This is a genomic window from Streptosporangium sp. NPDC050148 (assembly GCF_055586505.1).
The window spans coordinates 1-57,671 of the sequence record NZ_JBVJIA010000026.1 but is presented as its reverse complement, the minus strand read 5'-3'; the positions used below and the strand labels follow the sequence as shown (position 1 = coordinate 57,671).

The following is a 57,671-nucleotide window of genomic DNA, read 5'->3' as shown; positions in this document are numbered from 1 at the left end:
GGACGACCGTCGGGAGGCTGTACATCCCGACGGTCGAGGCCGACGCGGGACGCACCTGCCGGGACGCCCCGGGTATCCCCGGCGGGGTGACGGCGTCGGCGGACGGGGCCGAGGTCACGGCCGACGCCTCCCCCGACCCGTCCCGTGGCACGACCGACGGGCGGATCGGGGAACGGCGCATGCCGACCGGCACCCCGGCGGACACCGACACCGGGACCGACAGCGGGACCGACACCGGGACCGGGACCGGGACCGGGACCGAGGCGGAGACCGGGACCGAGGCGGAGACCGGGACCGACACCGGCACCGGGCCTGCCCGCCCGGACCGGAAGGCCGACGCGAGAGCGGACGAGAGGCCCGACCAGCAGCGGGCGGGCACGGACGCGGCCCTGCTGGCTCCGCTCCCCTTCGTCCAGCGCTACGTGAACAACTTCCGTGGGGCGATCACCCGGGCGGCGAACTCGGTCGTCACCTGCTACCCCCCCTCGGTGCCCGACTGTGCCGCGCGCCGGACCGGCTCGGGCAACAACAACGTCGACGCCACCTTCATCGACGTGGACGCCGACGCGTCGACGTTCAACTCCAGCACCGCCAACCTCACCCTGTCGGCCGGTGCGCAGGTGGCTTACGCCCGGCTGTACTGGGGCGCGCGCAGCCAGACCTCGTCCAACACGCAGGGCCTGCCGGCCGGCAACCGCCTGGCGCCCGACATCGCCCTGCGCGGACAGGTGTCGTTCAGGACCCCAGGAAGCACCGTCTACCGCACGGTCGTGGCCACGGCCGGCGACATCGGCGACACCCCCGACAACATCACCGCGAACGGAATCGTCTACGGCGCCTCCGCGGACGTCACCTCCCTGGTGACGGCGGCCGGCGCCGGCACCTACACGGTGGCGAACGTCCAGGCCGCCCGCGGCAGCGACAGCCTCGGCGCGTTCGGCGGCTGGTCGCTGGTGGTGGCCTACCGGGACGCGTCCCTGCCGCTGCGCAACATCACGGTGTTCGACGGCTTCATCGAGCAGCAGAACGGCACCCCCGACACCGCCATCACCCTGTCGGGCATCCGCACCCCCACCACCGGCGCCGTGAGCGTCCAGATCGGTGAGATCGCCTACGACGGCGACAACGCGATCACCGGTGACTCCCTCAGCATCGACACCACCAACGGCCCCCTGACCGTCCTCAGCGACGCCCTGCATCCGGCGAACAACTTCTTCAACTCCACCATCGCCACGCTCGGCGGCCAGGTGACCGACCGTAACCCCGCCTACACCAACACGCTCGGCTACGACTCCAACATCGTCGACGCCTCCACCGCGTTCCGCAACAACGACACCTCGGCCCGGTTCGTCTTCAGCACCGCCGGAGACACCTACTGGCCCCAGGCGATCTTCGCCCAGGTCGCCCTGCGGCAGGCGAACATCCAGTCGACGAAGTCCGCCGTGGTGGTGGGCGGGGGCGACCCGGAACCGGGGTCGGTGCTGGAGTACACCGTCACCGCGACCAACACCGGGGACGACACCGCCATCGGCGTGGTGCTCACCGACCCGATTCCGGCCAACACCGTCTACGTCCCGGGGAGCATCTCCGTGGCGACCGGCCCCAACATCGGGCCCAAGACCGACCGCACCGGCGACGACCAGGGGGAGTTCGTCAACAACCAGGTCCGGGTGCGGCTGGGCACCGGGGCGAACGCCGTCAGCGGCGGCAGCCTGGCGCCCGGCCAGTCCACCTCCGTAAGGTTCCGCGTCACGCTCGGGGCCAACTCCCCCGGCACGTCGATCAACAACAGCGCGAACATCGAGTTCTCCAGCTCCGACACGCCTTCCCAGATGGGCGTGACCGCGGGATCCACCTCGACGGTGGTCCCCGTGCAGGTCTCGTCGCTGGCGATCCTGAAGACGGCCTCCCCGAGCACGGTGGCGGCCTCGGGGCGGAGCATCACCTACTCCTATCTCATCACCAACACCGGCAGGACCACCCTCACCGGGGTGAGGGTCATCGAGACCGCCTTCTCCGGTTCGGGGCCGCGGTCCGCGGTCACCTGCCCCACGGCGACGCTGGCGCCGCAGGCCTCGACGACCTGCACGAGCACCTACGTCACCACCCAGGCCGACATCGACGCCGGAGGCATCACCAACACCGCGACCGCCACCGGCACACCCCCCACCGGACCGGCCGTGACCTCCGATCCGTCGACGGTGACGATCACGGCCACGCCGGCTCCCAGCCTGGCACTGCTGAAGACGGCCTCACCGACCACGGCGATGGCGGCGGGGCGGACGGTGGCGTACTCCTACCTGGTCGTCAACACCGGCAACACCACGCTGACCGGCGTCAGAGTGACCACCACCGCCTTCTCCGGAACCGGCACCCACACCGCCATCACCTGCCCGACCACCACCCTCGCCCCGCAGGACACCACGACCTGCACGAGCAGCTACGTCATCACCCAGGCCGACATCGACTCCGGGGCCATCACCAACACCGCCACCGCCACCGGCACACCCCCCACCGGACCCGCCGTGACCTCCGACTCCTCCACCGCCACGGTCGGCATCATCTCCGTTCCCGCACTGGCGTTGCTGAAGACGGCCTCGCCGACCACGGTGACCGCCGCCGGCCGGACCGTGACCTACTCGTACGCGATCGTCAACACCGGCAACACCACGCTGACCGGCGTCAGGGTGATCAGCACCTCCTTCTCGGGTACGGGGCCCCGGTCGGCGGTCACCTGCCCGACCACGACTCTGGCGCCGCAGGCCACCACGACCTGCACGAGCACCTACGTCACCACCCAGGCCGACATCGACGCGGGCTCCATCGTCAACACCGCCACCGCCTCGGGCACGCCGCCCTCGGGACCGGCCGTGACCTCCGACCCCTCCACCGCCACGGTGAGCGTGACCTCCGCCCCCAGCGTGGCACTGCTGAAGACGGCCTCGCCGACCACGGTGACCGCCGCCGGACGGACCGTGACCTACTCGTACGCGGTCATCAACACCGGCAACACCACCCTGACCGGCGTCAGGGTGACCACCACCGCCTTCACCGGCACCGGCACCCACACCGCCATCACCTGCCCGACCACCACCCTCGCCCCGCAGGCCACCACGACCTGCACGAGCACCTACGTCACCACCCAGGCCGACATCGACGCCGGCGCCGTCACCAACACCGCCACCGCCACCGGCACACCGCCCTCGGGACCGGCCGTGACCTCCGACCCCTCCACCGCCACGGTCACCGCCGCGCCGGCTCCCGGCCTGGCGCTGCTCAAGACGGCCTCCCCCACCACGGTGACCTCCGCCGGACGCGTCGTGACCTACTCCTACCTGGTCGTCAACACCGGCAACACCACCCTGACCGACATCATCGTGGCCAGCACGTCCTTCTCGGGGACAGGCACGCGGTCTCTGGTCTCCTGCCCCGTCACCACGCTGGCGCCACAGGAATCGACGACCTGCACGAGCACCTACGTCACCAGGCAGGCCGACATCGACGCCGGGGCCGTCACCAACACCGCGACCGCCACCGGCACACCGCCCTCGGGACCGGCCGTGACCTCCGCCGTCTCCACCGCCACGGTCACCGCCATACCGGCTCCCGGCGTGGCGCTGCTGAAGACGGCCTTCCCCACCACGGTGACCTCCGCCGGACGCGTCGTGACCTACTCCTACCTGGTCGTCAACACCGGCAACCTCACCCTGACCGGCGTGATGGTGACCACCACCGTCTTCACCGGCACCGGCACCCCCACCGCGATCGTCTGCCCGACCACCACCCTCGCCCCGCAGGACACCACCACCTGCACGAACACCTACGTCACCACCCAGGCCGACATCGACGCCGGGACCATCACGAACACCGCGACCGCCACCGGCACACCGTCCACCGGACCCGCCATCACCTCCGCCGCCTCCACCGCCACGGTCACCGCCGTACCGGCTCCCGGCGTGGCACTGCTGAAGACGGCCTTCCCGGTAACCGTGACGCAGGCGGGCCAGACGATCACCTACTCCTACGCGGTCGTCAACACCGGCAACACCACCCTGACCGGGGTAAGGGTGACGACCACCGCCTTCACCGGCACCGGCACCCCCACCGCGATCGTCTGCCCGACCACCACCCTCGCCCCGCAGGACACCACCACCTGCACGAACGCCTACGTCACCACCCAGGCCGACATCGACGCCGGGACCGTCGTCAACACCGCCGTCGCCACCGGCACCCCACCCGCCGGACCCGCGGTGACCTCCGCCGCCTCCACCGCGACGGTCACCGCCATCGCCGCTCCCGGCCTGGCGCTCCTGAAGACGGCGGCGCCGACCACGGTGGTGGCGGCGGGACGGTCCATCAACTACTCCTACCTGATCTTCAACACCGGCAACACCACCCTGACCGGGGTAAGGGTGACGACCACCGCCTTCACCGGCACCGGCACCCCCACCGCGATCGTCTGCCCGACCACCACCCTCGCCCCGCAGGACACCACGACCTGCACGAACGTGTACGCCATCACCCAGGCGGACGTCGACGCCGGGGGCATCACGAACACCGCCGCCGCCACCGGCACACCACCCACCGGACCCGCCGTGACCTCCGGCCCGTCCACCGCGACGGTCACCGCCATCGCCGCTCCCGCCCTGTCCATGCTGAAGACGGCCTTCCCGGTGGCCGCCACGCAGGAGGGCCAGACGATCACCTACTCCTACGCGGTCGTCAACACCGGCAACACCACCCTGACCGGAGTGAGGATCACCGACGTCTCCACCGGCTCGAACACCCCCGCCGCGATCACCTGCCCGGTCACCACGCTGGCGCCGCAGGCCTCGACGACCTGCACCGGGACACGCGTCATCACCCAGGCGGACGTCGACGCCGGGACCGTCGTCAACACCGCCACGGCCACCGGCACCCCGCCGTCGGGACCGGCCGTGACCTCCGATCCCTCCACCGCCACGGTCACCCTCACGGCCGCTCCGGCCCTTGCCCTGCAGAAGACGGCGTCGCCGAACGCGGTGGTGGGGGCCGGGCAGACGGTGACCTACTCCTACCTGGTGCTCAACACCGGCAACACCACCCTGACCGGCGTCACCGTGACGACCACCGCCTTCACCGGCACCGGCACCCCCACCGCCATCACCTGCCCGACCACCACCCTCGCCCCGCGAGCCTCCACGACCTGCACCAACACCTACGTCACCACACAGGCCGACATCAACGCCGGATCCATCGTCAACACCGCCACCGCCACCGGAACCCCACCCACCGGCCCGGCCGTCACCTCCGACCCCTCCACCGCGACGGTCACCGCCACCGCCGCACCCGCCATCGCCGTGCTGAAAACGGCGTCGCCGACCACGGTGGCCGCCGCCGGGCGGACCATCACCTACTCCTACCTGGTGCTCAACACCGGCAACACCACCCTGACCGGCGTGACCGTGACGACCACCGCCTTCACCGGCACCGGCACCCCCACCGCCATCACCTGCCCGACCACCACCCTCGCCCCGCGAGCCTCCACGACCTGCACCAACACCTACGTCACCACACAGGCCGACATCAACGCCGGATCCATCGTCAACACCGCCACCGCCACCGGAACCCCGCCCACCGGGCCCGCTGTGACCTCCGACCCCTCCACCGCGACGGTCACCGCCATCGCCGCTCCCGCCATCGCCATGCTGAAGACGGCCTTCCCGGTGGCCGCCACGCAGGAGGGCCAGACGATCGTCTACTCCTACGCGGTCGTCAACATCGGCAACACCACCCTGACCGGGGTGGCCATCACCGACGTCTCCACCGCCTCCGGTACGCCGGGGGCGATCACCTGCCCGCTGACCACGCTGGCACCGCAGGAGTCGGTGACCTGCAACGGGGCGCACGTCATCACCCAGGCCGACATCGACGCCGGGAGCATCGTCAACACCGCGACCGCCTCGGGCACACCGCCCACCGGGCCCGCCGTGACCTCCGCCACGTCGACCGCGACGGTCACCCTCACGGCGGCCCCCTCGCTCGCGCTGCAGAAGACGGCGTCGCCGAACGCGGTGGTGGGGGCCGGGCAGACGGTGACCTACTCCTACCTGGTGCTCAACACCGGCAACACCACCCTGACCGGGGTGACCGTGACGACCACCGCCTTCACCGGCACCGGCACCCCCACCGCGATCACCTGCCCGACCACCACCCTCGCACCCCAGAACTCGACGACCTGCACCAACACGTACGTCACCACACAGGCCGACATCAACGCCGGATCCATCGTCAACACCGCCACCGTCACCGGAACCCCGCCGTCAGGGCCGGCCGTGACCTCCGATGCCTCCACCGCGACGGTCGTCGCCACCGCCGCCCCGGCCCTGGCCCTGCTGAAAACGGCGTCGCCGACCACGGTGGCCGCCGCCGGGCGGACCATCACCTACTCCTACCTGGTCGTCAACACCGGCAACACCACCCTGACCGGCGTGACCGTGACGACCACCGCCTTCACCGGCACCGGCACCCCCACCGCCATCACCTGCCCGACCACCACCCTCGCCCCGCGAGCCTCCACGACCTGCACCAACACCTACGTCACCACACAGGCCGACATCAACGCCGGATCCATCGTCAACACCGCCACCGCCACCGGAACCCCGCCCACCGGGCCCGCTGTGACCTCCGACCCCTCGACCGCCACGATCACCGTCATCGCCGCTCCCGCCATCGCTCTGCTGAAGACGGCCTTCCCCACGGCCGCGACGCAGGCGGGCGAGACGATCACCTACTCGTACGCGGTCGTCAACACCGGCAACCTCACCCTGACCGGGGTGAGCGTGACGACCACCGCCTTCACCGGCACCGGCACCCCCACCGCGATCGTCTGCCCGGTCACCACGCTCGCCCCGCAGGAAAACACCACCTGCACCAACACCTACGTCACCACCCAGGCCGACATCGACGCCGGGACCATCGTCAACACCGCCGTCGCCTCGGGCACGCCACCCACCGGACCCGCCGTGACCTCCGACCCGTCCACCGCCACGGTCACCGATGAGCTGGCTCCTCGACTGGCCCTGCTGAAGACGGCGTCGCCGACCACGGTGACCGCCGCCGGGCGGACCGTGACCTACTCCTACATGGTCGTCAACACCGGCAACACCACCCTGACCGGGGTGAGCGTGACGACCACCGCCTTCACCGGCACCGGAACCCCCACCGCGATCACCTGCCCGGTCACCGTCCTCGCCCCGCAGGACATGACGACCTGCACGAACACCTACGTGGTCACGCAGGCCGACATCGACGCGGGGAGCATCGTCAACACCGCGACCGCCTCGGGCACGCCGCCCATCGGGCCTGCCGTGACCTCCGACCCGTCGACCGCGACGATCGCCGCTCCCTCCGCTCCCACGCTGGCGCTGCTGAAGACGGGGACGCCGAGCACGGTGACCGCGGCCGGGCAGACGGTGACCTACGCCCACCTGGTCTCCAACACCGGCAACACCACCCTGACCGGCGTGGACGTCACCGAGACCGCCTTCACCGGCACCGGAACCCCCACCGCCATCACCTGCCCCGTCACCACGCTGGCCCCGCAGGCCAGGACGGTCTGCAGCAACACCTACGTCGTCACCCAGGCCGACATCGACGCCGGGACGATCGTCGACACCGCGGTCGCCACCGGCACCCCGCCCACCGGTCCCGCCGTCGCCTCCGCGCCGTCGACCAACACGGTCACCGCCGTCGCCGCTCCGGCCGTGGCGCTGCTGAAGACGGCCTCACCGAACACGGCGACCGCGGCCGGGCAGACCGTGACCTACGCCCATCTGGTCACCAACACCGGCAACACCACCCTGACCGGGGTGACCGCGACCACCACCGCCTTCACCGGCACCGGCACCCCCACCGCGATCACCTGCCCGGTCACCACCCTCGCCCCCCAGGACTCGACCACCTGCACGAGCACGTACGTCATCACCCAGGCCGACGTCGACGCCGGGACCGTCGTCAACACCGCCACCGCCACCGGCACGCCCCCCACCGGACCCGCCGTGACCTCCGATCCCTCCACCGCGACGGTGACCATCACACCCGACCCCAACCTCGCCCTGCTGAAGACCGCCTCGCCGGCCACGCTGACCGCCGCGGGACGGACGATCACCTACTCCTACCTGCTGGTCAACACCGGCAACACCACCCTGACCGGGGTGGACGTCACCGACACCGCCTTCTCCGGCACCGGACCCGCCCCCGTGATCACCTGCCCGGTCACCACGCTGGCCCCGCGGGACCTGACGATCTGCACGGGCACGTACGTCACCACGCAGGCCGACGTCGACGCCGGGACCATCGTCAACACCGCGGTCGCCACCGGGACCCCGCCCACCGGTCCCGCCATCGCCTCCCCGTCGTCGACCGCGACGGTCACGATTCCTCCCGCTCCCACGCTGGCGCTGCTGAAGACGGAGACGCCGACCGCGGTGACCGCGGCCGGGCAGACGGTGACCTACTCCTACCTGGTCGCCAACACCGGCAACACCACCCTGACCAGCGTGGACGTCACCGAGACCGCCTTCACCGGCACCGGAACCCCCACCGCCATCACCTGCCCCGTCACCACGCTGGAGCCGCAGGCCAGGACGGTCTGCAGCAACACCTACGTCGTCACCCAGGCCGACATCGACGCCGGGACCGTCGTCAACACCGCCGTCGCCACCGGCACCTCGCCCGACGGGACGGTCGCGTCCTCCGACCCGTCCACCGCGGCGGTCGCCGTCGTCGCCGCTCCCGCCCTGGCGCTGCTGAAGACGGCGGCACCGGCCACGGCGACCGCCGCCGGGCAGACGGTGACCTACGCCCACCTGGTCACCAACGCCGGGAACACCACCCTGACCGGGGTGGACGTGACCACCACCGCCTTCACCGGCTCGGGCACCGCCCCGGTGATCACCTGCCCGGTCACCACCCTCGCCCCGCAGGACACCACCACCTGCACCGGCACCTACGTCCTCACCCAGGCCGACGTCGACGCCGGGACCGTCGTCAACACCGCCACCGCCACCGGAACCCCGCCCACCGGACCGGCCGTGACCTCCGATCCCTCCACCGCGACGGTGACCATCACGGCCGACCCCAACCTCGCCCTGCTGAAGACCGCCTCGCCGACCACGGTGATCGCCGCCGGGCGGACCGTGACCTACTCCTACCTGCTGGTCAACACCGGCAACACCACCCTGACCGGGGTGGACGTCACCGACACCGCCTTCTCCGGCACCGGACCCACCCCCGTGATCACCTGCCCGGTCACCACGCTCGCTCCCCAGGACACCACCACCTGCACCAGCACCTACGTCGTCACCCAGGCCGACGTCGACGCCGGGGCCGTCGTCAACATCGCCACCGCGACCGCCACGCCTCCCGGAGGCTCCCTCATAGCGGCCCCGCCGTCGACCGCCACGGTCTCCATCACCCCGGCTCCCGACGTGGCGCTGCTGAAGACGGGGACACCGACCACGGTGACCGCGGCCGGGCAGACGGTGAACTACTCCTACCTGGTCTTCAACACCGGCAACACCACCCTGAGCGGGGTGGACGTGACCGACACCGCCTTCTCCGGCACCGGACCCGCCCCGGTGATCACCTGCCCGGCCGTCACCCTGGCGCCGCAGGACACCACCACCTGCACCGGCACCTACGTCACCACGCAGGCCGACATCGACGCCGGGACCGTCGTCAACACCGCCGTCGCCACCGGCACCTCGCCCGGCGGGACGGTCGCGACCTCCGCCCCCTCCACCGCCACGATCACCGCCACCCCGGCTCCCGGCGTGGCGCTGCTGAAGACGGCGTCACCGACCACGGTGGCCGCCGCGGGCCGCACGGTGGTCTACTCCTACCTCGTGGTCAACACCGGCAACGTGACGTTGACCGGCGTGGACGTGACCGGCACGTCCTTCTCAGGCACCGGACCCGCCCCGGTGATCACCTGCCCGGCCGTCACGCTCGCACCCCAGGACACCACCACCTGCACGAGCACCTACGTCACCACGCAGGCCGACATCGACGCCGGATCCATCGTCAACACCGCCCTCGCCACCGGCACCCCGCCCACCGGACCGGCCGTGACCTCCGATCCCTCCACCGCGACGGTCACCGCCACGCCGGCTCCCGGCCTGGCCCTGCTGAAGACCGCGGCACCGGCCACCGTGGCCGCCGCCGGGCGGACAGTGATCTACGCCTACCTGCTGGTCAACACCGGCAACGCGACCCTGACCGGCGTCGACGTGACCGACACCGTCTTCTCCGGCACCGGACCCACCCCGGTCATCACCTGCCCGACCACGACACTCGCACCCCAGGAGGCCGTCGTCTGCAACAGCACGTACGTCATCACCCAGGCCGACATCAACGCCGGGACCATCGTCAACACCGCCCTCGCCGTCGGCACCCCCCCGGAGGGCCCCGCGGTGACCTCCGACCCCTCCACCGTGACGGTCCTGGTGGAGGCGGCTCCCTCCCTGGCGCTGCTGAAGACGGTGTCGCCGAGCACGGTGACCGCGGCGGGACGGACCCTGACGTACTCCTACACGATCGTCAACACCGGCAACGCCACCCTGACCGGCGTGGACGTCAACGACACCGCCTTCTCCGGCACCGGGACACCCCCGGTGGTCACCTGCCCCGTCACCACCCTGGAACCCCAGGACATGACCGTCTGCACCGGCACCTACGTGACCACCCAGGCCGACATCGACGCCGGATCCGTCGTCAACACCGCCGTCGCCTCGGGCACACCGCCCACCGGGCCCGCGGTGGTCTCCGATCCCTCCACCGCGACGGTCGGCGGGGAGGCGGCTCCCGGCCTGGCCCTGCTGAAGACGGTGACGCCGAGCACGGTGACCGCGGCGGGACGGCAGGTGACGTACTCCTACACGATCGTCAACACCGGCAACGCCACCCTGACCGGGGTGGACGTCAACGACACCGCCTTCTCCGGCACCGGCACCCGCCCCGTGATCACCTGTCCGGTCACCACCCTGGCCCCGCAGGACACCACCACGTGCACCAGCACGTACCTGATCACCCAGGCCGACATCGACGCCGGTGGCGTGGTGAACACCGCGGTCGCCACGGGCACCACGCCCACCGGGACCGTCGTGACCTCCGACCCGTCGACCGCGACGGTCATCGAGGTGCCCGCCGCCGCCCTGGCGCTGCTGAAGACGGCCTCCCCGAGCACGTTCACGGCGGCGGGACGGACCGTGACGTACTCCTACACGATCGTCAACACCGGCAACACGACGCTGACCGGCGTGGGCGCGACCGACACCTCCTTCTCCGGCACCGGACCCGCCCCGGTGATCACCTGCCCGGCCACCACCCTGGCGCCGCAGGGCTCCACCATCTGCACCGGCACCTACGTCACCACCCAGGCCGACGTCAACTCCGGGGTGATCGTCAACACCGCCACGGCGTCGGGCACCCCGCCGTCGGGTCCGGTGGTGACCTCGGCCCCGTCCACGGTGACGGTCGCGGCAGAGCCCGCTCCCAGCCTGGCGCTGCTGAAGACCGCGTCACCGAGCACGGTGACGGCGGCGGGACGGGAGGTGGTCTACTCGTACGCGGTCGTCAACACCGGGAACCTGACGCTGACCGGGGTGACCGTGGCGGACGTCACCTTCTCGGGAACCGGGACGCCCGGCGTGATCACCTGCCCGGTCACCACGCTCGCGCCGCAGGAGACGACGACCTGCACGAGCACCTATGTCACCACCCAGGCCGACATCGACGCCGGTGGCGTGGTGAACACCGCGGTGGCCGCGGGCGTCCCGCCGGGGGACACCGTGCTGGCCTCCGCCGCGAGTCTCGCGGAGCCCTCGGTGGCGGCCGCCGTGGTGACCTCCGCTCCGTCGACGGTGGTGGTGACCGCCGAGCCCGCCCCCAGCCTGGCGCTGCTGAAGACGGCGTCGCCCAGAACGGTGGCCAGGCCGGGAGAGGCGGGCACCGTGACGTACTCGTACGTGATCGTCAACACCGGCAACACGACACTGACCGGGGTGAACCTGACCACCACCGCCTTCTCCGGCACCGGCACACCGCCGGTGATCACCTGCCCGACCACGACGCTGGTGCCGCAGGCCATGACGACCTGCACGAGCACCTACGTCGCCACCCAGGACGACGTCGACGCCGGCACGATCGTGAACACCGCGGTGGCGTCGGGCACCCCACCGGTGGGTCCCCCGGTGAGTTCCGAGCCGTCCACCGCGACGGTCGCCGCGGAGCTGTTCGCGACCCTGACGCTGACGAAGTCGGCCTCCCCGTCGGTCGTGTCGCAGGCGGGGCAGCCGGTCACGTACTCGTACACGGTCGTCAACACCGGCAACCGGACGCTGACCCGGGTGAACGTGACCGACACCTTCTTCTCGGGCTCGGGGGGAGCTCCCGCGATCACCTGCCCGGCGGTGACGCTGGCACCGGACGGCTCGACGACCTGCACGAGCACCTACCTGGTCACCCAGGCCGACATCAACGCCGGGTCCATCGTCAACACCGCGGTCGCCGCGGGCACCCCGGTCTCGGGCTCCACGGTGACCTCTCCCCTGTCGACGACGACGGTCGCCGTCGAGGTGGTCACCGGCCTGTCCCTGTCCAAGACGGCGGAGCCGAGCACGATCACGGCCCCCGGGGTCCAGGTGACCTACTCCCACCTGGTCACCAACACCGGGAACTCGACACTGACCGGCGTGGAGGTGCGGAACACCTTCTTCTCGGGCTCCGGCACGCCTCCGGTGATCGCCTGCCCGGTGACGACGCTCGCGCCGCAGGACAGCACCGTCTGCACGAGCACGTACGTCACCACCCAGGACGACGTCAACGCCGGATCCGTCGTCAACACCGCCACCGCCACCGCCACCTCTCCCACGGGTCAGGTACTGATCTCCAACCCGTCCACCGCGACGGTCACGGCCGCGACCGCCCCCGGCCTGGCGCTGCTGAAGACGGCATCACCGTCCACGGTGGCGGCCGCGGGGCGGACGGTGGTGTACTCCTACGACATCGTCAACACCGGCAACTCCACGCTGACCGGCCTGAACGTGACGGACACCTCCTCGGGGTCCGGCGCGCCGACGCAGATCACCTGCCCGGTCACGACGCTCGCGCCGCAGGACACCACCACCTGCACCGGCACGTACGTCACCACGCAGGTCGACATCAACGCCGGATCGATCGTCAACACCGCGATCGCCACGGGCACGCCGCCCTCGGGCCCGGCGGTGGCCTCCGGCCCGTCCACGGTGACGGTCGCGGTCGAGCCGGCCCCCGACCTGGCGCTGCTCAAGACCGCCGACCCGACGGCGCTGCTGGGGCCGAACCAGACGATCACGTACTCGTACCGGGTCCTGAACACCGGTAACGCGACGCTGAGCGGCGTGAGCGTGGCGGACGCCTTCTTCTCGGGGTCGGGGACGCCTCCGCAGATCACCTGCCCGTCGGCGACCCTGGAGCCGCAGGACACGATGACCTGCACGAGCACGTACGTCACCACCCAGGCCGACGTCAACGCCGGATCCATCGTCAACACCGCGGTCGCCACGGGCACCCCGCCCGTCGGTCCCGTCATCACGTCCGAGCCGTCCACCGCGACGGTCAGCGGGGGGCCGGCTCCCAGCCTGGCGTTGCTCAAGACGGTGTCGCCGAGCATCCTGACGGCCGCGGGACGGACCCTGATCTACTCCTACCTGATCGTCAACACCGGCAACACGACGCTGACCCAGGTGGACGTTCGGGACACGTCGTTCTCCGGTACGGGAACGCCCGGCGTGATCACCTGCCCGACGCGGACGCTGCAGCCGCAGGAGTCCACGAGCTGCACGAGCAGCTACGTCTCCACCCAGGAGGACATCGAGGCCGGGACCGTCGTCAACACCGCCCAGGCCTCGGGCGTCTCGGACACCGGGCCCGTGGCCGCCGCCCTCCCCCGGGCGGTCGTGGTGGTGGCCTCGGCCCCGTCCACGGTGGCGGTGACCGTCCTGCCGGTCGTCAGCCTGGCGCTGCTGAAGACGGCCGCGCCGAGCACGCTGACGGCGCCGGGGCAGACGATCACCTACTCGTACCTGATCGTCAACACCGGCAACACGAGGCTGAGCGGGGTGGGCGTGACGACCACCGTCTTCACCGGGACCGGAACGCCCTCGGCGATCGTCTGCCCGGTGACGACGCTGGCGCCGCAGGACTCGACGACCTGCACGAACACCTACGTCACCACCCAGGACGACGTCGACGCCGGCGCGATCGTGAACGCCGCGACGGCCTCGGGCGCCTCGCGGCTGGGCATCGTGGCGACCTCGGACGTCTCGACCGCGACGGTGACCGCAGTGCCCACCCCCGCGCTGACGCTGCTGAAGAGCGCGTCGCCGAGCACGGTCAGGGAGGGGCAGACGATCACCTACTTCTACCTGGTCGTGAACACCGGCAACTCCACTCTGACCGGCGTGAGCGTGACCGACCTCTCCTCGGGGTCGGGGACACCGCCCGTGATCGTCTGCCCGCTGACGAGGCTGGCGCCGCAGGACTCGACGACCTGCACGAGCACCTACGTCGCCACCCGCGCCGACATCGCCTCCGGCGCGATCACCAACACCGCGACGGCCTCGGGCAGCCTGTTCCCGGGCGCGGTGACCAGCTCCAATCCCTCGGCCGCGACGGTCACGACGATCGGCTCGGGGGGTGGCGGCGACGGCGCGACGGGCCGCAAGGCCGAGATCCGCTCCGACTCGAAGACGTGCACCACGGTCGAGTTCCTCGGGGAGCGGCGGGTGTGCTGCGAGCGGAGGCACCCGTCGCGGTGGCATCGCGGCCATGACCGGCAGTGCGGCGGCCGGCTCCTCGACGCCCGCCCGGGCCCGAGGGAGCACGGCCGTGACGCCGTCCCCGCGGGGTCCCGTGCCACGCGGGAGGGCGGCGGGCACGGGTGGGGAAAGAAGCGGCCGAGCGTGAACATTGCCTCAAAAGGCGGTCAGTGACGGACAACGAAGAATGTCGCCCACCGGGAGCGTCCGCACCATCGTGCATGATATGAGATATCACCTCTCACGAAAATCATGAATAAACGATTTCGGCGGTCATCGAATGCGTCGCACCAGGTGATACCGCGATTCCGGAGCGACCGACGGACGTTTCCGGCCCGACGCCCTGGTGCCGCGCCCGCCGACGAACCGAACGACAACGAACCAATCGATATGGCGGGAGCCGGTCGTGAACATGAAATGCACGTCATCTTCGACGGTGAAAGTCTCCGCGCTGATAATGGCCTCCATGCTGGCCGCCGGATGTTTCGCGGACGAGGAGGCCATGCGCGAGGTCGCGGCGGTCTCCGAGGAGAAGCCGGCCGCGGTGCCCACCCCCGAGGAGATCGTCGCGAATCCGCTGCCGACCCAGCTGGCCAACGAGCCCCGCGTCCGGCAGAACGTCGTGCAGACCAAGTGCGCGGCCGTACCGGGCGGCTGGGGTGCCGAGGGAACGGCGAGGAACCCCGGCAGGAAGGCCGTCACCTACAAGATCGTTGTGTACTTCACCACCACCAAGGCGACGACGCTGGACTACGCCCAGGCCCTCGTGACGGTTCCCCCGGGCAAGACGGTCCCCTGGAGCGCGAAGAAGGAGTTCCAGGCGAAGAAGGAGATGCTCTGCCCGATGCCGGGGATCAGCCTCGTGTCCTGACGGCCCGACCCGTCCTGACCCGTCCTGACGCGCCCTGACGACGTGACGCGTCCCGGCGGCCGCCGTGTTCCGGAGGCCACCGGGCCGGATCCCGAGCGTCACGACCGCACATGTCCTTGATTGCGGTCATTCTCACACCGGAAAAGAACGGACGAACCGTCATCGGCGGCCGTTCCCGGGAAAACGCTTCATGTAATGCGATCACACCCTGGGCGGCCATATGAACGGCCGGGTCGCGATTGAGCGACCCGGCCGAGGTTTCGACCGTTGACGACACGGCCATCCCCCCAGGGTCGCGGTCAGGACGACGTGGCAGCAGAACGTTCGGCCCCCCGCCTGATGATTCGGCGTTATTTGTCGGAATTCCTGCGGGAGGTCGGTCGTGCTGTTCCGGATGCGTACGCGCAGAGGATTCCGTGAAAGCGCTTTGTCTGGACTCATGGTGTGCGCGGTCGGCCTGGAGCCGACGGCGCATGCCCTCGCCACCACCGGCGACCCGAAGGACGTCCCCGCGTTCGAGATCACCTGCGGCCCGGGCAGGACCGGACCGTCACTGCGCCTGACCCGGCAGGCATACCGCGACGGCGGCCGGACGATCATCACCGTGCGCGTGGCCAACACCGGCGACACCGATGCCAAGGCGGCACGCTTCGCCGAGGACCTCTCCGCGGTCCCCGGCGCCACCACCGTCGGCGAGACGCTGACGACCGCCGGCACACTGTCCCACGACGAACCTCTGCTCAGATGGACGGGCGACGTGCCCGCCGGGGACGACGTCTCGATCCGCTACGCCGTGCGCACCTCCGGCACGAAGCTGTACATCCCAACGGTCGACACCCACGCCGGGACCACCTGCCGAAACGCCTCCCCTCACCCCGCCACCACCGACGCCCCGGCCGACGAGACCGAGACCAGGGCCGAGACCGGAAGCGGGGCCGAGGTCGATGTCGAGGGCGAGCCGCAGCCCGAGACCGGGACCGAAACCGGACCCGAGACCGAGACCGGAGGCAGGACCGGGACCGGACCCGAGACCGGTAGCGGGGCCGGAACCAAGGCCGAGGTCGAGGCCGGGAGCGGGACCGGGCCGGGCCGCCCGAGCGAGAAAGCCCGCGCGCAGGCCGGCGAGCGGGCGGACGCGGCCGCGGGCACGCGAACGATCCGCCAGGCGTACGTCCGGTCCACCAGGTCCGCCGTGGTGGTGGGCGGGGGCGACCCCGAGCCGGGGTCGGTGCTGGAGTACACCGTCACCGCGACCAACACCGGGGACGACACCGCCATCGGCGTGGTGCTCACCGACCCGATCCCCGCCGACACCGTCTACGTCCCGGGGAGCATCTCCGTGGCGACCGGCCCCAACCTCGGGCCCAAGACCGACCGCACCGGCGACGACCAGGGAGACTTCGCCGGCAATCGGGTCCGGGTGCGGCTGGGCACCGGGGCGAACGCCGTCAGCGGCGGCAGCCTGGCCCCCGGCCGGTCCACGTCCGTGAGATTCCGCGTCACCCTCGGGGCCGACTCCCCGGGCACGGCGATCGACAACAGCGCGAGCGTCGAGTTCTCCGGCTCCGGCGCACCCTCCCGGGTGAGCGTGCCCGTTGAGGACGTCCCGGCGGCCGCCGTGGAGCCGATCTCGTCGGTGGCGATGCTGAAGACGGTCTCACCGGGCACGGTGACGGCCGCGGGGCAGACCGTCACCTACTCCTATTTCATTACCAACACCGGCAGGACGCCTCTCTCCGACGTGAGGATCATCGAGACCGCCTTCTCCGGTACGGGGCCGCATTCCGCGGTCGTCTGTCCCACGGGAATGCTGGTGGCGCAGGAATCGGCGACCTGTACGAGCACCTACGTCACCACGCAGGCCGACATCGACGCCGGGGCCATCGCCGACACCGCGATCGCCTCGGGCACGCCGCCCACCGGACCGGACGTCACCTCCGCCCCCTCCACCGCCACGGTGAGCGTCGCCTCCGCGCCCAGCCTGGCACTGCTGAAGACGGCCTCGCCGACCACGGTGGTGGCGGCGGGACAGACGGTGACGTACTCCCACCTGATCGTCAACACCGGCAACACCACGCTGACCGGGGTGACGGTGACGGGTACGTTCTTCTCGGGTTCGGGAACACCACCGGTGACCACCTGCCCCACGGCGACGCTGGCACCGCAGGGCTCGACGACCTGCACGGGCACCTACGTGTTGACCCAGGCCGACATCGACGCCGGGACCGTCGTCAACACCGCCGTCGCCTCGGGCACACCTCCCACCGGTGCCGCCATCACCTCCGATCCCTCGACCGCGACGGTGACCGCCACGCCGGCTCCCGGCCTGGCGCTGCTGAAGACCGCCTCACCGATCACCGTGACCACGGCCGGGCGGACCGTGACCTACTCGTACGCGATCGTCAACACCGGCAACACCACGCTGACCGGCGTCAGGGTCGCCACCGTCGCCTTCACCGGCACCGGAACCCCCACCCCGATCACCTGCCCGGCCACCACCCTGGCGCCGCAGGCCACCACCGTCTGCACCAGCACCTACGTGCTCACCCAGGCCGACATCGACGCCGGGACGATCACCAACACCGCCGTCGCCACCGGCACACCCCCCACCGGACCCGCCGTCACCTCCGCCCCCTCCACCGCCACGGTCACCGCCACCCCGGCTCCCGGCCTGGCACTGCTGAAGACCGCCTCACCGATCACCGTGACCGCCGCCGGGCGGACCGTGACCTACTCGTACGCGATCGTCAACACCGGCAACCTCACCCTGACCGGCGTCAGGGTCACCACCGTCGCCTTCACCGGCACCGGGACCCCCACCCCGATCACCTGCCCGGCCACCACCCTCGCCCCGCAAACCTCCACCACCTGCACCAGCACCTACGTGCTCACCCAGGCCGACATCGACGCCGGGACGATCACCAACACCGCCGTCGCCACCGGCACACCCCCCACCGGACCCGCCGTCACCTCCGCCCCCTCGACCGCCACGGTGGGCGTCGTCTCCAGCCCCGGTCTCGCCCTGCTGAAGACGGCCTCACCGGCCACGGTGACGGCCGCCGGGCCGACCGTGACCTACTCCTACCTGGCCGTCAACACCGGCAACCTCACCCTGACCGGCGTCAGGGTCACCACCGTCGCCTTCTCCGGCACCGGAACCCCCACCCCGATCACCTGCCCGGCCACCACGCTCGCCCCGCAGGCCTCCACCGTCTGCACGAGCACCTACGTCGTCACCCAGGCCGACATCGACGCCGGGACGATCACCAACACCGCCGTCGCCACCGGCACACCCCCCACCGGGCCCGCCGTGACCTCCACCCCGTCGACCGCGACGGTCACCGCCACACCGGCTTCCGGCCTGGCACTGCTGAAGACCGCCTCACCGATCACCGTGACCGCCGCCGGGCGGACCGTGACCTACTCGTACGCGATCGTCAACACCGGCAACCTCACCCTGACCGGCGTCAGGGTCACCACCGTCGCCTTCACCGGCACCGGGACCCCCACCCCGATCACCTGCCCGGCCACCACCCTCGCCCCGCAAACCTCCACCACCTGCACCAGCACCTACGTCGTCACCCAGGCCGACATCGACGCCGGATCCATCGTCAACACCGCCGTCGCCACCGCCACATCACCCTCCGGTTCGGCGGTGACCTCCGCCCCCTCCACCGCCACGGTCAGCGCCTTTTCCGCTCCGAGCCTCGCCGTGCTGAAGACGGCCTTCCCGGTGACCGTGACGCAGGTGGGCCAGACGATCGCCTACTCCTACGCGGTCGTCAACACCGGCAACACCACGCTGACCGGCGTGGGCGTGACCACCACCGCCTTCACCGGCACCGGCACCCCCACCGCGATCACCTGCCCGGCCACCACCCTCGCCCCGCAGGCCACCACCGTCTGCACCAGCACCTACGTCACCACCCAGGCCGACATCGACGCCGGAGCCGTCGTCAACACCGCCGTCGCCACCGGCACACCCCCCACCGGGCCCGCCGTCACCTCCACCCCGTCGATCGCCACGGTCACCGCCACACCGGCTCCCGGCCTGGCACTGCTGAAGACCGCCTCACCGACCACGGTGGCCACGGCAGGGCGGGTCGTGACCTACTCCTACCTGGTCCTCAACACCGGCAACACCACCCTGACCGGCGTGGACGTGACCACCACCGCCTTCACCGGCACCGGAACCCCCACCCCGATCACCTGCCCGGCCACCACCCTCGCCCCGCAGGCCACCACCACCTGCACCGCCACCTACGTCACCACCCAGGCCGACATCGACGCCGGAGCCGTCGTCAACACCGCCGTCGCCACCGGCACACCCCCCACCGGACCCGGCGTCAGTTCCCCCGCCTCCACCGCGACGGTCATCACCCTCGCCGCCCCCGGCCTGGCGGTGTTGAAAACGGCCTTCCCGGTGGCCGCCACGCAGGAGGGCCAGACGATCACCTACTCCTACGCGGTCGTCAACACCGGCAACACCACGCTGAGCGGAGTTTTCGTCACCGACGTCTCCACCGCCTCCGGCACCCCCGGCCCGATCACCTGCCCGGTCACCACGCTCGCCCCGCGAGCCTCCACCGTCTGCACGAGCACCTACGTCGTCACCCAGGCGGACGTCGACGCGGGATCCATCGTCAACACCGCCGTCGCCACCGGCACACCCCCCACCGGACCGGCCGTCGCCTCCGACCCGTCGACGGCGACGGTCATCCTGGCCGCGACCCCCGCGCTGGCGCTGCTCAAGACGGCGTCGCCGACCACGGTGGCCGCAGCCGGCAAGGTCGTGACCTACTCCTACCTGGTCGCCAACACCGGCAACATGACGCTGACCGGCGTAGGCGTGACCACCACCGCCTTCACCGGGACGGGAACCCCCACCCCGATCACCTGCCCCGTCACGGTCCTCGCCCCCCAGGACTCGACGACCTGCACGAACACGTACGTCACCACCCAGGCCGACGTCAACGCCGGAGGCATCGCCAACACCGCCGTCGCCTCGGGCACACCCCCCGCGGGACCGGCCGTCACCTCGGCCGCCTCCACCGCCACGGTCACCGCCACCTCCGCCCCGACCCTGGCGCTGCTGAAGGCCGCCTCACCGAGCACGGTGAGCACGGCCGGGCAGACCGTGACCTACTCCTACCTGATCACCAACACCGGCAACATGACGCTGACCGGCGTGGACGTGACCACCACCGCCTTCACCGGGACGGGAACCCCCACCCCGACCACCTGCCCCGTCACCACGCTCACCCCCGGGGAGAGCACCGTCTGCACGAGCACCTACGTCGTCACCCAGGCCGACATCAACGCCGGAGGCATCGTCAACACCGCCGTCGCCACCGGTACGCCCCCCGTCGGGCCGGCCGTGGCCTCGTCCCCGTCGACCGCGACGGTCACCGCCCCATCGGCCCCCGCCCTGGCGCTGCTGAAGACCGCCTCACCGACTACGGTGGCCGCAGCCGGGTGGGTGGTGACCTACTCCTACCTGGTCGCCAACACCGGCAACATGACGCTGACCGGCGTAGGCGTGACCACCACCGCCTTCACCGGGACGGGAACCCCCACCCCGATCACCTGCCCCGTCACGGTCCTCGCCCCCCAGGACTCGACGACCTGCACGAACACGTACGTCACCACCCAGGCCGACGTCAACGCCGGAGGCATCGCCAACACCGCCGTCGCCACCGGCACGCCCCCTGTCGGGCCGGCCGTGACCTCGTCCCCGTCGACCGCGACGGTCACCGCCCCATCGGCCCCCGCCCTGGCGCTGCTGAAAACGGCCTCGCCGAGCACGGTGACCGCGGCCGGGCAGACCGTGACCTACTCCTACCTGATCACCAACACCGGCAACATGACGCTGACCGGGGTGGACGTCACCACCACCGCCTTCACCGGAACCGGCACCCCCACCCCGACCACCTGCCCCGTCACGGTCCTCACCCCGCAGACCTCCACCGTCTGCACCGGCACCTACATCGTCACCCAGGCCGACATCAACGCCGGAGGCATCACCAACACCGCCGTCGCCACCGGTACGCCGCCCACCGGACCGGCCGTCACCTCCGACCCGTCCACCGCCACGGTCACCGCCACCGTCGCCCCCACCCTGGCCCTGCTCAAGACCGCCTCACCGACCACGGTGACCACGGCGGGCCGGGTCGTGACCTACTCGTATCTCGTGGCCAACACCGGCAACACCACCCTGACCGGCGTGGACGTCACCACCACCGCCTTCACCGGAACCGGCACCCCCACCCCGACCACCTGCCCGGCCACCACGCTCACCCCCGGGGAGAACACCGTCTGCACGAGCACCTACGTCGTCACCCAGGCCGACATCAACGCCGGATCCATCACCAACACCGCCGTCGCCGGCGCCACACCACCCACCGGGCCCGCCGTCAGCTCTCCGTCGTCGACCGCCACGGTCACCGCCCCGTCCGCCCCCACCCTGGCACTGCTCAAGACCGCCTCGCCGACCACCGTGGCCGCCGCCGGGCAGACCGTGACCTACTCCTATCTCGTGGCCAACACCGGCAACACCACCCTGACCGGCGTGGACGTCACCACCACCGCCTTCACCGGAACCGGCACCCCCACCCCGACCACCTGCCCGGCCACCACGCTCACCCCCGGGGAGAACACCGTCTGCACGAGCACCTACGTCGTCACCCAGGCCGACATCAACGCCGGAGGCATCACCAACACCGCCGTCGCCACCGGTACGCCGCCCACCGGACCGGCCGTCACCTCCGACCCGTCCACCGCCACGGTCACCGCCACCGCCGCCCCGGCCATCGCCCTGCTGAAGACGGCCTTCCCCGCGGCCGCGGCCGAAGTGGATCAGACGATCACCTATTCGTACACGGTCGCCAACACCGGCAACACCACCCTGACCGGCCTCGACGTGAACGACACCGCCTTCTCGGGCACCGGTACCGCTCCCGTGATCGTCTGCCCGGTGACCACCCTGGCGCCACAGGACCTGACCACCTGCACCGGTACGTACCTCACCACCCAGGCGGACGTCGACGCCGGGGCCATCGTCAACACCGCCGTCGCCTCGGGCACGCCGCCCACCGGACCGGCCGTCACCTCCGCCCCGTCCACCGCCACGGTCACCGGAGAGCCGGCCCCCGGCCTCGCGCTGCTGAAAACGGCCTCGCCGAGCACGGTGACCGCGGCCGGGCAGACCGTGACCTACTCCTATCTGGTGGCCAACACCGGCGACAGCACCCTGACCGGGGTGACCGTGACGACCACCGCCTTCACCGGCACCGGCACCCCCACCGCGATCACCTGCCCGGTCACCGTCCTCGTCCCCGGGGGGAACACCACCTGCACCGGCACCTACGCCGTCACCCAGGCCGACATCGACGCGGGGAGCATCGTCAACACCGCGACCGTCTCGGGCACGCCGCCCATCGGGCCGGCCGTGACCTCCGGCCCGTCGACCGCGACGGTCACCGCTCCTGCCGCGCCTGCCCTGGCGCTGCTCAAGACCGCCTCGCCGAACACGGTGACCGCGGCCGGGCAGAGCGTGACCTACGAACATCTGGTCACCAACACCGGCAACACCACCCTGACCGGCGTGGGCGTCACCGACGCCGCTTTCTCGGGCACCGGCACGCCCACCGCGATCACCTGCCCGGTCGCCACCCTGGCACCCCAGGACACCACCGTCTGCACCGGCACGTACCTCACCACCCAGGCCGACATCGACAACGGCGCGATCACCAACACCGCCGTCGCCACCGGCACACCGCCCACCGGACCGGCCGTCGCCTCCGCGCCGTCGGCCACCACGGTCACCGCCGTCACGGCCCCGACCCTGGCGCTGCTCAAGACCGCCTCGCCGACCACGGTGGCCGCCGCCGGGCAGAGCGTGACCTACTCCTACCTGGTGGCCAACACCGGCAACACCACCCTGACCGGGGTGGACGTCACCACCACCGCCTTCACCGGGACGGGAACCCCCACCCCGATCACCTGCCCGGTCACCGTCCTCACCCCCGGGGAGAGCACCGTCTGCACCGCCACCTACACCGTCACCCAGGCCGACATCGACGCCGGCGCGATCACCAACACCGCCGTCGCCACCGGCACACCGCCCACCGGACCGGCCGTCACCTCCGACCCGTCCACCGCCACGGTCACCACCCCGTCCGCCCCCACCCTGACCCTGCTGAAGACGGCCTTCCCCACGACCGCGACCGAGGAAGGCCAGACGATCACCTATTCGTACACGGTCGCCAACACCGGCAACACCACCCTGACCGGCCTCGACGTCACCACCACCTCCTTCTCCGGGACCGGCACCCCCACCGCGATCACCTGCCCGGTCACCACGCTCCCCCCCGGGGACAGCACGACCTGCACCAACGTCTACGTGGCCACGCAGGCGGACATCGACGCCGGGGCCATCGTCAACACCGCCGTCGCCACCGGCACGCCGCCCACCGGACCGGCCGTCACCTCCGACCCGTCCACCGCCACGGTCACCGCCCCGTCCGCCCCCACCCTGGCGTTGCTGAAGACCGCCTCGCCGAACACGGTGACCGCCGCCGGGCAGAGCGTGACCTACTCCTACCTGATCACCAACACCGGCAACACCACCCTGACCGGACTCGGCGCCACCGACACCGCCTTCACCGGAACCGGCACCGCCCCCGCGATCACCTGCCCCGTCACCACGCTCGCCCCGCAGACCTCGGCGACCTGCACCGGCACGTACATCGTCACCCAGGCCGACGTCAACGCCGGGACCATCGTCAACACCGCCGTCGCCACCGGCACGCCACCTGCCGGACCGGCCGTCACCTCCGACCCGTCCACCGCCACGGTCACCGCCCCATCCGCTCCCACCCTGGCGTTGCTGAAGACCGCCTCCCCGGACACGGCGACGGCCGCCGGGCAGAGCGTGACCTACTCCTACCTGATCACCAACACCGGAAACATGACGCTGACCGGCGTGGACGTCACCACCACCGCCTTCACCGGAACCGGCACCGCCCCCGCGATCACCTGCCCGGCCACCACGCTCGCCCCCCAGGACACCACCGTCTGCACCGGCACCTACGTCGTCCCGCAGGCCGACATCGACGCCGGGGCCATCGTCAACACCGCCGTCGCCACGGCCACACCGCCCACCGGACCGGCCGTGACCTCGTCCCCGTCGACCGCGACGGTCACCACCGCCGCCGCCCCCGCCCTGGCGCTGCTCAAGACCGCCTCGCCGACCACGGTGGCCGCCGCCGGGCAGAGCGTGACCTACTCCTACCTGGTGGCCAACACCGGCAACACCACCCTGACCGGGGTGGACGTCACCACCACCGCCTTCACCGGGACGGGAACCCCCACCCCGATCACCTGCCCGGTCACCGTCCTCACCCCCGGGGAGAGCACCGTCTGCACCGCCACCTACACCGTCACCCAGGCCGACATCGACGCCGGCGCGATCACCAACACCGCCGTCGCCACCGGCACACCGCCCACCGGACCGGCCGTCACCTCCGACCCGTCCACCGCCACGGTCACCGCCCCGTCCGCCCCCACCCTGGCCCTGCTGAAGACCGCCTCGCCGAACACGGTGACCGCCGCCGGGCAGAGCGTGACCTACTCCTACCTGATCACCAACACCGGCAACACCACCCTGACCGGACTCGGCGCCACCGACACCGCCTTCACCGGAACCGGCACCGCCCCCGCGATCACCTGCCCCGTCACCACGCTCGCCCCGCAGACCTCGGCGACCTGCACCGGCACGTACATCGTCACCCAGGCCGACATCAACGCCGGAAGCGTCGTCAACACCGCCGTCGCCACGGGCACGCCACCTGCCGGACCGGCCGTCACCTCTCCGCCGTCGACCAACACGATCACCGCCACCGCCGCCCCGACCCTGGCGCTGCTCAAGACCGCCTCGCCGACCACCGTGGCCGCCGCCGGGCAGAGCGTGACCTACTCCTACCTGATCACCAACACCGGCAACACCACCCTGACCGGACTCGACGTCAGCACCACCGCCTTCACCGGAACCGGCACGCCCCCGCAGGTCACCTGCCCGGCCACCACGCTCACCCCCCAGGACACCACCGTCTGCACCGGCACCTACGTCGTCACCCAGGCCGACGTCGACGCCGGGTCCGTCGTCAACACCGCCGTCGCCACCGGCACACCCCCCACCGGACCGGCCGTGACCTCGCCCCCCTCCACCGCCACGGTCACCGTTACCGCCGCCCCGGCCCTGATCCTCCTGAAAACGGCCTTCCCCACGGCCGCGACCGAGGCGGGCCAGACGATCACCTACTCGTACGCGATCGCCAACACCGGTAACACCACCCTCACCGGCGTGGGGGTGACGACCACCACCTTCTCCGGCACCGGGACCCCCACCGCGATCACCTGCCCCGTCACCGCCCTCGTCCCGCAGGACTCGACGACCTGCACGAGCACCTATGTCACCACCCAGGCCGACATCGACGCCGGAAGCGTCGTCAACACCGCCGTCGCCACCGGCACACCACCCACCGGGCCCGCCGTAACCTCGGAACCCTCCACCGCCACGGTGACCGCCACCCCGGCTCCCGGCCTGGCACTGCTCAAGACCGCCTCACCGACCGCCGTGACCACGGCCGGGCAGAGGGTGACCTACTCCTATCTGGTGGCCAACACCGGCAACACCGTCCTGACGGACATGAGCATGGCCACCACCGCCTTCTCCGGCACCGGGACCCCCACCGCGATCACCTGCCCCGGCACGGCCCTCGCGCCCGGGGAGAGCATGTCCTGCGCCAACACCTACGTTGTCACCCAGGCCGACATCGACGGCGGAGCCGTCGTCAGTACCGCCACCGTCACCGGCACACCGCCCGGAGGCCCCGCCATGCCCCCCGTCCCCTCCACCGGCACCGTCGCCGTCGAGGCGGCTCCCGCCCTGGCCCTGCTGAAGACGGCCTCCCCCACCTCCGCGACCGAGGCGGGCCAGACGATCACCTACTCGTACGTGATCGTCAACACCGGCAACGCCACCCTGACCGGAGTGACCGTGACCGGCACGTTCTTCTCGGGGTCGGGCACACCCCCGCGGGTCACCTGTCCGGTCACCGCGCTCGCTCCCCAGGACACGACGACCTGCGCGAGCACCTACACGACCACCCAGGCCGACATCGACGCCGGAGTCATCACCAACACCGCGACCGCCTCGGGCACGGCGCCCACCGGTCTCGTCGTGACCTCCGCCCCCTCCACCGCGACGGTCGGCAAGGAGCCGACCCCCGGCCTGGCGCTGCTGAAGACGGCGTCGCCGACCACGGTGACGGCCGCGGGACAGCGGATCACCTACTCCCACACGATCGTCAACACCGGGGACACCGACCTGACCGGTGTGGGCGTCGCCGACACCGCCTTCTCCGGCACCGGCACGCCCCCGCAGGTCACCTGCCCCGCCACCACCCTCGCCCCCCAGGCCACGACGGTCTGCACCGGCACGTACATCGCCACGCAGGCCGACATCGACGCCGGTGGCATGGTGAACACCGCCACCGCCTCGGGCACGTCGTCCACCGGTCTCGTCGTGACCTCCGCCCCCTCCACCGCGACGGTCGTCGAGGTATCCGCCCCCGGCCTGGCGCTGCTGAAGACGGCGTCGCCGACCACGGTGACGGCCGCGGGGCGGACGGTGCTCTACTCCTACGACGTCGTCAACACCGGCAACTCCACGCTGACCGGCATCAGCGTGACCGACACCTCCTCGGGGTCCGGCCCGCCGACGCAGGTCACCTGCCCGGTGACGATGCTCGCGCCGCAGGACACCACGACCTGCACCGGCACCTACGTCATCACCCAGGCCGACATCAACACCGGGTCCATCGTCAACACCGCGACCGCCTCGGGCACGCCCCCGTCCGGCCCCGCGGTCACCTCCGCCCCCTCCACGGTGGCGATCATCGCCGAACCGGCCCCCGAGCTGGCGCTGCTCAAGACCGCCGACCCGACGGCGCTGCTCGGGCCGAACCAGACGATCACCTACTCGTACAGGATCATCAACACCGGCAACGCCACGCTCAGCGGCGTGAACGTGACCGACATCCTCTTCTCGGGCTCGGGCACGCCCTCGCGGATCACCTGCCCGTCGGCCACCCTGGCGCCACAGAACTCGATGACCTGCACGAGCACCTACGTCACCACCCAGGCCGACGTCGACGCCGGGTCGATCGTCAACAGCGCCGTCGCCTCGGGCACGCCGCCCATGGGACCGGTGGTGACCTCCGTCCCCTCCACCGCGACGGTCAGCAAGGAGCCGATTCCCAGCCTGGCGCTGCTGACGACGGCGTCACCGAGCACGCTGACGGCCGCGGAACGAACCCTCACCTACTCCTACCTGATCGTCAACACCGGCAACACGACGCTGAACGGGGTGAGCATGACGACCACCTCGTTCTCCGGTACGGGAACGCCCGGCGCGATCACCTGCCCGACGTGGACCCTGGCGCCGCAGGAGGCCACGACCTGCACCAGCACCTACGTCACCACCCAGGCCGACATCGACGCCGGGACCATCCTCAACACGGCCCAGGCGTCCGGGGTGTCGGGCACCGCTCCCGCGGCGGCCGTCACCCCGCCCCTGGCGGCCGTGGTGGTCGCCTCGGCCCCGTCCACGGTGGCGGTGGCCATCGCACCGGCTCCCAGCCTGGCGCTGCTGAAGACGGCGTCACCGAGCACGCTGACGGGTGTGGGACGAACCCTGACCTACTCCTACCTGATCGTCAACACCGGCAACACGACGCTGAACGGGGTGAGCGTGACGACCACCGTCTTCACCGGATCCGGAACGCCCTCGGCGATCACCTGCCCGGTGACGACACTCGTGCCGCAGGACACCACGACCTGCACGAGCACCTATGTCACCACCCAGGCCGACGTCGACGTCGGCGCGATCGTGAACACCGCGACGGCCTCGGGCACCTCCCGGCTGGGCATCGTGGCGACCTCGGACGTCTCGACCGCGACCGTCAGCACCGTGGCGACCCCCGCCCTGACGCTGCTGAAGAGCGCCGAGCCGAGCACCGTCGGGCAAGGGCAGACGATCACCTATTTCTACCTGGTCGTCAACACCGGCAACACGACGCTGAGCGACGTGCGGGTGAGCGACATCTCCTCGGCATCGGGGGCACCACCACAGGTCACCTGCCCGCGGACGAGCCTGGCGCCGCAGGAGTCCACGACCTGCACGAGTACCCACGTCGCCACCCGCGCCGACATCGCCTCCGGGGCGATCGTGAACATCGCGACCGCCTCGGGCAGCCTCTTCCCCGGCGCGGTCACCGGCTCCAACCCCTCGGCCGCGACCGTCACGACGACCGGTTCACGGGCCGGCGGCGACGGCGACGCCACCGGCCGCAAGGCCGAGATCCGCTCCGGCTCGTCGACGTGCACCACGGTCGAGTTCCTCGGGCAGCGGCGGGTCTGCTGCGAACGGAGGAACCCCTCGCGGTGGCACCGGGCCCACGACCGCGGGTGCGGCACCGGCCTGCTCCAGATGTCCCGGCGGTCCCCGCTCCCCGGCGACCGGGCCCGTCCCGACCGCCGGACCCGTTCCGACGAGCGCCGTGCCACGACATAGGGTGCGGTGATGCGGACCCGCCCTCTCGCCGACCGAGTCGTGACCGGCTTCGACGACGGGACGCGGCCGTTCCCGGACGCCCTGGTCGCGGCCGGCGTCGTCGGGGTGTTCTGGGTGCCGCCCGCGCTCGGGGCCGCGGACCCGCCGCGCCTGGTGGCCGGGCTGGTGCTGGCCTCGGTCGCGGGCGCGGCGATGATCTTCCGGCGGCGCCTGCCGGTCCCGGCGACGGCCGCGGCCGGGATCGCCACCGTCGCGGGAGCGGCCCTGGGAGTGTGCCAGGACCCCATGCTCGCCACGGCGTGGTGCCTGTACTCCCTCGCGATCGCCCGCGCCTCCCGCACCCGCGCGTTCGTCCTCGTCCTGGCCGGAGCCGTCGCGGCGCTGACGGCGGTGACGGGTGTCCCCGAGGAGGGGGTGAGCGGCGCCGGGCAGCGGCTGCTCCTCTCCGTGGCCGCGCTGAGCGTCGCCTGGCTGCTCGGTGCCACCGTCGCCGGGCGGATCGCGGCGGCCCGGGAGGCGGAGCGGGCTCGCGTGCAGCTGGAGGTGGCGCGCGAGGTGCACGACGTGGTCGGCCACGCGCTCGGGGTGATCGGCGCGGAGGCGGGCGTGACCCGGGCCCTGCCGGACGCGGGCGAGCAGGAGCTGCGCGACTCGCTGGCCGGCATCGAGGCGCACGCCAGGAGCGCGCTCGAGGAGGTACAGGCTCTCGTACGGATGCTGCGTTCGGCTCCCGTTCCCCCGGTCGGGCGCGAGGACGCGGGCGGTCGTGACGCGGTCCCGGTCCCGGACGCGGAATCGCGGGAGGCGGGTGCGACCTCGTGGGAGGCGCACCCGGGAGCACGGGGGGCGGCCACGGGAGCGCGGGAGACGGTCGCCGGGATCGCGCAGCTGCCCTCGGTGGTCGCCGCGACGCGCGGCGCCGGGGTGGGCGTCGACGCGCGGATCGACGTGAACGGGCACGTCGACCCCGCCGTCGGCGCGGTGGTCCTCCGGATCGTCCAGGAGGGGCTGAGCAACGTGGTCCGGCACGCGGGCGGCGCGGGATGCGCGGTGGACGTCCGCCGGGACGGTGACGTGATCGTCGCGAGCGTCCGCGACCACGGCCCGGGGGCCCGGCAGGACGGGGGCTCCGGGTCCGGGCTGCCGGGGATGCGGGAGCGGGCCCGTCTGGTAAACGGCACCGTGACCTGGCGCAACCACCCGGACGGCGGGTTCGAGGTCGTCGCCCGCCTGCCCGCCGGGAGTGCCCCGTGACCGGGCCGGCGGGCGGGCCCGGGACGCAGGGCGAGGTGATCGGCGTCCTGCTCGCCGACGACGACGAGCGCTTCCGCGGCGTGTACCGCAAGCTGTTCGACCGGACCGAGGGGTTCCGGGTCGCCGGCGAGGCGGCCGACGGGGCCGAGGCGGCCAGGCTCGCCGGGGCGCTGAGACCGGCGGTGGCGCTGCTCGACGTGCAGATGCCGGGCACCGACGGGCTGGAGGCGGCGCGTCGCATCCTGCGGGACACGAGCACCCGGGTGATCATGCTGACGACCTTCGATCTCGACGAGTACGTGTACGAGGCGCTGACGCTCGGGGCGTCGGGGTTCCTGCTGAAGAACGCCTCCCCTCCGGAGGTGCTCCAGGCGGTCCGTACCGTACGGGCGGGCAACGCCGTCCTCGCCCCGGAGGTCACCGCGAGGCTCCTGCGGCGGTTCGCGCCGCACCGGCCCGAGCGCGGGCACGCGTTCGCCGGCCAGGTGCTCTCCGAGCGGGAGGTGCAGGTCGTCCGGTTCGTCGCGCGCGGGTACACGAACCAGCAGATCGCCGACGAGCTGTTCCTGAGCGTGGAGACGGTCCGCACGTACCTGCGGCGCATGTTCGCCAAGCTCGGCGTGAACGACCGCACGCACCTGGCCGTGCTCGCCTACGAGGCGGGGCTGCTGCACGAGCCGCGGAGCGGGTGACCGCACACCGCCGGGAGCGGTCCCGCCGGTGCCGGTCCGGCAGGTGTCTACTTTCGGGTGACGCGGGCCGGGGTCCTCGCGCCGCAGGCTGAAGCCGTCCATCCGACGAGACGGCGAAACGGCGAGGCAGGCGATGATCGAGGTTGTTCGGCTCAGCAAGCGGTACGGGGACAAGGTGGCCGTCGACGACGTCGGCTTCACCGCGCGTCCCGGCCGGGTCACCGGTTTTCTCGGCCCGAACGGAGCCGGCAAGTCCAGCACGCTGCGCATCCTGCTGGGCCTGGACGCGGCGACGAGCGGCACCGCGTCGATCAACGGGAAGCGGTACCGCGACCTGGAGTACCCGCTGCGCACCGTCGGGGCGCTGCTCGACGGGGCGGGCCCGGTGCCCGAGCGCCGGGCCGTCGACCACCTCGCCTGGGTCGCCCGGTCCAACGGGATACCCCGGCGCAGGGTCGACGAGGTGCTCGACGTCGTGGGCCTGGCCGACGTCGCCCGGCAGCGGGTGAGGAAGTACTCGCTGGGGATGGGGCAGCGGCTCGGCATCGCCGTGGCGCTGCTCGGCGACCCGGAGATCCTCGTCCTCGACGAACCCGCGAACGGGCTGGACCCGGAGGGGATCCGCTGGATCCGCACCCTCCTGCGCGACCACGCCGCGTCCGGCCGCACCGTGCTGCTGTCCAGCCACCTGATGGCGGAGATGGCCGGCACCGCCGACGACGTGGTCGTCATCGACCACGGCCGCGTCGTCGCCCAGGGCCCCGTCGCCGAGGTGACCGCGGGGCACCCGTCGCTGGAGGCGGCGTTCTTCGCGCTCACCGGCGACCGCCCGGGACCGGGACGGTGAGCGCCGTGCCGCGCACGTCCCCCGCGCCCACCGGCCGGCCGTCCCGGAGCGGGACGGCGGGCGCCGTGCTGCACGCGACCCGGGCGGAACTGTCCAAGATCCTCACCCTGCCGGGCGTGTGGATCGTCACCGGGATCATCCTCGCCCTCGACGTGCTGGTCATGTCCGCCTCGGCCGGGCTCTACGCCGAGGCGGTGGCGAACATCACCCCCGGCGGCATCATCGAGATCTTCATCGGCGACCCCCGGCCGGCGACCGAGGCGATCCTCGACATGCTCGTCGCGGCCTCCCTGCAGATCGGCGTGTTCCTGCCGATCCCCGCCGCGGTGATCGCCGGGCAGGAGTTCCGCTCGCACCAGCTCGGGCTGACCGTGCTCGCGGTCCCGCGCAGGGGCCGGCTGCTGGCCGCGAAGATCCTCGCGACCACCGCGTACCTGCTCGCCGTGGCGGTCCTGATCGCGGGGATCAGCACCGCGTTCACGTACGCCGCCGTCAAGGACTGGAACCCGGGTCTGCTCCTGACCGGCGACGCGTTCCTCGGCCAGGGGAGGTTCGTCGTCTTCGCGGTGCTGTTCTCGCTGACGGGTTTCGCGATCACCGTCATCGCCCGGAGCACCCTGATCGGCATCGTCGTCACCGTCGTCCTGCTCGCCCTCACCATGATGCGATCACCGGATCGGACCGGGCCGGGCCTGGACGCGTTCCTCCCGGCCGGTGCCGGGCGGAACCTGCTGCTGGACGCCGGGGCGAACCATCTCAGCGCCGGGCCGGTACACGGCCTGCTCGTGCTCGTCGGCTGGGTTCTGGTGACCACGCTCATCGCCGGGATCACGCTCGGCAGGAGGGACGCGCGATGAGCACCGGGAGGACCGTCAGGACCGACGGGCCCGGCGATCCCGGAAGACCCGGCGGGTCCGCCGGGTTCGGAAGGCCCGGTGCGCTCCTCCGGCCCGGAGAGGCTTCGCGGACCACCCGCGCCCCACGGTTCGGCGACGTGCTGGCCTCGGAGCTCCTCAAGATCCGTACCCTTCCCGCCACCTGGATCGCCCTGGCCCTCGCGTCGGCCGCGAACCTCGTCCTCTCCGTCCTGGCCACCACGGACGCCGTGCGGATCGCCGGTCAGGACGGGCCGGTCGCGATCGAGCGGCTGGGCACGCTCATGCTGTCCCCGGCCTACGTCCTCGTCGCGATCGCCGTCCACACCGCGGGCGGCGAGTACCGCACCGGGCAGATCCGCGTCAGCCTGGCCGCCGTCCCCGGCCGGAACCGGCTCCAGGCCGCCCGGCTCGCCGCGACCACGGTGGCCGTCCTGCTCGCGACGGTCCCCGCGATCCTTCCGGCCCACCTCGTCCGGTACGTCCCGCAGGTCACCGGCGGGCACCTCGGGGCCGGTGCCGCGGCCCGTGACCTCGCGGCGCTCCTGGGCGTCCACCTCCTGCTCGGCCTGATCGCCCATGGCCTCGCCGTCGTCACGAGGAGCGTCGTCATCCCGCTGACCGTGCTCGTCGTCACGCCGGTCCTCATCTCGCCACTGCTGCGGGCAGGCCTGCCGGAGCTGGTGAGGCTCCTCCCTCACGAGGCGGCCCTCGATCTCCTCGGCACGGCGGACGACCCGGGCACCTCCCTCGGCCGGACCGGTGGTCTGCTCGTCCTCACCGCCTGGGCGCTCCTGCTCACCGCGACCTCCTGGACGGCCTTCTCCCGGCGGGACGTCTGAGGGTCCCTACCCGGAGCCGGAATCTCCCGTACCGGCGTCACCCGCCGGCCGGGAGGACCCACACCCGCAGGGGCCCGATCGGCCGGCAGCCGTTGTGGATCGCGGCGCGCAGCGCGCCGTCCCGCTCGTACCCCACCACCGGCCGGTCGGGGGCGATCCGGGCCGCCGCGTCCAGCAGGCCGCCCCACACCTCGTCGGGGTCCCGCTCACCGCAGAACACGTTGGAGACCCCGACGGCCCGCCCGGACAGGTTCACCATCGCGCCCGCGACGACGCACCCGCGGATGCGACCGGCGACGACCCTGCACTCCGGGCTCTCCAGCAGGCTCGGCAGGAAGACGTCGGCGGCCTCGTCCGCACAGGCGGACCTCCAGGCGTCGAGTTCCTCCGCGGAGGTGACCTCCTCCCAGCTCAGGGGGCCTCCGGCGGGCCGGTCACGTCCCGCCGGACGATGGATCCAGGTCGCCTCGAACAGCGGCTCGTACCCGGCCGGGCCGAGGTCGAGGGCCGCGAAGCTGTCCTTCACCCCGGTCCCCGGCACGGGAGCGCCGAGGGCCCGGACGACGTCCTGCGCGCTCGTCCGCGGCGACAGTGTGACCAGGCTCGGGTAGTACGCCAGGCGGTGACGCCGGTTCACCCAGAACCCGGGGCCGAACTCACCGGGCAGGCCGTGACCGCGGCACACGAGGTCGCACCATTCCGCGTTGTTCCGGGCGGCCACGGCCACCGGCCCCTCCGACATGGAACCTCCTCGTCACGCCCTCACGGTGCCCGCCCGGCCGGCCAGCCGTCACACGACCTGCGCCGCGGCGCCCCACGATACGGCCGGACCCGGAGGTTCCACATCATGTCCGCCCGGTCGGCACGTACCACCCCGGCCGGTAGCATCGGGCGGAAGATCTTTCCCGTACGAGCCCGTTGGACGTATCGAATGAACGCGCACACTCACGGTTCCGAGGGCCGCGGCGACGACCCGCGGGGTTCGGCCTGGGACGTCCTCGCTAAGCCCTACCACGGTGAGGTCGGGGCGGCTCCCCCGTGGATCGTCCAGTACCTGGACGGCTCCAACGTGCCGGGTGACCGCATACGCCTGGGCGACCCGGCGACCAGGACGTACGTCATCCTGAGCAAGTTCATGGACAGGTACGTCTGCGCGGAGATCTTCGAGGCGCGCGGGCTCTCCGACGTCCAGCGGGAGCGGCTTCACGCGCTGGGCTGGAGACTGGAGGCCACCGGGACCTCGCAGATCCGTCCCACCTGGACCGTCGGCTGGACCTGGTACGAGAGGGACGTGGAGTTCCTCCTGGGTCGCGCCGAGGCCGTCATCGGCGCGTTGCGCGACGTGCTCGCCGTGCCGCCGGAGCGGCTGCGCTGCTGGACGTGGGGCGAGGACGGCCCCCTCGACGCCCCGTTCCGTTTCAGGGATCGCGACGAGCGGCCCACGGCCACCGGCGCTCCCGCCCTGTGCACCGACTGGGAGGACCTGCGACGGCGCCTGGACTGGGTGCTGCAGACCCTCCCCACCGACAGCGCCGTGATCCTGACCGACAGAGATCGCGGCGGGGTGCAGTTCATGAGCGATCGTCTCGGCTTCATGGACACCGGCGCGCTCGACTACCGGCCGGTGTCGGGGGAGCTCCCGGATCGGGACGCCCCCGGCAACGACCGCGAGCGGCGGCTGTTCGAGCTCGGCTGGACGCCCGAGACGGCCGGCGCGAGATCGGTCAACTGGACGATCGGCAGGCCGGTCGTCTGGGCGGACATCGGGCCGCTGGCCACGCAGGCGGTCGAGGCACTGCAGGCGCTCGGTTTCCACGACCCCTCGGAGCTGGCCGTCAAGACCTTCCGCCACGGCATGGGCGACGAGCACGTGAAGCACGTCGCCGAGGAGCTGGGCATCCGTCCCGAGAAGACCTGACCCGCGGCGGAAGACCTGACCCGCGGCGCCCCCTCACCGGTGGCACCTCCTCGCCGGTGGCGTCCTCACCGGCGGCGTCGCGGACGGCGGCTTCCGGGCCCGGCGTCCCGGACGGCGATCCTCCCCATGAAGGGACCGGATCCGCACCAATCCGGAAACGACTGCCCGGGGATATGAAAGGCCCGGGAAGGACCCTTCACAGGGACCTATCCCGCCCGTCCGGAAACCCGCCGCATTCATGTCCCTAAAACCACCGATATTTTCATCTGTTTGCCCATGTCATGCATTTCCAGGATGATCTGCGTATATTGCGGGACATATCAAGGGGCGACGATGAAGGCATTGCTGGTTCTCCTGAGCGTCGCCGTCGTGGGCGCGCTGGTCGCCGTTCTCCTGGTGTTGCGAACTCCGGCGGACGACGGCGCGGAGGTGAACCGCGTGGCCTCGGCCTCCACCGCCACGCCCCCGGTCTCCCCCTCCGCCGCCCCTGTCCCCCCGGCGGCCCGGAAAAGCGTGCTGCTGGACGTCGAGGGCGCCGTCATCGAGGAGTTCTCGGGCGACTGCGCGAACAGCGGGCACCCCTACCTCTGCCGGTACGTCGGGCGAGAACTCGCCGCCGTGGACCCGGGACTGCCCGCCCGAAGCGGCCTGACGATCCGCACGACGATCGACCAGCGGCTCCAGCGGGCGGCCCAGCGGGCCGTCGATGCCCGCGTCCACCGCGACGACCCCCAGGTCGCCGCCCAGGTCATGATCGTCCCAGGGAAGGGCGCGATCAGGGCCATGGTGACCAGCAGCGGGAACGGCGACGTGCCGGGCTTCCAGCAGGGCACGACGGCGATGCCGTACACCCTGGCCGCGGCCTTCGCCGCCGGTCTGCGCTTCGACGACGGCCTCCTCGTCTCGGACGAGTACCGGGCCCCGAGCCTCTCGTCGTTCAGGAACTGCGCGGATCAGCAGGTCGCCGATCCGGCCCACTCCATCGTCAACCGGGAGAGGAAGGGGGAGCGCTTCGTCACCCTGCGGTCGGGCACCGCGGAGGCGGTGAACACCTTCTTCATGCGCCTGGAGGAGAGGGTCGGCCTGTGCGAGACCGTCCGGACGGCCGAACGGCTCGGGCTCCGGCGTACCGACGGCCGTCCGCTGCGGGAGTTCGAGACGTTCACGCTCGGCATCAACGAGACGGACCCCGTCTCGGTGGCGAACTCCTACGCGACCCTCGCCGCCCGCGGCCGCTTCTGCGAGCCGACGGTGATCACGGAGATCCGCGACGCCTCGGGGACGCCACGTTCCTTCCCGCCGCGGTGCCGGGAGGTCCTGGACCCGGCGGTCGCCGACGCGGTCACCGCGGTGCTGTCGGACGCCCTGGCGGGGAGCGTGCCGCAGGGCGTCGGCCGTGAGGCGGCAGGCATGCCGGGCACGTCCGACGGCTACATCGCGGCCTGGTACGCCGGCTACACCCCCGCCCTGGCCTCGGCCGTCAGCCTCGGCGACCCGCGCGGCGCGTTCAAGCACGCGCTGCTGGACGTCACCGTCGGCGGTCGGCACTACGAGCGGGTGGACGGCGCGTCGATTCCCGGCCCGATCTGGAGGGAGACGATGACCGAGGCGTTACGGGGCACACCGGAGACCGGCTTCACCCGGCCGGACGAAGGCCGCTTCGGCGCATGCCGCGAAGCCTGCCCCGGCTGACCGCCACGGGCGGCGACCCGGCCGCCTCACGCGGAGCGGCCGGGCACTCCCGCACCGGTCCGGGATCCGGGGCCGGTCACCCGACGAGCCGGACCTCGCCGGGGACGGTCGTTCACGTCGTCGGTGTCAGCCGACGCTGGCGATGACGGCGAAGCGCGCGCCGTGGGGGTCGGAGAGCACGGCGAAACGTCCGACGTCCTCGATGTCCACGGCGGGTGCGACAAGGCCGCCGCCGAGCTCCCGCACCCGGGCGACGGACGCGTCACAGTCGGCCACCTCGAAGTAGGACAGCCAGTGCGGTCTGTCCCCCTCCTGGAGCGCCATGACGCCTCCCAGGTCCTGGCTGTCGTCACCGGCGGTCGACAGCAGCAGGTACGGCATGTCGCCGAACGCGATGTCCTGGACCTTCCAGCCGAAGACGGCCTGGTAGAAGGGACGGACGACGTTCAGCTCAGGGACGTACAGCTCCAGCCAGGCCAGGGAGCCGTTCTCGGTGACGAGGTCCAGACCCTTGGTGGTGCCCGGCTGCCAGACGGCGAACTCCGCACCGCCGGGATCGGTGAACGCGGCCATCCTGCCCTTGTCGAAGACGTCGTCCGGCGCGATGCGCACGGTCCCGCCCGCCTGCTCGACCGCCTTGGCCGTGGCGTCGGCGTCGGCGGTGTGGAAGTACGGCGTCCACGCCGGAACCGCCCCCTCCTGGGTGAGCGGCCCGACGGCGGCGACGACCTTGCCGTCGAGCTCGAAGAAGCCGTAGCCGCCCGCCTGCGGACCGGCCGACCGGAAGTTCCAGCCGAGCAGGGAACCGTAGAAGGCGGCTGCGGCCTCGACGTCGGGCGTGCCCAGGTCGATCCAGTTGGGGGCGCCGGGGACATAACGGGTGGTGAGCATGGGCCTCTTCCTTGATGGGGGCACGGGCCGGTGACCCGTCCTGCGGGTTTCCGGGGTTCCGGGGTTCCGTGCGCGGGGGCGGAATCGTCGAACCGATCGCCCGCCAGCCTGACAGACCCCACCGACAGTTCCTCGATCACCCGCACCCGGGCCCGGGCCCGCACCGGCCGTCGAACCGCGGCACGCGGCACGCGGCACGCGGCACGCGGCACGCGGAAAAGAAGCGGATAAGAAGCGGGAAAGAAGCCGCCTGCGGGAGTGCCGGGACGCTCACCCCGCGGCGTCGCCCCCTCCGCGCACCCGTCGCACGAGGTCGTCGGCGGCCTCCGGCCACCGGGGGTGGCCGAAGGCGAAGCCCGCCTCGAGCAGGCGGCCGGGGACGACCCGGCGGCTCTTCAGCAGGAGTTCGGTGTCCGAGCGCAGCGCGAACGCGCCGATCTCGGCCATCCACCTCGTCACGGGCAGGCCGATGCGGGCACCCCACGCGGCGCGCAGCACGCGCATGAACGCACGCTGCGGCAGGGGCTCGGGGGCGGCGAGGTTCACCGGCCCGGCGAGGTCGTCCCGGCCGGCCAGGAACTCGACGACGCGGACGAGGTCGCGGTCGTGGATCCAGGACATGTACTGCGCGCCGCCCGCGACCGGGCCGCCGAGGCCGAGCCGAGCCATCCGCGACAGGACGTCGAAGACACCGCCGCGGTCGGGACTCATCACCATGGCGGTGCGCAGCGCGACCTTGCGCGTGTGCGGGGTGTCGGCCCGTTCCTGTTCCCGCTCCCACGCCTTCGCGATCTCGACGCTGTAGGCCCAGTAGCGCGGGACGCCGGGTTCGGTGCCGCCGAGCACGCCGGTCGCCTCGTCGTTGGGGGCGTCGAATCGATGGGCGTAGACGGTGGCGGTGCTCATCTGCAGCCAGACCCGGGGCGGCCGGGCGGCGGCCGCGATCGCCTCGCCCACGACCCGGGTGGAGTGCACGCGCGAGTCCATCATGGCCCTCAGGTTGGCGGGGGTGTAGCGGCAGTCGACGCTGCGACCGGCCGGGTTGACCACGACGTCGCTGCCGTCGATCTCCTCCGCCCACGGCCCGAGGTTCTCCTCGTCCCAGCGGACCTCACGCTCCCGCGCCGGCCGCCTGGTCAGCACCACGACGCCGTGCCCGGGGACCTCGCCCTCACCGGACCTCATCGCCCACCACTGTCCACCCCGGCCGCCCGCCGGACATCGGCGATACCGGCCCGGTGCGCCCTTCCGGGAGCGTACCGGGCCGGTCCTCACCCTTTCGTCGTCCTCATCGTCGAGAACGAACCGGCCGTGCCGGCCGGACGGCGGAGGAGGGCTTCGTCATCCCGCCCGGCCGCCTCTAGCGGAGTGAACCGTGACGCGTGATCACGTACTCGTACGGCCAGCCGCCGGGGTGGGCCACGTTTCCGACCGCCCAGGTGGCCGTGGTGCCGGGAACACTCACGAGGTTCCGGATGTAGGGCGAGTGATCGAACATCCGGGGTGCGGCCACGGTCGTCCACCGGCCGTTCACATAACGGAGGAACGTGGAGTCCTCCCTGTTGTAGCTGCTCACCCAGAGGCGTCCTGATGCGTCCCCGGTGATGCCGTAGAGCGCTCCCGCGCTGATCGGAGACGTGACCGATCGCCACCTGACGCCGTTCCAGTGCAGGAGAAGCGGCTTGGGGGTGAGGCTTTCACGGTCTATCGAGCCCACCGCCCACACGTCGTTCGCCGAGACCCTGTGAACGCCCCAGAGTTCGCCTCCGGGGATGGAGGGGGTAGGGGTCTCACGCCAGGAGGCGCCGTCCCAGCGCATGATGAGCGGTCTGTCGTTGGTGCGGCCCACGGCCCAGGCGTCGGACCTCCCCTCGGCGGTCACGGCCATCAGGCGTGCGGACCCGGGGCCGGTGTCGGTACCGGTGAACACCGCCTTGAACTCCTGGCCGTCCCATTCGGCGATGAAGGGGCGGCCGGTCGAGCCCCCGACCATCCAGGCGTGGTCCCGCCCCGTGGCGGCGACGTCGTTCAGGCCCACGTACTGGTCGTCGGGGAAGGGAATGAAGGTACGCCAGGCGTTGCCGTCCCAGCGTGCGGCGTAGGAGAAGTAGCCCTCGGTCTTTCCGAGGACCCAGACGTTGTCCTCGCTCGACGCGCTGACGGCCTCCAGGTTCCAGGGCCTGTCGGGGAGTGTCTGCTCCGTCCACCTCGCCCCGTCCCAGCTCAGCAACGCGTACGGCCGCTCGGGAGTTGGGCCGCTGTATGTCGCCCCCTGATGACCGACGGCCCAGGCGTGGTTCGCGTCGAGGGCGGCGACGTCCACAAGACTGCTGTTCATCGGTAGTTCCGGACCGGATGTCACCTGCCACCCGGAGGCGGTGGGAGCGGGGGTGGGCGTCGGTGTCGCGCTCGGGGCGGGCGACCACGTCGGACTCGCTTCTCGCGCCGGCTGGAATGCCGGGGCGAGGACGGACTCGACGGGAGGCCCGGGGGACGTGTCGGCCGAAGCGGCGGGGAGGGTCCCGATCAATGCCAGGACCATGCCGCTCAAGGGGAGCGCGACGAGAAGACGTGATGGTCGGAGGGGGCTCACCATGAATCCTCATTTCTCGTGATCTCTGTGCATCACATGATCGTCATAACCTCCCGGCGGGTCACGAGCCGGAGAGACTGCGTAAGAGGTCCGTAAGAACACGTCACCTCCACGGCACACGCCTCGCCCGTGCCGGTGCGGCGACAGCGCGCTCGGCGCCTTCCCGTGCACGGCCGCGTTGCCCGGCAGCTCCCGGACGACCATGGTCACCTCCTCCGCCACGGCGGGGACGCTCCGGGCGACGCGGGCCTCCCGTGCCGTTGGACACCTTCATCGGCGGCATCAAGCGCGACGCGTTCAGCCCGCCCCGATGACGCGGTACTCGCCAGGCGCGGACCGCTCGCGCTTGTGTCGTGCCGACCGTGGCGCACCACGACGGGTCGGATGTACTTCGTCGACTTCCCCAGGAACGTGCCCGGCACCCTGGAGTTCTGGGCCGGGTCGCTGCGGCAGGCCATGCTCGACCCGGACGCCGTCGCGCGCGTCTCGTCACCGGTGCGCGTTCACCGGGCCCCCGGCGGCCGTCACCGCCACGGCCGCGACGGCGAGTCCCGCGGAAACGGTACGGAGCCTCATTCTCATCATCCCCTTCGAAATGGATCTCTTTCGGCAGGAGAAACTCTGGCAGCCGCGGAATCCGGGAAGCAGAGCAATGACTACTCATTCCTGAGTGGGCCATTCCTCATACCGGCCGTGACCGGCGGGGCGGGCGTTCACGACGGGCCGACCGGAGAGCCGTCACATTCCGTCGGAAGGCGCCCACCGGCTCGAAGCCGTCCGGTCGGCGTCAGCGCAATTCAGACGGCGGTCTCTCCGTAGTTCATCCGGGTTTGCCGCACCGATACCGGATCGCCTTACTCCGTCCGCCACCGTGGGTTCGAGGTTGAGTAAACACCGCGGGCGCTGTTAGCTTCACCCGGTGGACGACATGCCTGTACGGACGGAGACGATCGAGGACTTCGCGGCGACGTTGCGCGAACTTCGCAAATCCGTCGGAAACCCACCTTTCCGGGAAATGTCCGGCAGGTCGGGGGCGATCTCGCACACGACATTGCACGAGGCCACGAAGGGCAACCGGCTCCCGAGCTGGGAGACCACCGTCGAGTTCGTCAGGGCCTGCGGCGCGGACCCGGCCGCGTACCGCGAACGCTGGGAGAGGGCGAACCTCGCGGTCAGATCGGCGGGCACCGGAGATCCTCCGGTCCGCGCGGACACCCCGGCGGCCGCTCCCGGTGAGCCCGCAGCCGCCGCTCCGGGCGCCGCTCCAGGTGCCGCTCCGGACGTCGAGGAAGGTCGTACCGCGCACACCGCCATGGGGTCGCAGACGCCACGGCTCGCCGGTGAGCCCCCGGCACCCGCGCCCCCACCGCCCACACCGCCACCACCACCCGGTGAGGGTCCGGGCGACGTCCTGCCGGCCCCTCCCGCGCCGGGCGGCCGGGGGCGGTTCCGGACGGCCCACCTGGCCGCGGCCGCGCTCGCGGCGGCGGTCGTCGGCATGGGGGCGGCGGCCCTGATCACGGCCGCCGTCGATCGCGACCCCGGGACCGGCGGGCACGGCCCGAGCCCGTCCCCGGGCCCGTCGAAGACCTCGTTGTCGGCGGCCGACTGCCCGGTACGCGCGGCCAACCCGCCGTGGGGCCCGCCCGCGCACAAGGGGGACTCGGCGGTGTTCATCGGGGACATCACGCTCCCCGACTGCACGCGCGTCGGCCCCGGCCAGACCAGGACCAAGGTGTGGCGGCTCAAGAACGCCGGGACCGTGCCGTGGAAGGGGTACTCGCTGCACCGCCTCGACCCGCAGCAGCCCGACCAGTGCCGGACCGCCTCGGATGTTCCGATCAAGGACACGCGTCCCGGGAAGACGGTCGACGTCCGGACCGACGTCACCGCGCCGGGGAACCGGGGCTTCTGCTACGTGCGGTTCAAGATGATGGACGGTGCGGGGCGGGTCGCGTTCCCCGGAGGCCGGCCGCTCAACTTCCAGGTCGTCGTCGAGTGACGCCTGTTCCCCGCCGTGCGTCACACGACGGGGAACCGGGGGCGGACGGTCCGCGGGGGGCAAGGGATCAGGGGATCAGGGGGTCAGGCCGCGGGGACCGAGGGATCGAGGGGCCAGGCCGAGGGGGTCAGCGGGTCAGGGCGATCCCCCTGTAGTAGGCCCGAAGGATCCTGGAGAAGCTCCACCCCGCCCTGGCCTTGTCGCGAGAGCCGTTCTGCGACATCCAGTCGCCGGTGACCCAGTGGCGGCACGACGTCGTCGTTGAGCAGTACTGGGCCTTGAAGATCTTCCCGCCGCGCGTCATCCGGGTGCCCCACGTCGCGTCCACCGCGGCGTTCGTCGCCGCCGTCGCCGAGCCCGGCCTGTACACCTGGCTGGCCGTGGTGTCGGCGACGTCGTAGCACCGGCCGTTCGGCGTCTTGCTCGCCGACCTCAGCGCCCAGTACCAGCCGAAGTTCTTGACGGCGATCGCCCCGGCCTTCAGGGACTCCCTCGGCCAGTACGACGGCCACTCGTTCGGCAGGACGTTCTTGATGTAGGTCTTGAACGCCACCCGCTCCACGCGGTCGAGGGAGGTGCGGTAGACGAGGATCGTCGTGGGCGGCCTGCGGTGCGTGCCGTCGGTCTTGCACCCGGTCGGCGGTGCGGAGCTCAGGAGCCGGTGGGAGGCGTTCTGGTTCTTCAGGCCCGGTTTGAGGTTGCCCCGGGCCCCGGCTGCGAAGTCCTGATGGACGCTGCCGCCGTAGTTGCTGTTGAAATGGACACGGACGGTCGCGGAGGTGCGGTTCCACACCGAGGCGGCGGCGTTCTTGACGCACTTGCCCTTGCCGTTGCCCGGTCCCTTGTAGTCGAAGCAGGAAGGCTGCCTGGTGCCGTAGTCACCGACCGATCCGGAGAAGTCGGAGACCGATCCCTGGTTGTTGCTGTTGAAGTAGTAGCAGAACTCACCGGCCTCGCACACGCCGTTACGACCGGCCGCCGAGGCGGGCGGGACGGCGCTCAGCACCGTCCCGCCGAGCACCATCGCGACGGCCGCCGCGGCGAGCCGCGGGACCGGCCGTGCGGTTCGTGGGGACATGGTCGCCCTCCTTCTCATCATGGGCCGCGGTGTGTCAGCGGAGGTTGTAGCCCTGGGAGATCCAGAACGAGGCCGGGTTCGGGTTGAGCAGCGTGTAGTCGCCGACGCTCCTGGTGGCGCGCTTGTGCCATCCGGGACGCATCTCGACGTGGGTGTGGGCGGCCCCGCTGGACGACACCCCGCGCCACGCCTCGGTCCCGATGAGCTGGCCGCGCGCGATCTGCTGGCCCACGCGCAGGGACGACTGCGGAGCGACGTGCAGGTAGATGATCGTCTTCTTCAGGGAGGCGTGGTAGACGGCGATCGTGGAGAGCCCCGAGCGGCCGTTGCGTCCGCGCGCGACGTTGATGACCTGACCGCTCACCAGGGCGTGGACGGGCGCGCCGACCCTGCGGGTGAAGTCGATGCCCTCATGCTTGCCGGGCGTGTTCCGGTAACCGTCGAAGCCACAGCTGATGCGGCCTCCACCGGCCTTGTACAGCGCGTACGTCATGTTGACGCGCGTCGAGGTCGGCGGCGGTGCGGAGCTCAGGAGCCGGTGGGAGGCGTTCTGGTTCTTCAGGCCCGGTTTGAGGTTGCCCCGGGCCCCGGCTGCGAAGTCCTGATGGACGCTGCCGCCGTAGTTGCTGTTGAAATGGACACGGACGGTCGCGGAGGTGCGGTTCCACACCGAGGCGGCGGCGTTCTTGACGCACTTGCCCTTGCCGTTGCCCGGTCCCTTGTAGTCGAAGCAGGAAGGCTGCCTGGTGCCGTAGTCACCGACCGATCCGGAGAAGTCGGAGACCGATCCCTGGTTGTTGCTGTTGAAGTAGTAGCAGAACTCACCGGCCTCGCACACGCCGTTACGACCGGCCGCCGAGGCGGGCGGGACGGCGCTCAGCACCGTCCCGCCGAGCACCATCGCGACGGCCGCCGCGGTGAGGATCCTGTTGCGCGTTCTCATGGTGTTCTCCCTGTGTCCGTGCGGTCCGGGCCTCGGAGGATCGGCGACGCCGAACCCTCCTCCCGGGTGCGGATGGTCACCTCGGGGGCGTCGTCCGGGCCACGGCCGGCGAGCCCGTTCGGGCCCGGGTGACGGTCACCGGTCCGGCTCCGTGGCGGGGTCCACGGTTCCGGATCGCACCCCCTGTCCACAAGAAGATCGTGTTGTCAGCCTGTTCGACGGGGTCCCGTACAGGCGTACACGCCGCCTGACAGGCGATCCGACGGCGAGCGGGACGCACGGACCGGGACATGCCGGGACCGTCGACCGGCCCCTGCCGGTACACGTCCCGCCCCGCGTCCGGTGGCCGGCCGGACGGGACGGCTACCCGATGACGACCACCCGCGCCCATTCGGGCGGTGCGTCCGGCACGTGGTCGGGATCGTCCTCGTCCCACGACCCGGACAGGTCACTCCGGCGGAACAGTCCCACCACCGTCCGGCAGGGGGGCCGCTCGTCCGGCCAGGGGGTCTGGCCGCCGGTCAGGACCACGATGACGTCGGGCCGCGGCCTCGTCCGCAGTGCCCCGGTGAAACCCGTCCGCAGGTCCGTCCCGCCACCGCCCACCAGGGAGATCCCCTCGGCGCGGCACAGCGGGCCCACGGCCCGGACCGCCGCGTCGCACGACAGCACGCCGACCAGGTCGCGCCGGCCGCCCACGGCCCGGACGATCGCGGTGACCTCCAGAAGCGCGCTCCCCGGTTCGGCGTCGCTGACCGACCCCGAGGTGTCGATGATCACCGAGACCCGCGGCGGTCTGCGCCGCAGGCTCGGCAGGACGACGCCGGGCAGGCAGGCGGACCGACGCGACGGCCGGCCGTAGAGGTGGTCCTCTCCCGCGCCCGGCCCCGAGGCCGCCGCGCGAATCGCCGAGCCGAGCAGTTCCCGCCACGGCTGTGGCGGGTGGAACGCCTCCTCCGCCCACCGCCGCCACCCCTTCGGGGTGTTCCCGGGGCGGGCGTTGATGCCCTCCGCCACCCGGAACCGGACCGCGTCCCGGAAGGCGATCCGGGTCGAGCCGTGGCAGCGATGCCCGCGGCCAGGTCCCGCCGAGGCCGCGTACCACGACGTCGTGGTCGTGAACCCACCGCAGGTGGACGAACCGGTTGGCCAGGGGCGCGCTCAGCTCCCAGCCGTCGGCCGCTGAGGAGCGCGGGTTGGTGGCCGCCACGATCCGGATCCCGGGCGGGAGCCACAGCGCGCCGTTCCGTCCGCCGCCGAAGCGGACCGGGCAAGGCAGGTGATCCCGCAGAGCCTTTAACGTGCCGCGCGGCCGGGAGGACTCGAACCCCTGATCTTCCGATCCGCAGGGAAGGGCACCGGGCTTGTCGGGAGCGTCCTGCCATGCTCAGACGGTGGAGGCCGGACCCTTCCGGTGACCACCTCGGTCAGACGAACATCCAGCAGTAGAGCAGCTGGTCGTGCTCCTTCGCTCGGCGAGCCAGCCCGACAAGATCCCTGACCAGGGACAGCAGGTACTCCCTGTCGTCCGAGGAGTGGAAAGAGAACTCCTCGATCTTCGTCCAGCGTTCCGCCGCCGCGGGCAGGGACGAGTCGTCCGCGCCGGCGAGGATGTCGCGCGCGTTCACCGGCAACTCGTAGATTGCCGCCCCGCCCAGGTAGGGGGAGTCCTCGGGCAGGGCATCCCATTCCTCGTCGGTCTGCGGGGCCGGATCGGGATACGAGGGGTACAGGGGAACCGCATCGACCAGGCCGAGAAAGAAGTCGACATCGCCGATGAACGCCACGAGCCGGCCCAGGATCACCTGAGGGTCGATCCATTTGGTCTCCACGGCGTCGAAACCGGCGACTCCGTACTCAGGATCGTCGATCACACGGGAAAGGTCCGGTTGGACCATCGCCGCCGCACGATCCGCGGCCCGATAGTACTCACAGAAGACGCTCATGCGAGCGATCCTGGCCCGGCGCGCACAACAGGGCAATTACTCGGACATACCTGCCGAATACCAGACCACCGAGGCAACCTCGCCGAGGCGACGTCAACAGATTCACCACCTCGACCCTGAACGCTCGATGGAAAAGCGCGATGGTCGCGCGGCCACCGAAGTGAGCACGATGAGCAGGCCGGCTCTCAGGACGCTGCCGAGGCGTACCCCTGGGACATCGGTATTTGGTGGCTTGGGCGTGAGCCGTCGTTCTTCCGGGTTTGTCGTCGTCGGCGGCTACGCTGCCCCGCATGAACCGAACGGCCGCGATCGAGACCTGGCGTCGCCTGCTGGACCCCGCCAAGTCCTGGGTACTGTTCGCCCATGGAACCTGCGTGATCCTGATGGAACCGGTCGAGGATCTCGCACAGCAGGCGACCTCCCTCCTGAGGGAGTACGGCCCCGTCCGCGTGGGCACATCGGCTGGAGACTTCACCACCGTCGACCTGGACGACGCACCCGGCTGGGCCGTGACCGGCCATCACCCGGACATCCTCACCTATGTCGATCCCGGTGAGCTGGAGAACCACGACGACCTCACGGTCGGCCTCTTCGGCCGCGGCAAGCGCGAGCGGGACGGCCACGACCTGACCGTCGTCCACATCGAGGACAAACGCGCCTCCTGAGCCGGCGCAGGTCCGAGGTCGTCCGCCGGTGTCCACGGTCCTGGGACGCGCGTCGGCCCAGGACGCCCGCCCGCGTACGAACACCGGATCCGCCCCGGGCCGCCGACCCCATCAGGGCCGCCCCGCCGTGCCCCTCCGCCCCGTACCTCGATGACGGTGCAGGACATGGCCAAGCAGGTACTGGAGATCTCCGACAGCGAGGGGCGGGAGCTGCTCGAGGAGTGGGCCACCGTGGAGAACGCCACGTTCACGGCCTACGCGAGCAGGTACCTCACCACCTTCATGCGCCCGTGCTCGAAGACGCACTGCTGAGGCCGTAGCGGAATCCGAGCACCCTGAATCCGGGCGTGCGGGCCGGCGGGACTCCCGTCGGCCCGCACGCGCTTCGTGAACGGAGCCGTTGATGGCGGAGATCATCTCCCCCTTCTGCTGAGAAGGCAGACGTTCAGGACCGCGCTGTCCACGCTGTCCGCGCAGTCCCTCGATTTCCAGTCGCTCGTGGGCCGGCCCGCGCGGTACGACGACGACTGCATACCGTGCGTCCTGATCCTCACGCGTGCCGACGACCGTGAGGCCGACCACATCTCCCTGCGCCTGGCGGCGGCGGGGATACCCATGCTGAGAAGTTCAAGCCGACCGCCGGCCCCTGGTCGCGCTCGGCAAGCGGCCTCCCGGTGACGCCGGCTGGCCCCACCCGCGCCTGATCGACGCCCTGTGGAGACGGCGCTCGACGCGTGCCTACCTCGGCAAGCCCGTCGATCTCGACGACCTGGCGACCATCCTGACGGTCGCCGGCGGCGTCGTCGCCTTCCGCGACGAGGAACTCGAGGCGCTCGTCGGCTGCGACCCCATGTCCGAGATCGTGCTCGGCGTCACCGCGCTCGGCCATCCCCGCGGCGCGACACCGTCGATCCCCGACGACACGGCTCCGTGACCGGCGGGCTCCGGGAAAAGGCCGTGCGGGGTGAGCCGCGGAACACGGCCGCGTCCGGGCCTCCCCGGGGCCGGCCGGTCCGGGGAGGTCCGGGCACGGGCCTGATCCCGCGACTGCTGCGATCCGCCTGGACGACGCTCGTCGCGCACGCCCTGTCCGCGGTGGGCACCGGCATGACCATGCCCTTCCTGATCGTCTATCTCCACGACGTACGCGGGATCGCCGTCGGGACGGCCGGGCTGGCGGTGTCCATGGTGGGCGTCGGCGCCCTGGCGGCCACCATGGCCGCGGGGGTGGCGATCGACCGTTTCGGAGCGCGTGCCGCCCTGATCGGCGGCTGGTCGGTCGCCGCGGCCGGGACGGCGTTCATCGCCGTCGCGGGCGCACCGTGGCAGGCCTTCACCGCCGCGGTCCTGGCCGGGATGGGTGGAGCCGTCGCGTCCCCGGCACAGGACTCCCTGCTGGCGCGGTTGGTACCCCGGGCCCGTGCCTCGGTCTTCGCGGTGCGGTACGCGATCACCAATGCGTGCACCACCGTCGGGGGTCTCCTGGCGGCCGTCCTCGTCTCGGGTGGACGGCCGGCGTCCTTCGTCCTGCTCTACTGCCTGGACGCGGGCACCTACGTCCTCGCCGCCGCGCTCGTAGCGTGCGTCGCCGTACCGTCGCTCAGAGGGGTGTCCCGTTCCCGCCCGGCGCCACGCCGGCGTCTCGGCGAGGGGTACCGCGAGGTGACCGGGGATCACCTGTTCCGGAGGATCTGGTTCCTGACCGTGCTCCTGGTCGTGGCCGGCTACACTCCCCTGTTCTCGGTGTTCCCGGTGTACGCCACCGAGTCGGCCCGGCTCGGCCCGCACGTCGTGAGCATCGCCTTCGTCGCCAACGCCCTGACCGTGGCCCTCGTTCAGCTGGTCGCGCTCCGGCTGCTTCGCGGATGTCGCCGGACCAGTGTGATCATCGCCGCGTGCGGCTGGTGGGCCGCCTCCTCATGCCTGGCACTCGCCGTCGGCGGGCTCGGCACCGGCCTGGCGATCGCCGTCTGCGTGCTCGCGGCAGTGACAGTCGGGATCGGCGAGACCGTGCTCTCCCCGGCCCTTCTGCCCCTGGTCAACGATCTGGCCCCGGAAGGCCTGTCGGGCCGCTACAACGCCGCGATGTCCCTCGCCTTCACCGCCGGGTTCACCGCCGGGCCCGCGCTGGCCGGATCGATGCTCCGGTACGGTCTGGGCGCTCACCTGATCACCGGACTGATCGTCATGTCCGGCATGGCCGCGTTCCTCGCTCACCGGCTGGCCCTGCGGCTGCCCGCGTCCGCGAACCTGGTGGCGCGGACTCCGCTCGCGAACGCCGCCACCGGTGACGCTGTGAGCACGGCGGGGCATGCCTGAGTCAGGGTGGCAGCGGGACGGCGGGGGTTGAGGGGCCTCGTCCACCGAGGTGGACGGCGCCGGGCGAGGCGGGACCGGCCGGTGGCCTGCGGTGAAGGTGTGTTCCATCCCGGCGAACGTGGACCACGCCTTCTGTCGCCGTACTTCGCTGCCGGGCAGTTGAGCATCGCAACCCACCCCCCCATCTGAGTACGGAGCCGATCCACAACGACCTGGTGCAGCCGCTCCCAGACTCCGGCCCGCGGCCAGATCAGGAACCGGCGATGCGCGGTCGACTTCGACGCTCCGAAACACGGCGGCAGCTCCCGCCAGGAGCATCCACTGACCAGCACGTAGACGATCGCAGCGAACACCACCTCATCAGCGACACCGACGATCCCGCCGCCCTGTGGGCGCACCCTGGACGCCGGTAGCAACGGCCGCGCGATCTCCCACAATCCCTCTAGGATCCAGTCCCATTGCCCGCTGCCCATGGTGGATTCAACGACTCACCACCATGCAGGACACGCTGTAAGTCATGAGGCTAACGATCAGCCTTGTACTCCGGCAGGGGTACAAGGACCCCCGCCGAGCGGACGACGACGACGCGGAGCCGATTGCCGAGGATAAGGCCGTCACGGCTGTTGACCCGAGGAGGCGTCGTGCAGATGGTCGACACTGCCGAGGTCCCGGCGAAGGAGCGATTCGTCGTCTGGCGCGAGGTGAGCTCGAAACGGTGGGTGCCACTCGATGCCCGCTGTGAACCGCATCTGGAGAGCGCCTTCCGGGCCCAGGCCAGTTTTAGCGAGCTCGGCCCCGTGCAGGTGGTCTTGCTGACCGCGACGCCAATGTCGATTCACCGCACGCCCAAGCTGATTCGTCAATCCGATCCCGAGACGTTCTTGGTGACCTGCACCGTACGCGGTCGCGTGTGGGGCGAGCAGAACGGCCGGCACGCGGATCTCCACGTTGGCGATCTGTCCCTCCGCGACAGCTCACATCCTTACCTGACCCGGCTGGCGCCGAGCGAGCGGGAAGCTCAGACGGTATGCCTGCAGTTTCCGCGATCGTTGCTGCCATTCCCACAACGGGACCTGCGGGATCTGCTCGCGCTCCGCATCCCAGGCGATCGGGGCATCGGCGCGCTGTCCTCACAGTTCCTGTTGCAACTGGCCCGGCACCTGCAAGAGTTCAGCCCGGCCGATACTGCACGACTGTCCACATTGACGTTGGACGTGCTGACCGCGGCGCTGGCCCATGCGCTGGACGCCGACAGCGCAATGCCTCCGCATACCAGGCGGCGCGCGCGGATGGTCGAAATCCACGCCTTCATCCTGCAGAACCTGGGTGATGCGCACCTGACTCCGGATGCGATCGCCGCAGTGCACCACATCTCGCTGCGCTATCTGCACAAGCTGTTCCACGCCGAAGGGCACACCGTGGCCGGCTGGATCCGCGCGCGCCGCCTGCAGCAGTGCAGGCGTGACCTGGCCGACCCCCGGCTGGTCGCCCACACGATCACCGCGATCGCAGCCCGGTGGGGGTTCACCAGCCCCGCGCACTTCAGCCAGGCCTTCCGCAGCACCTACGGCCTGTCGCCGCGCCAGTTCCGCCGGCAGTGCGCAACAGTGCGCGCTGACTAAAGAAGGGTGCACCCTCCAGAAAGACGCGGCCTGGCCATACCTTGCATCCTCTTGGTGAGAGGAAGGTCGACCAAAGCGAGAGCGCCGAATGCTCGTCGACACAACTGCGAACCAAAGAAGGAGAGGTGCGTCACATGCGTGCCGCAGTCAACGCATGGCGATACCCGACGAAGCGAATCGTATCGCCGATGGCAGTCCTTGCAGCCGTCTTCTCAGTCCTTTCGATCGGAGCCATGCCGGCGGCAGCGGCGTCGGCCCGTAGTGCCGCCCTCGATCCGGGGTTTTACGTTGAGTCAGGTGATGCGCGTTATGGTAACGCGTTCCATCCCTTCACCGCGGCAGGTGCCGCAGCCGCGCAACGGGATGTTGCCAACTGCTCTGGCGCCTTCTGCACCATCCAGATCGACAGACATTTGGGGTACCCAAGGTACGAGGTATCCTGGCTGTGGGGCAACGGTTGCGTCCGATGGCGTCTACACCAGATTACTGGCATCTTCCACACTAAAAACGGCGGAAGGCACACGGCATTTCTCGAGAACTCGTCAAGGGTAACAATCGCTCAATACTCGAGTGGCAGACATGCCATTCAGAATTGGGATCCGGTCTATTTCATACAAACCTGTAACTAGGTCTTGACCGGCGGGGAAGTGCGCGAGCCGCTGCTGCTCGCTACAGGCTGTGTTCCTACCTCGCCCCTGACACGCATCACACTAAACCGGAAGCGCCAGCCTCACAGAACAGCACGGCGATTGAATCGGTGGATGCTGCCGCAGGCGGCCACGAACGGCCAGTCGCGAACACCTGCAGGGTGGAACGGACGGCAGGAGTTTGATGCGAACACGGATGCCGTTCAGCTGTCGTGTCCCGGCTCTTCGAAGTTAAGCGGAACGGCACGGTTTCGGCTCCTCGGGCGGTTGCGCATCGTGACCGGAGGCGTTGGCTGGTCGGGTTGCGGAAGCCGTAGGTGCAGCGCGCTTCGAGTTTGATGACCCGGTTGCTGCCCTCGCTCTCGGCGTTGGTGATCCCGGTGAGCAGGAACTCCTCGATCTCGTTATACCAGGCGGCGATGCTCTCGGCGAGGATGATGAGTTCGGGCAGGTAGGCGTGGTCGGCGCACCAGGCGTGCAACCGTAGCCTCCGCAGTCCGGACCAGCATGGCCTGGGCAAATTGAAGGCGCGCCGATCTCCCCTTGCACTGGGGAGATCGGCGCGTCAAACAAGTTGATTACCGGGCGGCATGCGCCGACAGATCCTGCAGTTACTCACCGAGTCGGTCACCGCCTACTGGCGAGCCGCTCTCCACGGTTCATGACGGCTGATCGGAAGAGGAGAAGCGATGATGCGGATCAGGAGAATGCTCGCGGCGATGATGGCGACGATATCACTCGGCGGTGGAGTCTTGCCGCCCGCCATCGCGGATACCCAGTCACCGTCGACGGATCAGGCGGTGGTACTGCCGGAACCGACGCTGGTCGAGAACAGCGGGCTGAAGCCCCCGCCGCCCCTGAAATCGTCGGACGGAACCCGATTGGCGGGCGACTGGTACGGGCCTTACACGTTCCGGAACTTCCACAGCGGCAAGTGCCTCGATGTCCTGGGCGCTTCGCTGCAGAACGGCGCGCCGATTGTTCAGTACAACTGCGTTGCGAATGGAATGTCACAGATGTGGTGGTTCTGGACCGCAATTAACGACGCCTTCACGCAACTCGTCCACATGCAGAATCACTACAGCAGAAAGTGCCTGGACGTCTATAGCTTCGACCGGGGAGGGGGACTCATCCAGGATCCGTGCGTCGGCACTGATCGGCAGATCTGGATGAGAACATCCAACGCACAGACCATCTACACGAACTACCGGACCGGATTCAGGATGGAGGTCCAGGGCGCGTCGAAGGCCAATTTCGCGCGCATCGTCCAGTGGACCGACCATGGTCAGGCGCATCAGCACTGGCTTCAGTACGACGGCTACTGATGAAACGGGTCCGTGAATTCCGGTTCTCATCCTCATGGGAGACACCTTGTTGCGCCTGAAATCCCGTACTGTCGTTTCCGCCGTCTCGGCCCTGTTGCTCGCCCAGTTGTTCACACAGCCTCCGGCGGCTGCCGAGCCGACCCCACCACCGGCCGATGTCGATCTCGCAGTGCCGACCACGAAGCCTGCAGCGCCGGAGAGCATCGCCTTGGACAAACGCCGCGAGGTGCTGGGCGGCGGCTGGGAGACCTCCGGTGATCGTGCCGTCACCACCAGCGGGGACGCCACAGGGTTCCACGTGCTGGTCGCGGACGCCGAGGACGGCTACCGATGGCGTACCGCGGCGTCGCTGTCGGAGCCAGGGTTCGAGACCGACTCCTGGATCGGCAACATCTGCGTAACCGCCTCCGGCAAGCGCGCCGTCGTCGTCTACGCGCCGAGGACGTTCACCAACGAACCCGTGCTGGCGGAGCGCGGCGCGTTCACCGCGATCGTCGATCTGGCCGGCGGGCCGGTGCGCAAGTTGCCCGTGCAGACCAGCCTCGCCTACTTCAACCCGGGCTGCGGCCCCGGCGAGTCGGCCATTCTCACCCAGAGCGGCACCGAGGACCTGGGCACCACGCGGCTGCTGCGGCTCAACACGGCGGACGGCACGCTCGCCGAACCGATCGACGTGCCGGGCCAGCTGACCTCGGCGGTCCCGACCTCGTCCGGCATCGTGGCCGCCGACTCAGGGAGTCTGGTCCGCGTCGACGACACAGGCAGGCGGACCGTGGTGGCCGCGGCGAAGGGCGTGCCGTACCGGCTGGCGGCGGACGCGGCCGGGGGCGTGGTGTACGGCGAGACGGAAGGCGACACCGCCGCGGCCGTGCGCAGGGTCGCACTGAGCCGGAAAGGCCGGGGCATGGTCACCACCCTGGCCACCGGGTCACGGATGGAGTTGAGCGTCCGGTCGGCTCGCGGCGGGCAGGTGGTCGTGACCGGGACCGGGAAGACTGCGCGGGCAGGCTCGACGCCGGCCGGTGTGACGCTCGCCGACGTGCCCGCCGGCGCGCAGGTGTCGTCGTCCGGTGGTCTGGCGGTGACGTCGGTGCTGCGCACGCGTACCAAGGATCCGCGGGTGGCGCCCGCCGACCCGACCTCCCCGCAGGGGGTGGACATCACCGCGACCGCGCTGTCGACGAACAAGACGTTCACTTTGGCGGTCACGCCGACGGCCGGTGCCGGACAGGGCGCGGAGCCAAGCCCGGCGCTGGGCGTGAGAACCACCGCGGCGGCCAACCCCAACGACCCGGCCGACGGCGATCAGCGCTACTGCTCAGTGGCCCGCAACGACCCGCGCAACCAGGCCATGCAGCCCAAGCCTCGCCAGGTGGAGTGGGCCATCAACCAGGCGGTACGCGGGGCCTTGACCGTGCGGCGCCCGGCTAACTGGAAGAACCTGGGCATGCCCGCCTACACGCCGCAGGGACTGTTCCCGCCCCGGCAGATGGAGGGCGGCGGGCACGTGCCCGCGCAGGTCATGCTGGGGATCAGCGCCCAGGAATCCAACATGTGGCAGGCGTCCCGCTTCGCCGTGCCCGGCGTGACCGCGAACCCGCTGATCGGCAACTACTTCGGCATCGACTACTACAACAACAACGCCAGTGACGACTGGACGATCCGGTGGGACAAGGCCGACTGCGGCTACGGTGTCATGCAGATTACCGACGGCATGCGCCTGGCAGGCAAGGAGAAACCCGGCGAGGTCGCGCTGCACTACGACCAGCAGCGAGCGATCGCGCTGGACTTCACCGTCAATATCGCCCGTGGCCTGCAAATCCTTCAGGACAAGTGGAACCAGACCCGCCGCGCCGGGATGGTGATCAACGACGCTACCCCGGACCGGATCGAGAACTGGTTCTTCGCCGTGTGGGCCTACAACTCGGGCTTCCATCCGAACAAGAACGATGGGCAGCCGTGGGGGGTGGGCTGGCTCAACAACCCGGCCAACCCGAACTACCCGGCCGACCGTCGCCCGTTCATGGAGACCTCATATGCCGACGCCGCGCATCCGCAGGACTGGCCGTACCCGGAAAAGGTGATGGGCTTCGCCGGCCACCCGATCGAGCTCATCGAAACCCCCGGCAACCTGGTACACGGGTTCCGGGCCGCCTGGTGGCTGACCGACCAGGATCGGTACGACGTCAAACCGCCGGTGACCCAGTTCTGTGATGCCGGCAACCACTGCCGTCCTGGCGAATCCCACCTGCCGAACGACCCCGATGTGATCGGCGAGCCCGCCGGCCCGTGCGCGCACAAGAACAGCGCCGGGCAGTACGACCTGAAATGCTGGTACCACGAGCCGAACACCTGGAAACCGAACTGCGAGCAGACCTGCGGCAACGAGTTACTGCGCTTCGACCCCGGCTACCCTTACCAGGAGGACGCCACCAGCTACCCGCCCAACTGCGGGTTCACCGGAATGCCGGCCAACGCGTTGATCGTGGACAACGTGGCGAATTCCGTTCCGTCCGTCAGACCCTGTTCCATGGGGTTCTCGAACGCCGGCTCCTTCCGATTCGCCTTCCAACCGGACAACCTGGGCAACTATCCGGGGAAGATCGATGTGCACCAGCTGGGTACCGGGTTCGCCGGGCACGTCTGGATGAGCAACACCCATCAGGAAACCGACCGCAAGGCCGTCGGAACCTGGACACTCGACCGTGCAGTCGGGCCCTGGGCCCGCGTCCTGATCCACCTCCCGGTCTCCGGTGCCCGCACCCAGCAGGCCCGCTACGAAATCGATGTGGACGGCAACGGCACCTACCAAAAACATCGTTACCTGCCGCAGCAGATCGGCCGCAACGGATGGGTGTCACTCGGCGTCTACAACTTCAAGGGCACACCCAGCATCCGGCTGAGCAACAACACCGCCGACGGCAAGGGCACCGTGCGCGTCGCCTGGGACGCCATCGCCGTGCAACCGCTTCCCGGCAAACCCCAGCACGTCGTCGCCGCGCTCGGCGACTCCTACAGCTCCGGCGAGGGAGCCGGCAACTACAGCCCTGAATCCGACGCCGACCACGGCACCCCATACTGGAACGCCTGCCGCCGTAGCCGCGACGCCTACCCGCGAAAGCTGGTTCTGCCCGGCGACACTGCTAGCTTGGGCTCACTGGCCGACCAGTTCGACGCCAACCACGAACTCGGTTTCGTCGCCTGCTCCGGCGCCGAAACCGGCAACGCGCGGGGCACCAGTATCCCCGAATCCTGGAACTTCCCTGCCAAGTACGATGAGGGCGAAGGTCAGTTCCACGAGTTCGCGCAGGTCGACTCCGGCGTGCTCGACGAGCACACCACCCTGGTCACTCTCACTCTCGGCGGCAACGACGAGAGCGCCTTCTCGGGCGCTATTACCAAATGCATTCATCCGATTACCATTTGTGCGAACGACGACTCGTTCCTACCCACCTACAAGGCGATCACCGACCGGACGGCCGAGAGGCTCAAAGATTCGATCAGGGAGATCCGCCAGAAGGCACGGAACGCCACCATCGTGCTGCTGGGCTATCCACAACTCATCAGCACGAACTACACCTGCATCGGCACCGTGGACTTCACCCCTGGTGAGGCGGACGCCATGGCCGAACTCGGTGACTATCTCGGCAGAAAGCAAAGCTCGCTAATCGAATCCCTGCGTGCAGAAGGCATGAACAATGTTTGGACGTTCAGCCCCAGCAGCACCTTCCAGAATCACCGCGTCTGCGACCCCCAGAACTGGATTTACGCGCTCCGGGACGGCCCCAACGGTGACGGCGACTTCCACGAGGGCGACAAGGCGTCCGTGTTCTGCATCAAGGACCACGTCCTCTGTCTGAGTCGAGAATCGTTCCATCCGAACCCGGCGGGGACGTCCGCGTACGCCCAGGTGCTGCGGAACGCGCTGTCCCAGATTGGCTATCAAGGATCAACAGCCGGCAACACCTGATGGAGAATCCACCGATGGATGGGGCCTTCACAGCCCTCTCTTCTGAGTGGGATGATCTCATGCGCCACGCCCACGGAGTACGTTGCTCACATGCGTGCTGACCTCGGAACTGTACGGTTTTCGGTGTAACTCCTGATCAAGGAGATACACCTGATGAGTACTGTGATTCAGGCATCCGCAGACACGGACCTGGAGGAAGCCGC

General features: G+C 70.8%; 27 protein-coding genes (1 of these 27 running past the window's edge). 17 read left to right on the top strand and 10 right to left on the bottom strand.

What is annotated here, in order from left to right; genetic code table 11:
• From ACZ6RT_RS26745 to ACZ6RT_RS26710, 8 genes are all read left to right on the top strand, one after another.
• Nucleotides 1–15,014: the 3' portion of a DUF7507 domain-containing protein gene (locus tag ACZ6RT_RS26745; RefSeq protein WP_470156876.1), read on the top strand. The gene continues 358 nt to the left of window position 1, outside the view; 15,014 of the gene's 15,372 nt are visible here — the last part of the coding sequence; the start codon falls outside the window, past its left edge; its stop codon occupies nt 15,012–15,014.
• 262 nt (nt 15,015–15,276) lie between these two features.
• Entirely contained in the window at nt 15,277–15,711 is a 435-nt protein-coding gene (locus tag ACZ6RT_RS26740; protein WP_470156874.1) for a hypothetical protein, read from the top strand.
• 427 nt (nt 15,712–16,138) lie between these two features.
• Complete coding sequence (locus ACZ6RT_RS26735; RefSeq protein ID WP_470156872.1) at nt 16,139–29,347, top strand: beta strand repeat-containing protein; 13,209 nt, start codon at nt 16,139–16,141, stop codon at nt 29,345–29,347.
• A gap of 9 nt (nt 29,348–29,356) precedes the next feature.
• Nucleotides 29,357–30,601: a sensor histidine kinase gene (locus ACZ6RT_RS26730; RefSeq protein ID WP_470156871.1), complete on the top strand. Its 1,245-nt coding sequence runs from the start codon at nt 29,357–29,359 to the stop codon at nt 30,599–30,601.
• Nucleotides 30,598–31,293: a response regulator gene (locus ACZ6RT_RS26725; protein WP_470156869.1), complete on the top strand. Its 696-nt coding sequence runs from the start codon at nt 30,598–30,600 to the stop codon at nt 31,291–31,293. Before ACZ6RT_RS26730 ends, ACZ6RT_RS26725 begins: the two co-directional genes overlap by 4 nt.
• 133 nt (nt 31,294–31,426) lie before the next feature.
• Nucleotides 31,427–32,140: an ABC transporter ATP-binding protein gene (locus ACZ6RT_RS26720; RefSeq protein WP_470156867.1), complete on the top strand. Its 714-nt coding sequence runs from the start codon at nt 31,427–31,429 to the stop codon at nt 32,138–32,140.
• A 5-nt stretch (nt 32,141–32,145) separates the two neighbouring features.
• Complete coding sequence (locus ACZ6RT_RS26715; protein WP_470156866.1) at nt 32,146–32,997, top strand: ABC transporter permease; 852 nt, start codon at nt 32,146–32,148, stop codon at nt 32,995–32,997.
• A gap of 137 nt (nt 32,998–33,134) precedes the next feature.
• Entirely contained in the window at nt 33,135–33,857 is a 723-nt protein-coding gene (locus ACZ6RT_RS26710; protein ID WP_470156864.1) for a hypothetical protein, read from the top strand.
• A gap of 37 nt (nt 33,858–33,894) precedes the next feature.
• Here ACZ6RT_RS26710 and ACZ6RT_RS26705 read toward each other — a convergent pair whose 3' ends face one another.
• On the bottom strand, nt 33,895–34,599 hold the full coding sequence (locus ACZ6RT_RS26705; RefSeq protein ID WP_470156863.1) for a hypothetical protein: 705 nt from the start codon (nt 34,597–34,599) through the stop codon (nt 33,895–33,897).
• A gap of 189 nt (nt 34,600–34,788) precedes the next feature.
• Between ACZ6RT_RS26705 and ACZ6RT_RS26700 the strand changes: the two genes are divergently transcribed.
• Nucleotides 34,789–35,775 carry a TY-Chap domain-containing protein gene (locus tag ACZ6RT_RS26700; protein WP_470156862.1) on the top strand — a complete coding sequence of 329 codons (987 nt, stop codon included), beginning with the start codon at nt 34,789–34,791 and terminating at the stop codon, nt 35,773–35,775.
• A gap of 333 nt (nt 35,776–36,108) precedes the next feature.
• Complete coding sequence (locus ACZ6RT_RS26695) at nt 36,109–37,467, top strand: hypothetical protein (protein WP_470156860.1); 1,359 nt, start codon at nt 36,109–36,111, stop codon at nt 37,465–37,467.
• Between the two features lie 126 nt (nt 37,468–37,593).
• Here ACZ6RT_RS26695 and ACZ6RT_RS26690 read toward each other — a convergent pair whose 3' ends face one another.
• The 3 genes from ACZ6RT_RS26690 to ACZ6RT_RS26680 all read right to left on the bottom strand — a co-directional run bounded on the left by ACZ6RT_RS26690 (nt 37,594) and on the right by ACZ6RT_RS26680 (nt 40,696).
• Entirely contained in the window at nt 37,594–38,358 is a 765-nt protein-coding gene (locus ACZ6RT_RS26690; RefSeq protein ID WP_470156858.1) for a VOC family protein, read from the bottom strand.
• A 270-nt stretch (nt 38,359–38,628) separates the two neighbouring features.
• Nucleotides 38,629–39,543: an epimerase gene (locus ACZ6RT_RS26685; protein WP_470156857.1), complete on the bottom strand. Its 915-nt coding sequence runs from the start codon at nt 39,541–39,543 to the stop codon at nt 38,629–38,631.
• Between the two features lie 175 nt (nt 39,544–39,718).
• Nucleotides 39,719–40,696: a beta propeller repeat protein gene (locus ACZ6RT_RS26680; RefSeq protein ID WP_470156855.1), complete on the bottom strand. Its 978-nt coding sequence runs from the start codon at nt 40,694–40,696 to the stop codon at nt 39,719–39,721.
• A gap of 1,270 nt (nt 40,697–41,966) precedes the next feature.
• On the opposite strand from ACZ6RT_RS26680, the gene ACZ6RT_RS26675 reads away from it, so the two are divergent.
• Nucleotides 41,967–42,953 carry an NBR1-Ig-like domain-containing protein gene (locus ACZ6RT_RS26675; RefSeq protein WP_470156853.1) on the top strand — a complete coding sequence of 329 codons (987 nt, stop codon included), beginning with the start codon at nt 41,967–41,969 and terminating at the stop codon, nt 42,951–42,953.
• 127 nt (nt 42,954–43,080) lie between these two features.
• On the opposite strand, the gene ACZ6RT_RS26670 is transcribed toward ACZ6RT_RS26675, so the two are convergent.
• The 4 genes from ACZ6RT_RS26670 to ACZ6RT_RS26655 form a co-directional block, all read right to left on the bottom strand.
• Nucleotides 43,081–44,031, bottom strand: a complete 951-nt coding sequence (locus ACZ6RT_RS26670) for a peptidase inhibitor family I36 protein (RefSeq protein WP_470156851.1) — start codon at nt 44,029–44,031, stop codon at nt 43,081–43,083.
• Nucleotides 44,032–44,065: 34 nt separating this feature from the next.
• Nucleotides 44,066–44,974 (bottom strand): peptidoglycan DD-metalloendopeptidase family protein, encoded by a 909-nt coding sequence (locus tag ACZ6RT_RS26665; RefSeq protein WP_470156849.1) that lies wholly within the window; start codon nt 44,972–44,974, stop codon nt 44,066–44,068.
• 363 nt (nt 44,975–45,337) lie between these two features.
• Nucleotides 45,338–45,991, bottom strand: coding sequence for a vWA domain-containing protein (locus ACZ6RT_RS26660; protein ID WP_470156847.1), 654 nt, complete (start codon nt 45,989–45,991; stop codon nt 45,338–45,340).
• A gap of 410 nt (nt 45,992–46,401) precedes the next feature.
• The gene (locus ACZ6RT_RS26655; protein WP_470156845.1) at nt 46,402–46,920 is read right to left on the bottom strand and encodes a hypothetical protein; all 519 of its coding nucleotides are present in this window, start codon (nt 46,918–46,920) and stop codon (nt 46,402–46,404) included.
• Nucleotides 46,921–47,210: 290 nt separating this feature from the next.
• On the opposite strand from ACZ6RT_RS26655, the gene ACZ6RT_RS26650 reads away from it, so the two are divergent.
• From ACZ6RT_RS26650 to ACZ6RT_RS26640, 3 genes are all read left to right on the top strand, one after another.
• Entirely contained in the window at nt 47,211–47,585 is a 375-nt protein-coding gene (locus ACZ6RT_RS26650) for a hypothetical protein (RefSeq protein WP_470156843.1), read from the top strand.
• A gap of 150 nt (nt 47,586–47,735) precedes the next feature.
• Nucleotides 47,736–47,897 (top strand): hypothetical protein, encoded by a 162-nt coding sequence (locus ACZ6RT_RS26645; protein WP_399186818.1) that lies wholly within the window; start codon nt 47,736–47,738, stop codon nt 47,895–47,897.
• Between the two features lie 645 nt (nt 47,898–48,542).
• A complete protein-coding gene (locus ACZ6RT_RS26640; RefSeq protein ID WP_470156841.1) occupies nt 48,543–49,904 on the top strand; it encodes an MFS transporter in 1,362 nt (453 codons plus the stop codon).
• On the opposite strand, the gene ACZ6RT_RS26635 is transcribed toward ACZ6RT_RS26640, so the two are convergent.
• Nucleotides 49,799–50,377 carry a transposase gene (locus tag ACZ6RT_RS26635; protein WP_470156840.1) on the bottom strand — a complete coding sequence of 193 codons (579 nt, stop codon included), beginning with the start codon at nt 50,375–50,377 and terminating at the stop codon, nt 49,799–49,801. The genes ACZ6RT_RS26640 and ACZ6RT_RS26635 overlap by 106 nt on opposite strands.
• 174 nt (nt 50,378–50,551) lie before the next feature.
• Here ACZ6RT_RS26635 and ACZ6RT_RS26630 point away from each other — a divergent pair, with 174 nt between their 5' ends.
• On the top strand, nt 50,552–51,526 hold the full coding sequence (locus ACZ6RT_RS26630) for an AraC-like ligand-binding domain-containing protein (protein WP_470156932.1): 975 nt from the start codon (nt 50,552–50,554) through the stop codon (nt 51,524–51,526).
• Between the two features lie 705 nt (nt 51,527–52,231).
• Here ACZ6RT_RS26630 and ACZ6RT_RS26625 read toward each other — a convergent pair.
• Nucleotides 52,232–52,654 carry a transposase gene (locus tag ACZ6RT_RS26625; RefSeq protein WP_470156838.1) on the bottom strand — a complete coding sequence of 141 codons (423 nt, stop codon included), beginning with the start codon at nt 52,652–52,654 and terminating at the stop codon, nt 52,232–52,234.
• 208 nt (nt 52,655–52,862) lie between these two features.
• On the opposite strand from ACZ6RT_RS26625, the gene ACZ6RT_RS26620 reads away from it, so the two are divergent.
• Together ACZ6RT_RS26620 and ACZ6RT_RS26615 are read left to right on the top strand one after the other, a co-directional pair.
• Complete coding sequence (locus ACZ6RT_RS26620) at nt 52,863–53,498, top strand: RICIN domain-containing protein (protein ID WP_470156836.1); 636 nt, start codon at nt 52,863–52,865, stop codon at nt 53,496–53,498.
• A gap of 34 nt (nt 53,499–53,532) precedes the next feature.
• Nucleotides 53,533–57,468 carry an SGNH/GDSL hydrolase family protein gene (locus ACZ6RT_RS26615; protein ID WP_470156835.1) on the top strand — a complete coding sequence of 1,312 codons (3,936 nt, stop codon included), beginning with the start codon at nt 53,533–53,535 and terminating at the stop codon, nt 57,466–57,468.
• Nucleotides 57,469–57,671 lie beyond the last annotated feature (203 nt).

Bases quoted from the DNA above. Each gene is read 5' to 3' on its own strand.
- ACZ6RT_RS26685 (WP_470156857.1), bottom strand. From the start codon at position 39,543: ATGAGGTCCGGTGAGGGCGAGGTCCCCGGGCACGGCGTCGTGGTGCTG.
- ACZ6RT_RS26615 (WP_470156835.1), top strand. From the start codon at position 53,533: ATGGGAGACACCTTGTTGCGCCTGAAATCCCGTACTGTCGTTTCCGCC.
- ACZ6RT_RS26730 (WP_470156871.1), top strand. From the start codon at position 29,357: ATGCGGACCCGCCCTCTCGCCGACCGAGTCGTGACCGGCTTCGACGAC.
- ACZ6RT_RS26690 (WP_470156858.1), bottom strand. From the start codon at position 38,358: ATGCTCACCACCCGTTATGTCCCCGGCGCCCCCAACTGGATCGACCTG.
- ACZ6RT_RS26665 (WP_470156849.1), bottom strand. From the start codon at position 44,974: ATGAGAACGCGCAACAGGATCCTCACCGCGGCGGCCGTCGCGATGGTG.
- ACZ6RT_RS26620 (WP_470156836.1), top strand. From the start codon at position 52,863: ATGATGCGGATCAGGAGAATGCTCGCGGCGATGATGGCGACGATATCA.
- ACZ6RT_RS26675 (WP_470156853.1), top strand. From the start codon at position 41,967: ATGTCCGGCAGGTCGGGGGCGATCTCGCACACGACATTGCACGAGGCC.
- ACZ6RT_RS26630 (WP_470156932.1), top strand. From the start codon at position 50,552: ATGGTCGACACTGCCGAGGTCCCGGCGAAGGAGCGATTCGTCGTCTGG.
- ACZ6RT_RS26680 (WP_470156855.1), bottom strand. From the start codon at position 40,696: ATGAACAGCAGTCTTGTGGACGTCGCCGCCCTCGACGCGAACCACGCC.
- ACZ6RT_RS26635 (WP_470156840.1), bottom strand. From the start codon at position 50,377: ATGGGCAGCGGGCAATGGGACTGGATCCTAGAGGGATTGTGGGAGATC.
- ACZ6RT_RS26670 (WP_470156851.1), bottom strand. From the start codon at position 44,031: ATGTCCCCACGAACCGCACGGCCGGTCCCGCGGCTCGCCGCGGCGGCC.
- ACZ6RT_RS26700 (WP_470156862.1), top strand. From the start codon at position 34,789: ATGAACGCGCACACTCACGGTTCCGAGGGCCGCGGCGACGACCCGCGG.
- ACZ6RT_RS26705 (WP_470156863.1), bottom strand. From the start codon at position 34,599: ATGTCGGAGGGGCCGGTGGCCGTGGCCGCCCGGAACAACGCGGAATGG.
- ACZ6RT_RS26650 (WP_470156843.1), top strand. From the start codon at position 47,211: ATGAACCGAACGGCCGCGATCGAGACCTGGCGTCGCCTGCTGGACCCC.
- ACZ6RT_RS26720 (WP_470156867.1), top strand. From the start codon at position 31,427: ATGATCGAGGTTGTTCGGCTCAGCAAGCGGTACGGGGACAAGGTGGCC.
- ACZ6RT_RS26655 (WP_470156845.1), bottom strand. From the start codon at position 46,920: ATGAGCGTCTTCTGTGAGTACTATCGGGCCGCGGATCGTGCGGCGGCG.
- ACZ6RT_RS26645 (WP_399186818.1), top strand. From the start codon at position 47,736: ATGACGGTGCAGGACATGGCCAAGCAGGTACTGGAGATCTCCGACAGC.
- ACZ6RT_RS26695 (WP_470156860.1), top strand. From the start codon at position 36,109: ATGAAGGCATTGCTGGTTCTCCTGAGCGTCGCCGTCGTGGGCGCGCTG.